This window comes from Corynebacterium sp. HMSC064E07 (assembly GCF_001815745.1).
In the GTDB taxonomy this organism is placed as follows: Bacteria; Actinomycetota; Actinomycetes; order Mycobacteriales; family Mycobacteriaceae; genus Corynebacterium; species Corynebacterium jeikeium_D.
Genome location: NZ_KV821813.1, coordinates 202,298 through 259,615, shown reverse-complemented (window position 1 = coordinate 259,615; position 57,318 = coordinate 202,298). Strand labels below are relative to the sequence as shown.

53 protein-coding genes and 1 pseudogene (1 of these 54 running past the window's edge) are annotated in these 57,318 nt (G+C 58.9%); 35 read left to right on the top strand and 19 right to left on the bottom strand.

The window, feature by feature from the left end; translation table 11 throughout:
- The 15 genes from HMPREF3053_RS05605 to holA form a co-directional block, all read left to right on the top strand.
- Window positions 1-3,786 carry the 3' portion of a translation initiation factor IF-2 N-terminal domain-containing protein gene (locus HMPREF3053_RS05605; protein WP_070767402.1) on the top strand. It extends 252 nt beyond the left edge of the window, so only the last 3,786 of its 4,038 coding nucleotides appear in the window; its start codon lies beyond the left edge, outside the window; its stop codon occupies window positions 3,784-3,786.
- A gap of 383 nt (window positions 3,787-4,169) precedes the next feature.
- Window positions 4,170-4,478 carry a 50S ribosomal protein L21 gene (rplU, locus tag HMPREF3053_RS05600; RefSeq protein WP_005511541.1) on the top strand — a complete coding sequence of 103 codons (309 nt, stop codon included), beginning with the start codon at window positions 4,170-4,172 and terminating at the stop codon, window positions 4,476-4,478.
- 40 nt (window positions 4,479-4,518) lie between these two features.
- A complete protein-coding gene (gene rpmA, locus HMPREF3053_RS05595) occupies window positions 4,519-4,776 on the top strand; it encodes a 50S ribosomal protein L27 (RefSeq protein ID WP_016422312.1) in 258 nt (85 codons plus the stop codon).
- Between the two features lie 257 nt (window positions 4,777-5,033).
- Window positions 5,034-6,548 carry a GTPase ObgE gene (gene obgE, locus HMPREF3053_RS05590; protein WP_049190856.1) on the top strand — a complete coding sequence of 505 codons (1,515 nt, stop codon included), beginning with the start codon at window positions 5,034-5,036 and terminating at the stop codon, window positions 6,546-6,548.
- A 98-nt stretch (window positions 6,549-6,646) separates the two neighbouring features.
- The gene (proB, locus tag HMPREF3053_RS05585; protein WP_049190854.1) at window positions 6,647-7,996 is read left to right on the top strand and encodes a glutamate 5-kinase; all 1,350 of its coding nucleotides are present in this window, start codon (window positions 6,647-6,649) and stop codon (window positions 7,994-7,996) included.
- 174 nt (window positions 7,997-8,170) lie between these two features.
- Window positions 8,171-8,884: a class E sortase gene (locus HMPREF3053_RS05580; protein WP_016422315.1), complete on the top strand. Its 714-nt coding sequence runs from the start codon at window positions 8,171-8,173 to the stop codon at window positions 8,882-8,884.
- Complete coding sequence (locus tag HMPREF3053_RS11070; protein ID WP_049190848.1) at window positions 8,885-9,037, top strand: hypothetical protein; 153 nt, start codon at window positions 8,885-8,887, stop codon at window positions 9,035-9,037.
- A gap of 14 nt (window positions 9,038-9,051) precedes the next feature.
- Complete coding sequence (locus HMPREF3053_RS05575; protein WP_224783791.1) at window positions 9,052-10,395, top strand: glutamate-5-semialdehyde dehydrogenase; 1,344 nt, start codon at window positions 9,052-9,054, stop codon at window positions 10,393-10,395.
- Between the two features lie 21 nt (window positions 10,396-10,416).
- On the top strand, window positions 10,417-11,172 hold the full coding sequence (gene nadD / locus HMPREF3053_RS05570) for a nicotinate-nucleotide adenylyltransferase (RefSeq protein ID WP_049171017.1): 756 nt from the start codon (window positions 10,417-10,419) through the stop codon (window positions 11,170-11,172).
- Between the two features lie 87 nt (window positions 11,173-11,259).
- Complete coding sequence (rsfS, locus tag HMPREF3053_RS05565; RefSeq protein ID WP_005511538.1) at window positions 11,260-11,718, top strand: ribosome silencing factor; 459 nt, start codon at window positions 11,260-11,262, stop codon at window positions 11,716-11,718.
- A gap of 2 nt (window positions 11,719-11,720) precedes the next feature.
- Complete coding sequence (locus tag HMPREF3053_RS05560; RefSeq protein ID WP_069359622.1) at window positions 11,721-12,428, top strand: histidine phosphatase family protein; 708 nt, start codon at window positions 11,721-11,723, stop codon at window positions 12,426-12,428.
- Window positions 12,418-13,758: a DegV family protein gene (locus tag HMPREF3053_RS05555; protein ID WP_070546419.1), complete on the top strand. Its 1,341-nt coding sequence runs from the start codon at window positions 12,418-12,420 to the stop codon at window positions 13,756-13,758. The genes HMPREF3053_RS05560 and HMPREF3053_RS05555 overlap by 11 nt, the downstream gene beginning before the upstream one ends.
- 126 nt (window positions 13,759-13,884) lie before the next feature.
- A complete protein-coding gene (locus HMPREF3053_RS05550; RefSeq protein ID WP_242451371.1) occupies window positions 13,885-14,655 on the top strand; it encodes a ComEA family DNA-binding protein in 771 nt (256 codons plus the stop codon).
- Window positions 14,639-16,615, top strand: coding sequence for a ComEC/Rec2 family competence protein (locus tag HMPREF3053_RS05545; RefSeq protein WP_070546423.1), 1,977 nt, complete (start codon window positions 14,639-14,641; stop codon window positions 16,613-16,615). The genes HMPREF3053_RS05550 and HMPREF3053_RS05545 overlap by 17 nt, the downstream gene beginning before the upstream one ends.
- The gene (gene holA / locus HMPREF3053_RS05540) at window positions 16,612-17,670 is read left to right on the top strand and encodes a DNA polymerase III subunit delta (RefSeq protein ID WP_005511539.1); all 1,059 of its coding nucleotides are present in this window, start codon (window positions 16,612-16,614) and stop codon (window positions 17,668-17,670) included. The genes HMPREF3053_RS05545 and holA overlap by 4 nt, the downstream gene beginning before the upstream one ends.
- Window positions 17,671-17,927: 257 nt before the next feature.
- Here the strand turns inward: holA and rpsT are convergent, their stop codons facing one another.
- Both rpsT and HMPREF3053_RS05530 read right to left on the bottom strand, forming a co-directional pair.
- On the bottom strand, window positions 17,928-18,194 hold the full coding sequence (gene rpsT / locus HMPREF3053_RS05535; RefSeq protein WP_016422323.1) for a 30S ribosomal protein S20: 267 nt from the start codon (window positions 18,192-18,194) through the stop codon (window positions 17,928-17,930).
- A 273-nt stretch (window positions 18,195-18,467) separates the two neighbouring features.
- Window positions 18,468-19,082, bottom strand: a complete 615-nt coding sequence (locus HMPREF3053_RS05530; protein WP_070767401.1) for a type II toxin-antitoxin system PemK/MazF family toxin — start codon at window positions 19,080-19,082, stop codon at window positions 18,468-18,470.
- A gap of 162 nt (window positions 19,083-19,244) precedes the next feature.
- Here HMPREF3053_RS05530 and lepA point away from each other — a divergent pair, with 162 nt between their 5' ends.
- The 6 genes from lepA to HMPREF3053_RS05500 all read left to right on the top strand — a co-directional run bounded on the left by lepA (window position 19,245) and on the right by HMPREF3053_RS05500 (window position 26,529).
- The gene (gene lepA / locus HMPREF3053_RS05525; RefSeq protein ID WP_070429490.1) at window positions 19,245-21,092 is read left to right on the top strand and encodes a translation elongation factor 4; all 1,848 of its coding nucleotides are present in this window, start codon (window positions 19,245-19,247) and stop codon (window positions 21,090-21,092) included.
- A gap of 12 nt (window positions 21,093-21,104) precedes the next feature.
- On the top strand, window positions 21,105-22,121 hold the full coding sequence (locus HMPREF3053_RS05520) for an ankyrin repeat domain-containing protein (protein ID WP_070767400.1): 1,017 nt from the start codon (window positions 21,105-21,107) through the stop codon (window positions 22,119-22,121).
- 91 nt (window positions 22,122-22,212) lie between these two features.
- Entirely contained in the window at window positions 22,213-23,796 is a 1,584-nt protein-coding gene (locus HMPREF3053_RS05515) for a cation:proton antiporter family protein (protein WP_070429489.1), read from the top strand.
- 128 nt (window positions 23,797-23,924) lie between these two features.
- Complete coding sequence (locus tag HMPREF3053_RS05510) at window positions 23,925-24,860, top strand: hypothetical protein (protein WP_246819380.1); 936 nt, start codon at window positions 23,925-23,927, stop codon at window positions 24,858-24,860.
- A 49-nt stretch (window positions 24,861-24,909) separates the two neighbouring features.
- Window positions 24,910-25,482, top strand: coding sequence for a histidine phosphatase family protein (locus HMPREF3053_RS05505; RefSeq protein ID WP_005511515.1), 573 nt, complete (start codon window positions 24,910-24,912; stop codon window positions 25,480-25,482).
- 81 nt (window positions 25,483-25,563) lie between these two features.
- The gene (locus HMPREF3053_RS05500) at window positions 25,564-26,529 is read left to right on the top strand and encodes an ADP-ribosylglycohydrolase family protein (protein WP_083317220.1); all 966 of its coding nucleotides are present in this window, start codon (window positions 25,564-25,566) and stop codon (window positions 26,527-26,529) included.
- 161 nt (window positions 26,530-26,690) lie between these two features.
- Here HMPREF3053_RS05500 and HMPREF3053_RS05495 read toward each other — a convergent pair whose 3' ends face one another.
- Window positions 26,691-27,776 (bottom strand): lipoate--protein ligase family protein, encoded by a 1,086-nt coding sequence (locus HMPREF3053_RS05495; protein WP_070429487.1) that lies wholly within the window; start codon window positions 27,774-27,776, stop codon window positions 26,691-26,693.
- Between the two features lie 8 nt (window positions 27,777-27,784).
- On the opposite strand from HMPREF3053_RS05495, the gene HMPREF3053_RS05490 reads away from it, so the two are divergent.
- On the top strand, window positions 27,785-28,429 hold the full coding sequence (locus HMPREF3053_RS05490; protein WP_070429486.1) for a cation efflux transmembrane domain-containing protein: 645 nt from the start codon (window positions 27,785-27,787) through the stop codon (window positions 28,427-28,429).
- A 55-nt stretch (window positions 28,430-28,484) separates the two neighbouring features.
- Here the strand turns inward: HMPREF3053_RS05490 and nagB are convergent, their stop codons facing one another.
- The 4 genes from nagB to HMPREF3053_RS05470 all read right to left on the bottom strand — a co-directional run bounded on the left by nagB (window position 28,485) and on the right by HMPREF3053_RS05470 (window position 32,489).
- Complete coding sequence (gene nagB, locus HMPREF3053_RS05485; protein WP_070429485.1) at window positions 28,485-29,270, bottom strand: glucosamine-6-phosphate deaminase; 786 nt, start codon at window positions 29,268-29,270, stop codon at window positions 28,485-28,487.
- Between the two features lie 161 nt (window positions 29,271-29,431).
- Window positions 29,432-29,743, bottom strand: a complete 312-nt coding sequence (locus HMPREF3053_RS05480; protein ID WP_070767398.1) for a hypothetical protein — start codon at window positions 29,741-29,743, stop codon at window positions 29,432-29,434.
- A gap of 89 nt (window positions 29,744-29,832) precedes the next feature.
- Window positions 29,833-30,621 carry a MerR family transcriptional regulator gene (locus HMPREF3053_RS05475; protein ID WP_070603325.1) on the bottom strand — a complete coding sequence of 263 codons (789 nt, stop codon included), beginning with the start codon at window positions 30,619-30,621 and terminating at the stop codon, window positions 29,833-29,835.
- Window positions 30,622-30,728: 107 nt separating this feature from the next.
- Window positions 30,729-32,489: an ABC-ATPase domain-containing protein gene (locus HMPREF3053_RS05470; RefSeq protein WP_070767397.1), complete on the bottom strand. Its 1,761-nt coding sequence runs from the start codon at window positions 32,487-32,489 to the stop codon at window positions 30,729-30,731.
- A 142-nt stretch (window positions 32,490-32,631) separates the two neighbouring features.
- Between HMPREF3053_RS05470 and HMPREF3053_RS05465 the strand changes: the two genes are divergently transcribed.
- The gene (locus tag HMPREF3053_RS05465; RefSeq protein WP_246819379.1) at window positions 32,632-33,951 is read left to right on the top strand and encodes an MFS transporter; all 1,320 of its coding nucleotides are present in this window, start codon (window positions 32,632-32,634) and stop codon (window positions 33,949-33,951) included.
- A 4-nt stretch (window positions 33,952-33,955) separates the two neighbouring features.
- On the opposite strand, the gene HMPREF3053_RS05460 is transcribed toward HMPREF3053_RS05465, so the two are convergent.
- Both HMPREF3053_RS05460 and HMPREF3053_RS05455 read right to left on the bottom strand, forming a co-directional pair.
- Window positions 33,956-34,990, bottom strand: coding sequence for an NADP-dependent oxidoreductase (locus HMPREF3053_RS05460; protein WP_210400041.1), 1,035 nt, complete (start codon window positions 34,988-34,990; stop codon window positions 33,956-33,958).
- Window positions 34,991-35,049: 59 nt separating this feature from the next.
- A complete protein-coding gene (locus HMPREF3053_RS05455; protein WP_049172644.1) occupies window positions 35,050-35,646 on the bottom strand; it encodes an HD domain-containing protein in 597 nt (198 codons plus the stop codon).
- A gap of 57 nt (window positions 35,647-35,703) precedes the next feature.
- Here HMPREF3053_RS05455 and HMPREF3053_RS05450 point away from each other — a divergent pair, with 57 nt between their 5' ends.
- The 3 genes from HMPREF3053_RS05450 to HMPREF3053_RS05440 all read left to right on the top strand — a co-directional run bounded on the left by HMPREF3053_RS05450 (window position 35,704) and on the right by HMPREF3053_RS05440 (window position 38,858).
- A complete protein-coding gene (locus HMPREF3053_RS05450) occupies window positions 35,704-36,798 on the top strand; it encodes a trimeric intracellular cation channel family protein (protein WP_070767396.1) in 1,095 nt (364 codons plus the stop codon).
- 15 nt (window positions 36,799-36,813) lie between these two features.
- Window positions 36,814-38,109, top strand: coding sequence for an alpha/beta fold hydrolase (locus tag HMPREF3053_RS05445; RefSeq protein ID WP_070767395.1), 1,296 nt, complete (start codon window positions 36,814-36,816; stop codon window positions 38,107-38,109).
- Window positions 38,110-38,213: 104 nt separating this feature from the next.
- Window positions 38,214-38,858, top strand: coding sequence for a class I SAM-dependent methyltransferase (locus tag HMPREF3053_RS05440; RefSeq protein ID WP_083317219.1), 645 nt, complete (start codon window positions 38,214-38,216; stop codon window positions 38,856-38,858).
- Between the two features lie 7 nt (window positions 38,859-38,865).
- Here HMPREF3053_RS05440 and HMPREF3053_RS05435 read toward each other — a convergent pair whose 3' ends face one another.
- The 8 genes and pseudogenes from HMPREF3053_RS05435 to arsC form a co-directional block, all read right to left on the bottom strand.
- Window positions 38,866-40,683 carry an amino acid ABC transporter ATP-binding/permease protein gene (locus tag HMPREF3053_RS05435; RefSeq protein WP_070767394.1) on the bottom strand — a complete coding sequence of 606 codons (1,818 nt, stop codon included), beginning with the start codon at window positions 40,681-40,683 and terminating at the stop codon, window positions 38,866-38,868.
- 1 nt (window position 40,684) lies between these two features.
- Window positions 40,685-42,403 carry an ATP-binding cassette domain-containing protein gene (locus tag HMPREF3053_RS05430; protein WP_246818337.1) on the bottom strand — a complete coding sequence of 573 codons (1,719 nt, stop codon included), beginning with the start codon at window positions 42,401-42,403 and terminating at the stop codon, window positions 40,685-40,687.
- A gap of 117 nt (window positions 42,404-42,520) precedes the next feature.
- Entirely contained in the window at window positions 42,521-43,546 is a 1,026-nt protein-coding gene (locus tag HMPREF3053_RS05425; RefSeq protein ID WP_070439421.1) for an ABC transporter substrate-binding protein, read from the bottom strand.
- A 111-nt stretch (window positions 43,547-43,657) separates the two neighbouring features.
- Window positions 43,658-44,518 carry an ABC transporter ATP-binding protein gene (locus HMPREF3053_RS05420; protein WP_016422346.1) on the bottom strand — a complete coding sequence of 287 codons (861 nt, stop codon included), beginning with the start codon at window positions 44,516-44,518 and terminating at the stop codon, window positions 43,658-43,660.
- On the bottom strand, window positions 44,515-45,504 hold the full coding sequence (locus tag HMPREF3053_RS05415) for a FecCD family ABC transporter permease (RefSeq protein ID WP_231367182.1): 990 nt from the start codon (window positions 45,502-45,504) through the stop codon (window positions 44,515-44,517). The genes HMPREF3053_RS05420 and HMPREF3053_RS05415 overlap by 4 nt, the downstream gene beginning before the upstream one ends.
- A gap of 250 nt (window positions 45,505-45,754) precedes the next feature.
- Window positions 45,755-45,922, bottom strand: a complete 168-nt coding sequence (locus tag HMPREF3053_RS05410; protein ID WP_016422348.1) for an antitoxin — start codon at window positions 45,920-45,922, stop codon at window positions 45,755-45,757.
- A 153-nt stretch (window positions 45,923-46,075) separates the two neighbouring features.
- Window positions 46,076-47,474 (bottom strand): annotated as a pseudogene (locus HMPREF3053_RS05405) (MFS transporter).
- A gap of 197 nt (window positions 47,475-47,671) precedes the next feature.
- Complete coding sequence (arsC, locus tag HMPREF3053_RS05400) at window positions 47,672-48,016, bottom strand: arsenate reductase (glutaredoxin) (RefSeq protein ID WP_016422350.1); 345 nt, start codon at window positions 48,014-48,016, stop codon at window positions 47,672-47,674.
- A 274-nt stretch (window positions 48,017-48,290) separates the two neighbouring features.
- On the opposite strand from arsC, the gene HMPREF3053_RS05395 reads away from it, so the two are divergent.
- From HMPREF3053_RS05395 to HMPREF3053_RS05365, 7 genes are all read left to right on the top strand, one after another.
- Window positions 48,291-49,421 carry a metal ABC transporter substrate-binding protein gene (locus HMPREF3053_RS05395; RefSeq protein ID WP_016422351.1) on the top strand — a complete coding sequence of 377 codons (1,131 nt, stop codon included), beginning with the start codon at window positions 48,291-48,293 and terminating at the stop codon, window positions 49,419-49,421.
- Between the two features lie 23 nt (window positions 49,422-49,444).
- A complete protein-coding gene (locus tag HMPREF3053_RS05390; RefSeq protein WP_042388536.1) occupies window positions 49,445-50,113 on the top strand; it encodes a metal ABC transporter ATP-binding protein in 669 nt (222 codons plus the stop codon).
- Window positions 50,103-50,933, top strand: a complete 831-nt coding sequence (locus HMPREF3053_RS05385; protein WP_016422353.1) for a metal ABC transporter permease — start codon at window positions 50,103-50,105, stop codon at window positions 50,931-50,933. Before HMPREF3053_RS05390 ends, HMPREF3053_RS05385 begins: the two co-directional genes overlap by 11 nt.
- On the top strand, window positions 50,926-51,744 hold the full coding sequence (locus HMPREF3053_RS05380) for a metal ABC transporter permease (RefSeq protein ID WP_016422354.1): 819 nt from the start codon (window positions 50,926-50,928) through the stop codon (window positions 51,742-51,744). The genes HMPREF3053_RS05385 and HMPREF3053_RS05380 overlap by 8 nt, the downstream gene beginning before the upstream one ends.
- A 3-nt stretch (window positions 51,745-51,747) precedes the next feature.
- Window positions 51,748-52,440, top strand: a complete 693-nt coding sequence (locus HMPREF3053_RS05375; protein ID WP_049172669.1) for a metal-dependent transcriptional regulator — start codon at window positions 51,748-51,750, stop codon at window positions 52,438-52,440.
- A 77-nt stretch (window positions 52,441-52,517) separates the two neighbouring features.
- Window positions 52,518-52,850 carry a hypothetical protein gene (locus HMPREF3053_RS05370; RefSeq protein ID WP_049193624.1) on the top strand — a complete coding sequence of 111 codons (333 nt, stop codon included), beginning with the start codon at window positions 52,518-52,520 and terminating at the stop codon, window positions 52,848-52,850.
- Window positions 52,847-53,368: a hypothetical protein gene (locus HMPREF3053_RS05365; protein WP_049193626.1), complete on the top strand. Its 522-nt coding sequence runs from the start codon at window positions 52,847-52,849 to the stop codon at window positions 53,366-53,368. The genes HMPREF3053_RS05370 and HMPREF3053_RS05365 overlap by 4 nt, the downstream gene beginning before the upstream one ends.
- A gap of 13 nt (window positions 53,369-53,381) precedes the next feature.
- On the opposite strand, the gene HMPREF3053_RS05360 is transcribed toward HMPREF3053_RS05365, so the two are convergent.
- Both HMPREF3053_RS05360 and HMPREF3053_RS05355 read right to left on the bottom strand, forming a co-directional pair.
- A complete protein-coding gene (locus tag HMPREF3053_RS05360) occupies window positions 53,382-54,347 on the bottom strand; it encodes an NADP-dependent oxidoreductase (RefSeq protein WP_224784254.1) in 966 nt (321 codons plus the stop codon).
- Between the two features lie 27 nt (window positions 54,348-54,374).
- Window positions 54,375-55,064, bottom strand: a complete 690-nt coding sequence (locus HMPREF3053_RS05355) for a GntR family transcriptional regulator (RefSeq protein WP_069359632.1) — start codon at window positions 55,062-55,064, stop codon at window positions 54,375-54,377.
- 148 nt (window positions 55,065-55,212) lie between these two features.
- Here HMPREF3053_RS05355 and HMPREF3053_RS05350 point away from each other — a divergent pair, with 148 nt between their 5' ends.
- Together HMPREF3053_RS05350 and HMPREF3053_RS05345 are read left to right on the top strand one after the other, a co-directional pair.
- Window positions 55,213-56,424 carry an NRAMP family divalent metal transporter gene (locus tag HMPREF3053_RS05350; protein WP_049193630.1) on the top strand — a complete coding sequence of 404 codons (1,212 nt, stop codon included), beginning with the start codon at window positions 55,213-55,215 and terminating at the stop codon, window positions 56,422-56,424.
- Between the two features lie 94 nt (window positions 56,425-56,518).
- Window positions 56,519-57,292, top strand: coding sequence for a LamB/YcsF family protein (locus HMPREF3053_RS05345; RefSeq protein WP_070767393.1), 774 nt, complete (start codon window positions 56,519-56,521; stop codon window positions 57,290-57,292).
- The last annotated feature ends 26 nt before the right edge of the window (window positions 57,293-57,318 follow it).

Sequence of the window (57,318 nt, the reverse complement as noted above, 5' to 3'; positions counted from 1 at the left end):
GCGACCAAGCCAACCGGCGAAAAGCCAGCCGCGAAGGAAAAACAGTCGGCAGGTAAGCCGAACGCGGCAGATGAGAAGTCGGACGAGCAAACTGCAGCTAAGTCCGAGAAGAAGCCAGCTGCGAAGAAGAGCGGCAAGAAGTCGGCTGCGAAGAAGGCCACAAAGAAGGCTGCGCCGAAGGCAGCCAAGAGCGAAGCGGAGTCGGACGCAGCGCCTGCCGAGGAAGTGACCGAGAAGAAGGACACCAAGAAGGCCTCGGCTAGAAAATCCTCGGCAAAGCAGAGCGCAGAGAAGCAGAGCGCAGAGAAGCAGAGCACGACTAAGAAGCGAGCAACGCGTAAGCGGGCTGTGAAGAAGACCGCTGGCGCTCCGGAAGAAACCGCTGCGAAGGACGAGCAGAAGGACTCGAACTCGGTCGTCGAGGAAGCTGTTGAGGCTGTCGTTCAGTCGTCGTCGAAGAAGGCTGCAGACAAGAATGCTTCCGATAAGAAGGCTGCCGACACCGTAGCCGAGACCGCTGAGAAAACCTCCGCTGAGGAAGCTTCCGCCGAAGCACCTGCTGCAAAGAGCGCTGCAGTGACCACACGTCGTGGCCGCCGAGTTCGCCGTGCGGTCCGCACGACCAGCGCTCCAGTGGCAGAGGAAGCTCAGGAAGCGCAAGAGCCGCAGAAAACGCAAGAGCCGCAGGATACGCAGGCAACTCAGAGCGAAGCCCTGCAAGACATCGAGCCGCCGGTAGTCCCGGAGCCGCCGGTTGCGGAAGAGCAGACCGCGTTTGCGCCTATCTTCCTGGCGCCGCAGGCTGTCCCGGCTACGGCCAAGAATTCGGCCACCGAGGATGCAGCTTCAGCTGACAGCGGGGCCTCCAACCAGGGCACCGATGACAACGCGGGGGAGGGGCAGGACGGCTCGTCGTCAAGCGAAACGGAGCGTCAGCCGCGCCCGCGTCGTCGCCGTCGTGGACGTGGGCGTCGTAATGATGATGCTCAGCAGGCGGAGAAGACCACCGAAAAGGCAGAGCGCGAGGAGGCGGAAACCCGCGAGGCGGTCGAAGAGCCGCAGGCGATTAAGGGCTCGACTCGCCTGGAGGCGCAGCGCCGTCGCCGTATCGAACGTCGTGAGGAATCGCGCAAGCGCCACGTGATCTCGGAGGCTGAGTTCCTGGCTCGCCGTGAGTCGGTGGAGCGCACGATGGTAGTGCGTGAGCGCAAGCGCCATGACCACTCGGGCATTGTCACTGAGGTGGGTGTGCTGGAAGATGACCTGTTGGTCGAGCACTTCGTTACCTCTGACACGCAGACCACGCAGATCGGCAATATCTACCTCGGTCGCGTGCAGAACGTCCTACCCAGCATGGAAGCGGCGTTCATTGATATCGGAACCGACCGCAACGGTGTCATTTACGTAGGTGACCTGAACTGGAAGCTGCTGGGCACGAAATCGCGTTCGCGCAAGATTGAACACGCGCTGAAGGCCGGCGACCAGATTCTGGTCCAGGTGTCCAAGGATCCGATTGGTCACAAGGGCGCGCGTCTGACCACTCACATTTCGATGGCTGGTCGATTCCTGGTGTACGTGCCGGGCGGCCGGAGCGCGGGTATTTCCCGCAAGCTGCCGGAGCCGGAGCGCAAGCGCCTGAAGTCGATTCTGAGTGAGGTTACGCCGGAGGGCTCGGGCACGATTATTCGCACCGCGGCCGAGGGTGTGTCCAAGGAGGCCATCGAGGCCGACATCAAGCGCTTGGAGTCGCAGTGGCAGGAGATCTGGGAAGCCTCCGAGGCAGCGAAGGCGAAGCGTGGAGCAAAGCCGATTGCGCTGTACGAAGAGCCAGACATGCTGGTCAAGGTCGTCCGCGACGTCTTCAACGAGGACTTCTCGCGTCTCGTGGTGGAGGGCGATCGCCCGTGGAACACAGTGACGGACTACATCGGCGACCTGGCACCAGAGCTGGAGCCGCGACTGCAGCGCTACTTCGCCAAGGAGCACGGCGGCGCTGATGTCTTCGAGCACTTCCGCATCGATGAGCAGCTGGCCAAGGCACTCGACCGCAAGGTCTGGCTGCCTTCGGGCGGCACGCTGGTCATCGACCGCACCGAGGCCATGACGGTCATCGACGTCAACACCGGTAAGTTCACCGGCGCTGGCGGAAACCTGGAAGAGACGGTCACTCGCAACAACCTGGAGGCCGCTGAGGAAATCGTCCGCCAGATGCGTCTGCGCGATCTGGGCGGCATGATTGTCGTCGATTTTATCGACATGGTGCTGCCGGAAAACCAGGACTTGGTGCTGCGCCGTCTGAAGGAGGCCCTGGGCCGCGACCGCTCGCGTCACGAGGTCTCCGAGGTCACCTCGCTCGGCCTCGTCCAGATGACTCGCAAGCGTCTGGGCACAGGCCTGCTGGAGACCTTCTCCACGCCGTGTAGCTGCTGCAATGGCCGCGGTCTGATTATCCACATCGATCCGGTTGAGCAGGACAATCAGGGCCGTGGCCACAAGAATGGCCGTCGCAACGACGAGCAGGACAAGTCCAAGCGCCGCAACAAGTCGCGCTCGGAGCACAATCCGGCCAACCACCCGGCCGCGCTGGCCATGCACCGCGATCAGAGCGACCAGGCAGGCTCTTCCAAGGCAACGCGTGACGACGACACGGAGACCAACCAGCGCGATAAGGACGCAGCCGACAAGCGTGTCGCAGCTGCTGTCGAAGCTGTCATCGTCTCTTCTGAGAACGATGAGCCGAAGCCGCCGCGTCGTCGCCGGGTTCGTAAGAGCCAGGGCCGAAACGATGAGCAGCGACAGAACGGCCGTGGCCGTCAGGAGCGCCGCGAGCGTACTGAGCAATCGGAGAACTCCAATGACCTGGCTGCTCTGGCTGCCGCAGCTGTTGCGGAAGCCCGTGAGAAGGACCCAGAGGAGCCGTCGGATGACCGTTACATGCCGCAGGAGGGGCAGCGCCGCCGCCGTCGGGCTACGCGTCGCCGTGTAGCGGAGCATGTTGCCGTTGATTCGGCTGCACGCGACGCTGATGACCGCGACGAAGAATATGGTGATCGTCGCAAGCGTTCGGAGCGCCCGACCCGTGCTGAGCGTGCCGAGCGCACCGATAACGGTGGAGGCCGTGGCGACGCTGAACGCTCCAGCAGCGCTAGCGCTCGACATCGCCGTCGTCGCGCTGTGCGTCGTACTGCTGTGGATGAAACCACTGCGCCTCAGGCTGGGTCTCAGGCAGCTTCCACCACAGATGTGAGGGAGCCAGCCAGGAATGGCAAGGGCGGCAACGCTAACAAGACCGGTAAGGCTGTGGCCGAGGAGTCCCAGACCTATGAGGAGGCGAAGGAGGCGTTCGAGCGTTCTCCACGCCGTCGTCGTCCGACGCGCGGTAACTCTCGCTCGGATCGCGCACCGCGCCGCGAGGACTTCGAGTCCACTAAGCCAAAGGCGGACGCAGAAGGCAGCAAGGGCGGAGATCGTGCAAAAGACAACCACGATGACAGCAACCGCAGCGCCAACCGCAGTGGCGGTGGCCGTCGCTCGGGCAAGTCGCGGGTTGAAGTGGTAGCGGTCCAGGGCACGGGAGCTCGCCGTAATCGCCGTCGGGCGGTGCGCAGGGTCTCGTCGCAAAGCGATGCTGGAGCGACTGCGCCGAAGCAGCGACAGGGCACTTCAAACCGCGCTACTAAGCCAGAGCAGAAGCAGGCTAATCGCGGTGCTGCGGTGCCGCAGAAGAAACCGGCCAATCGTCGCCGCCGAGTGCGTCGTGCGGTGCGCCGAAGCGGCCGGAACTAGGTATTAAAAATCTGGAATAAGGCCAGATAGGAGGCTGTTTTTCGTCCCCTAAAGCAGGGGGTGGAAAGTGGCTTCGGAAACTGCCCGAGAAGACCGTGAAAACCAATGGGGGACAGGGTCTTACTCGGGCAGTTTGTAATTTAGGGGGATTTTTCGCTACTCTTGACCAGTCGCTGATTAGTAGGCGTATCTGGTCATGCCCGCTGGCGCTTGAGGTGCTGGCGGTAAGGAAACGGCCAGAGCGGGGAAATCTACTCGGATTTGGCTTTCGGGTATGTCCCTGAAGTGTTCTGCACACGCAACTAATCGCAATTCCATTGTCCAGTCAAGGAATTACAAGGATTCCTTGAGTCGAGTTTCTCAGATAAAGGGGTAGCCCTCCTATGTACGCGATCGTCAAGACCGGCGGCAAGCAGTACAAGGTTGCCGAAGGTGACCTCGTCAAGGTCGAGAAGATCGAGGGTGAGCCGGGTTCGTCCGTGGCTCTCACCCCGGTTCTGCTCGTCGATGGCGCAGATGTCATTGCGGATGCCGACAAGCTTGCCAACGTTACCGTTAACGCAGAGATCGTCGAGGCCGCTAAGGGCCCGAAGATCCGCGGCATGCACTACAAGAACAAGACTGGCTACAAGCGCCGCTACGGCCACCGTCAGCCGCTCACTGTTCTGAAGATCACCGGCGTCTCCAAGTAAACCGCCGAAATTCCAATTAGCTTTTCCCTAGGAGAAAATCATGGCTACTAAGAAGGGTGCATCCAGCACCAGCAACGGCCGCGACTCCGAAGCTAAGCGCCTCGGCGTGAAGCGCTTCGGCGGCCAGCAGGTTAAGGCAGGCGAGATTCTCGTTCGTCAGCGCGGTACCTCGTTCCACCCGGGTGAGAACGTTGGCCGTGGCGGCGACGACACTCTCTTCGCTCTGAAGGCAGGCGCAGTCGAGTTCGGTACCCGCCGCAACCGCCGCATTGTCAGCATCGTTGAGAATAACTCCTAAGAACAACCCCCGGTTGTCCACATAGGATTACTGCAACGTTGAATATGAGGCAGGTTTAACTGCCTTGCAGAAGAGCCGATTCCTTTCCCACTGCGAAAGGTAATCGGCTCTTTTGTTGTTTATGTACTGTTTCGCGCTTTTAGGTTGCGAGGCAGCGTTTTGTTACCGCCTAGACTTCTGCCCGTCGGCTCGCTTAAATTAGGGCATTACTCCAGGCACTAGATGATGGCTCTCCGCTCGGAAGTGTGTGTGATTTTATGTCTCGTTTTGTAGATCGTGTCGTACTGCATTTGCAGGCCGGCGACGGTGGTCACGGCTGTAACTCGGTGCTGCGTGAAAAGTTCAAGCCACTCGGCGGTCCCGATGGCGGTAACGGCGGCCACGGTGGCGACATTGTGCTGGCCGTCGACCCGCAGATTCACACTCTGATGGACTTCCACTTCCATCCCCATATCAAGGCTGCCAACGGTAAGCCCGGCGCGGGTGATCACCGCAATGGTGCTCGCGGCGAGGACCTGGTTCTCGGAGTGCCGGAGGGCACGGTTGTGATGACCGAGGATGGGGAAGTGCTGGCGGACATGACCGGTAAGGGGGCCCGCTTCATCGCCGCTGAAGGCGGTTACGGTGGTCTGGGCAACGCAGCGCTGGCGAACAAGAACCGCCGTGCGCCGGGCTTCGCTCTCCTCGGTGAGCCTGGCGAGGCCAAGGATCTTGTCTTGGAGCTCAAATCCATGGCAGACGTTGGACTGGTGGGCTTCCCGTCAGCTGGAAAGTCCTCGCTGGTCAGCACCTTGAGCGCTGCTAAGCCGAAGATTGGTGACTACCCATTTACCACGCTGCAGCCGAACCTGGGTGTGGTCAACGTTGGCTACGAGTCCTTCACCATCGCAGATGTGCCGGGTCTTATCCCGGGGGCGTCTGAAGGCCGTGGTCTTGGGTTGGATTTCCTGCGTCACATTGAGCGCTGTGCTGTGCTGGTGCATGTGGTGGACGCTGCTGCGCTGGAGGGCGACCGCGATCCGGTCTCTGACATCAAGGCGTTGGAGACGGAACTCGCCAACTACCAGTCGGTGCTGAAGGCCGACGTGGGGCTTGGGGATCTCGCAGAGCGTCCGCGCGTCATCGTGCTGAACAAGATTGACCTGCCCGATGCTCGCGAAATGATTGACATGCAGCGCGAGGAGCTGGAGAAGTTCGGCTGGCCGATTTATGAGATCTCTACGGTGACGCACGAGGGACTCAAGGAGCTGACCTACGGCCTGAAGGATCAGATTGCCGCCTACCGCAAGGCGCATCCGTTGCCAACAGAGCAGGAGCCCCGTGCGGTCATCCGTCCGGAAGGTGTGCGTGGCAAGAAGCGCGAAGGCGCGGACTTCACCATCGAGCGCGATCCGAATACCCCAGATGGGTTCATTGTGCGTGGCCGTAAGCCGGAGCGCTGGATTAACCAGACGGACTTCGAAAACGACGAGGCAGTCGGCTACTTGGCTGACCGCCTGGCCAAGCTTGGTGTAGAAGATGCCCTGGCAAAGGCTGGGGCAACGGTTGGCTGCCCGGTGACGATTTCCTATCTCACCTTCGAGTGGTACCCGCAGCAGGTCGCGGGCACCGATGACTTCGTGCCGAGTGGCCGTGGTACCGACGATCGTCTCTACGTCAACGAGCGCACTAGCGCCGAGCAGCGTAAGCGTGCATCGCAGGCCCGCCGTGGTCTGATTGACGAGTACGATTTCGGAGATGGCGAAGAGGCTATTCGCGACCGGTACTCATAGTCGCGGGCGACAGCGTCGTCGGCAAGCGAAGACTTCAAACTTGCATTTTGCCATTGATTGTTTAAACAATTATATAGTCAGAATTACATTAGACCGTCATGTTTTCCATTAGTGAAATGAGTGAGTCAGTTATCCCTTCCGACACCGTTGCCAACGATGTTGACGTCACTGGAGCAGATGCATTAGATGCCCCGGTAGCTACCGCGCCGAAGTCTGGATCGGACGCGCCGATTTCCCGTGAGGAGGTCGACGAGCTACTTCACGACAATCCTGAGTCCACCGTCGCTGAGATTGAAAAGGCGACTGAGAATTTATCTCCGGGAACCAAAGGCGGTTTCGATTCCGAGACTCGTGAGGCAATTCGGACCGCGAAGCGCGTCGTGGTGAAGATTGGTTCTTCCTCGTTGACCGGATCTGACGGTCGTACCGATCCCGAACGCATCGACTTCATTGCCGATGCCCTGGAAAAGCGTATGGGCTTTAGCGATGTCATTGTCGTGTCCTCCGGCGCGGTGGCATCCGGAATGGGGCCGCTGGGGCTGACTTCGCGTCCCACTGATTTGGCGACCAAGCAGGCGGCTGCAGCTGTGGGGCAGGTGCGCCTGGCACAGGAGTGGGGACGCTCCTTCCTGCGCTATGGCCGCACTTCTGCACAGGTGCTTTTGACCTCGGACGATGCAGGTGTGCGTTCGCGTGCCCGCAACGCCCAGCGCACTATCGACCGCCTGCGCCAGCTGGGTGCAGTGCCAATTGTCAACGAAAATGACACGGTCGCGACCTCGGAGTTCCGCTTCGGCGACAACGACCGCCTCGCCGCCCTGGTCAGTCACCTGGCGTACTGCGATGCACTGATTCTGCTTTCCGACGTCGACGGCCTCTACGACCGCAACCCGGCCGATCCAGGTGCGACCTTTGTGCCAGAGGTGCGCAGCGGTAACGACCTACGTGGTGTTATCGCCGGTGACGGTGGGGCACTGGGCACCGGTGGAATGGCCTCGAAGGTGTCTGCCGCACGCCTGGCTTCGCGTGCTGGGGTGCCGGTGCTGCTGACTTCTGCGTCCAACATTGAGCGAGCACTTGACCAGGCAGACGTGGGAACCGCTTTCGCCGCGAAGGACAACCGCCTGAGCGCCTGGAAGTTCTGGATGCTCTACGCAGCGGATAGCTCGGGCCTGCTTCGCCTGGATGCCGGCGCGGTCGACGCTGTGACCCGCATGCGCAAGTCGCTGCTCCCGGTCGGTATCACCTCGGTTGACGGTGAGTTCTCCGCTGGTGACATCGTCGACCTGATTGGCCCGAGCGGTGAGGTCATCGGACGCGGCGAGGTCAACTATGACTCTGAAGAACTGCTGGGCATGATCGGCTACCACACCGAGGAATTGCCGAATGACATGCAGAAGCCTGTCGTCCATGCCGACTACCTGTCGGATTTCGCCTCCCGCGCTTAGGAGAGCGTTGCGCTGAGAGCTGCAGCGCTTAAAGACGCGCACCTGGGCGCGCCCGGACAGAGGTGCCTCGGCAAAGACCGGCTGAGTGGGGACTAGCTGAGTGCGGACTGGCTGGGGGAGGAGTGCCTGAGCGCGGACTGCCTGGATGAGGAACTTTCGGGCATAATCCTAAGTGTGTTATCGAAAATTATTGGCGTCATCGGCGAGTTGCTCTTGACCGCTGGAGTGATGGTGGCGCTCTTCGCCTTTTATCTGCTGTACTGGTCTGGTCTTGAAACCGGGAAAGCTCAGCAGCAGGCTCGTGATGAGCTGCAGCAGGCATGGTCCGCACCGGCATCGGCCTCAGCTCAGGCGCCAGAAGGCACGGAGCCAGCTGTTGAGGGCTCTTGGGTGCCTGGCTCTGCGGTGGCGATGATTTCCGCTCCAAAGGCCGGTTTTAGCGATTTGGTCGTATTCGAAGGTGTCTCTCAGGAAGTTTTGCGCGGTGGCCCCGGCCATTATCCGAGCACAGCCCTTCCGGGGCAGGTGGGCAACAGTTCTTATGCCGCCCATCGTGACGGCCACGGAGCTCCCTTTGACAACATTGACCGCCTGCAGACGTGCGATGACATCACTGTAGAGACGCGTGATGCTATTTACCGCTACAAGGTATTACCGGTCGACGGTATGGCTGGCGCAGGGGAAAGCTTCGACTGCGTGCCAGAAGGAACTAACGTCCCCGAGATTCCCGGCCAGCACATTGTCACTCCAGACCGCGCCGATGTCCTCAATCCGGTCGGTAACGCGACTCTACTTACGCTGACTACCTGCCATCCGCAGTGGGACAACACTCATCGGCTCATTATTCACGCGGTTCTCGCCGGTGTTGAGACCAAGGAGGTCAACTAGATGTACGCAGCTTTTTGGCGATCCCTGCCGGGTCCGTGGTGGGTGAAAGCGACCATCACCATCGTGATTGCCGTCATCGTGTTCCTGCTGTTGATGAATTACATCTTTCCTTGGGTTGCTGAGCTAATTCCCTCAAATGATGTCTCACTCTAGTTATGCTGGTAGGCATGACTGCTCAAACGAACGAAACTGCTAACACCAATCAACAGGGCATTGCCGAGGATTCGGCTCTTAGTCCGGAGCGTGCTGCTGAGCGCGCCGAGGTTTTAGATAAGGCACAGCGTGCCAAGGCTGTCGCGGGAGAGCTGGCTCGCTTTACGTCGGCACGCAAGAACGAGCTCCTGCTGGCCGCAGCAGATGCGCTGGTCGCCCGTACTGAAGAGATTCTGGTAGCCAACGCCAAGGACATCGAGGCCGGTAAGGCCCGTGGTTTTAGTGACTCCCTGCTGGATCGCCTGCGTCTTGACGCCGATCGTGTTGAGGGTATTGCCGGTGGGCTGCGCCAGGTTGCGGCCCTGCCGGATCCGGTAGGCGAGGTGCTGCGGGGCAGCACTCTTCCCAACGGCATTAAGCTTTCCCAGGTCAGCGTTCCGCTGGGCGTGATGGGCATGGTCTACGAGGCTCGCCCGAACGTTACTGTCGATGCCTTTGGTCTGGCGCTGAAGTCGGGCAACGTGGCCTTGCTGCGTGGCTCCAAGTCCGCCGTCCACTCCAACACGCAGCTGGTCGCGGTTTTGCGTGAGGTGCTGGCCAACCACGATGCACCGGAGGACCTTGTTCAGCTGCTGCCGTGTGAGACCCACGATTCCGTGCAAGATCTCATAACTGCCCGCGGCCTGGTTGACGTAGTGATTCCGCGTGGCGGTGCCGGTTTGATTGAGGCCGTTGTGACGAAGGCAACGGTGCCGACCATTGAGACCGGTACCGGTAACTGCCACATCTACATCGATGCTTCCGCCGATATCGACGAAGCGATTGCGCTGATGATTAACGGCAAGACCCGCCGTCCGAGCGTCTGTAACGCCACTGAAACGGTTCTCATTGACTCGGCGCTGTCCGCGCAGGATCAGGTCCGCATTTTGGACGCGCTTGCCGACGCTGGCGTTGCGGTCCACGGCGATGTCGATAATCTGGCGGCCTCTGGGTGGACCGGTGAGGTCATTCCTGCGACGGCGGAAGACTGGTCGGATGAGTACCTCTCGCTAGACATTGCAGCGCGCATCGTCGACGGTGTGGTGGCCGCGACGGATCACATCACTGAGTACTCCTCGGGCCACACGGAAGCTATCTCTGCACGTGACTGGGGCGTGTGCCAGGAGTTCGTCGACCGTGTTGATGCTGCTGCCGTCAGCGTCAATGCCTCCACTGCATTCACCGATGGTGAGCAGTACGGTTTCGGCGCAGAGATTGGTATTTCCACTCAGAAACTGCACGCCCGTGGGCCCATGGGGCTGCCGGAGCTGACCAGCAGCAAGTGGGTTCTGGCTGGTCGTGGACAGACTCGTCCGTAGTGCCCAGGTAAAGTGCCAGTCATGATTAAGCGCAAGAAAAGTGTGCGGTCGCGAGTACACGCCGCGTTGACAGCGAAGTCGGCGGAAGCGCCCCGGCAGCGCATTGGCGTAATGGGTGGCACTTTTGACCCCATTCACAATGGTCACCTGGTTGCCGCCAGCGAGGTGGCAGACCGTTTTGACCTCGACTTTGTGCTTTTCGTGCCCACGGGTGAACCGTGGCAAAAGCGCGGCCGGAAGGTCTCTCACAGCGAAGACCGCTACCTGATGACGGTCATTGCCACTGCGTCGAACCCGCAGTTTTCGGTCTCGCGGGTTGATATTGATCGGCCGGGTGCGACCTATACCGTCGATACGCTGCGGGATTTGAAGGTCATCTATCCCAACGCGGATCTGTTCTTCATTACCGGTGCCGATGCGCTGCAGAAGATTATGACGTGGCGGGACTGGGAGGAGATGTTCGACGCAGCAACGTTCGTCGGTGTCACTCGTCCAGGGGTTCACCTGCGGGCAGAGGACCTGGAAGGAATCGACGCTTCACGGTTGCACCTCATCGAGATTCCCGCCATGGCTATTTCTTCTACCGATTGTCGAAAGCGTGCGGAGGCAGGACGCCCTGTTTGGTACTTGGTGCCGGATGGCGTGGTGCAGTACATCGCTAAGCGGGGTCTGTACCAGTCTGCTGAGGGCACGGTTGGTTCTGTGGGCCCCGCATCGGTGAACTCGACCTCCGAGGATGCGGCATCGGTGGATGCGAAGTCCGATACCGCGGACTGAAAGTTAGCAAAATCCCGCTGAGACGGTAAGTTACAAGTACAAACGCTGTTTTTCACGACTTTTAATCACAAGGAGCTGAAGTCTTTCGTGACTGCACAACCACGCGCCATTGAGCTGGCGACCGCCGCGGCGAAGGCCGCCGATAGCAAAAAGGGTGAGGACGTCGTTGTTCTCGATGTCTCTGGCCCGGTGGTGATTACGGACGCATTCGTCCTGGTCAGTGCTGACAATGAGCGTCTGGTTGCCGCAATCGTCGACGAAATTGAGGACGATCTGCGTGACCTCGGCGCAAAGCCGGTTCGCCGCGAAGGTGTCCGTGAGGGACGTTGGGCGCTGCTGGATTACGGCGACATTGTCGTGCATGTCTTCCGCAGTGAAGAACGCGACTTCTACGGCCTGGATCGACTGTGGCGCGATTGCCCGCGCATCGAGGTCGAGGGCATCGAGCAGCCGAGCAACGAGGACGGCGAAGATTCCGCCCGCAATGCTCGTTCTATCGACGAGATTCCGCTGGCTGCCGAAAACCCGGACACGGACGAGTTTTAATTGTGGCGGGCTCACGCGAGGCACATGTTGCCGCTCGACGTCGCCTGATTATGCTGCGGCACGGGCAGACCTCGTATAACGCTACCGGCCGCATTCAGGGACAGCTGGACACGCAGCTTTCCGACGTTGGTCGCGAGCAAGCCCGTACTGCGGCGCAGTACCTGGCGGAGGCTGAACCGCGAATCACAAAAATCGTGTCCTCTGACCTGACCCGGGCAGCCGACACCGCCCGCGCGCTAGCCGAGGCCACCGGTGCAGAGTTGAGTTTTGATAAGCGCCTGCGTGAGACCAACCTCGGTGAATGGCAAGAGCGTACCTACGACGAGATTGACTCCGCGTTTCCCGGTATGCGTGACCACTGGCGCCATAATCTCAACTGGGCACCCAAGGGTGGCGAGACCCGCTTTGAGGTCTCCAACCGAATGCTGGCGGTCATTGCTGAGCTAGCGGCCAACCCCGATTGGGAGTCGGATACCTTTGTGCTCGTGTCCCACGGTGGTGCCATTGCTGCCGCTACCGCAGCCCTGCTGCAGATGCCGCGCGACTACTTCAGCACGTTCAACGGCCTGGGCAACACTGCGTGGGTCGAAATGGAGCAGCGCACGCGCGTCAATGGTGAGACCTCCTGGTACCTGAATGCTTTTAACGCGAAGGTCCGCGAGCGGGAGTCGCAGGTTTCTGATTCTTCAGGAGGCCGCCATGCCCGGTGACGGTCGCGTTCGCATTGTTGTTGATGACACCGCGTGCTTGATGCCCGAGGTTGCCCGCAAGCTCGACATCACCGTGGTTCCCATCGGCCATGACATCAATGAAGACGCCGTCACCACGTCGGCAGTCAGTCCACTGAAGCTGTGCGCCGCATATGCGCGTGCGCTGGAACGCTCCAACAAGGATGGTTCTGACGCTGGCGTTGTCGCCCTGCATCTTGGCAAGGGAATGTCCGCTACCTGGTCTAACGCTGTCACCGCTGCTGGTGCGCTGGACCGTGTGACCGTCATCGATACCGACACCGTCGGAGCTGGAGTCGGTGCCGCTGCCATCGCGGCGGCCAAGGCTGCGAGGGCCGGGGCCAGTCGTGATGAGGTTGCCGATGTAGCGCGTGATGTGCTGCAGCGCTATCGACTCTGGTTGTTTGTACCAAAGCTTGATTCGCTACGTCGTGGCGGTCGCATCTCCGCGGGCCAAGCGATGCTTTCTACGGCTCTCGCTATCAAGCCCATCGTCGGCATCAAAGATGGCTCACTAGCGCTGGTCGCCAAGTGTCGGACAGAGGCGAAGGTCAAGCAGCGCATGGTGGATTTTGCCACGAAGATGGTGCGGTCCGCGTCATCGGCGAACCGTCCGCCTGCGGTATTGCTGCATCATTCCGATGCGCTTGACGACGTTCACGAGCTCCAGGCCATGCTTGCCGAAGAGCTACCCGACGATACCCGGTTTAGAATCCTGGATTTGCCGGAGTCTCTTACCGCTCATGTCGGGCAGGGAGCCTATGCAGTTGGCATGGTCTCCGGTGGCTCGATTGATTCGAATGCCATGGATTTTGAAACAGAGATGGGCGTGACAGCGCTGCTCCACAGTGTGGAGGAGAGTGACGCGCCTGCTGTTGATGCTGTGGCTGCAGACGCGGTAGACGACGATTCCGGGAACATAGACAATTCCGGTGACTCTGCTGACACGGACGGTTCGGCTGAAAACGCTGGCACCACAGACCCAGGTGAGCCGATCACCGATCAGGCTGCGGTGAAGGTAGTTGAGAATCCGGCTGCCAGTCGCAACCGCAATAAACGAATCCATCGCACAGTAGTGACTAATGAACAGGGAATTCCGCTTTTCACCACGGCGGTTTCTAAATTGCCAACGTGGAGTGAGAATCGCCAAGCAGCTCTGGATAAAGCTGAGCGTCTGGCGAAGGCTATCTCTGATTTGGCGCTGCGCGATAAGTCCGATCCCGAGGGAGCTGTATTTGGCACCGATGGGGAGAAATCGCGGGAGTCGTCGTCAAGCGACAAGCGTGATGATGACGGCGACGAGAAGAAGTAGCGGCTGAACTGCGAAGATGATCTGGCCTGTGGATAACCTCCACAGGTCATTTTTTATCCACAGATGACGCCTTGATGAGTGCTTTCGTCAAGGTGGGGTGTGGTGCGGGGCGCTAGGGTGCGCATCGTGACGAATTTGCGGAATCGGCTGGCGGACTATCTGGAACCGATTGATCAAGACAAGCGCATGGCGGTGGACTTTTCCACGCGCCGGGCGGTGGTGACGCCGCGGGTGGCGATGGCTGCGTGCCTTGTGATTGCGGTGTTGGCTGTTGGAGCAATCGCTGCGGTGGTGTGGCCGTCGACGCCGCAGGTGGAGATGCCTGCGGTGCAGGACGCGGCTGTCGCGGGGACGACACCGGAGACGACCGAAACCCCAGCGGAGGCGCCTGGCGGTCCGGGGCAGGAGACTAACGCTCAGGCACAGGTGGGGCCGTTGATTGTGTCGGTGGTGGGGTTGGTTGTGAATCCTGGCGTGGTGGAGGTGCCAGTGGGTGCGCGGGTGGTGGAGGCAATTGAGCGTGCGGGTGGGCTTTTGCCGGAGGCTAATCCTGCCAGCGTGAACCTGGCGGCACCGTTGGTAGATGGTCAACAGATTGTGGTCGGGACAGAGGCGCTGCCAGCAGGGACGGCGGAGGGCGGTTCCGATGTTTCTGGCGGTTCTGGCGCCGGTGCTGCAGGCGGGGCTGACCCGGGTGGCTCTGACGGAAAGATCAACATCAACACCGCCACTGCTACGCAGCTGGAGGAATTGCCCGGAATTGGACCCGCAACAGCGACCAAAATCATTGACTTTCGTGAAAAGAACGGGCCTTTTGCGAGTATCGACGCACTTGAGGAGGTACCGGGAATCGGCCCGGCGAAGGTAGAGGCTCTGCGCGATGCCACCACCGTCTGACCTGCGCGCTCGTGCTGGGCTCGATGTGCGGCTAGTGCCAGCAGCGGTGTTGGCGTGGGCGACTGCGGTGGCGGTGATCATGCGCCCAGAATGGGCGATAGTTGTGGTACCGAGCTCAATCGCGACTGCGGTGGCGTTGCCGTGGGCGTGGCAGCGTTGGTCGTGGCGATGGGGCAGAGGTGCGGTGACCTCCGGCTGGCGAGCAATCGCCACTATCGTGGTGCCAGCTGTGGCGGTGGCCAGCGTTGCGGTGGCCACGCGAATCCGCATAGCGCAAGCCCGAGCCCATGAGCTCTATGAGGACATTGGTGGGATGGCGAAAGTGCAATTGCGCCTCGTCACCGAGCCGAAAGCAACCGAGTTTGGGGCCAGTGCGAAGGCCCGCATCGAAGGTCTTCCGGGGCAGGTGACGGCTTTCGGCGACGAGTCACTGTTGGCTATCACGAGAGACACCGTAATTGAATCCACAGCCGGTATACGTGTGGCCAGCAAGCCCTGCATTAGTGGTATCCAGCTGAATCTGCGCGGTGATGTTGAGGTCATCGCGCCACCACAGGGGCTGGCAGCTGACGTGAGGCAGCAGCTCTTTGACTCGGCGCAGAATCTCCCCGTTGGTCCCGACCGCCTGATTCCCGCCATGGCCATCGGCGATGAGCGCGGCTTTAGCCTCACCGATGGCGATGTGATGACTGCTTCTGGGCTTTCACATCTATCAGCGGTCTCTGGAGCGAACGTTGCGCTTGTTGTCGGGGCTGTTGTAGCCGTGTTTTCGTGGGCTGGACCGCGGGTGCGCGTCGCAGTCGCCGCGCTTGCCCTGTATGGCTTTGTGGCAATTGTGGGTACAGAACCGTCAGTGCTACGCGCGGTGGTCACCGGCTGCATTGGGCTGTTGGCGATTCTTGTAGGACGAGCTGGCCAGGCCATCGCGGCGCTGTCGGCTGGCATTATTGGGTTGATTCTCCTGGCTCCAGACCTATCGGTATCAGTGGGCTTCGCCCTCTCGGTCGCAGCCACCGCCGGGTTAGTCCTTCTTGCCGAGCCCCTTGCCAGACGCCTGTCCGCCACCACCGTTATGGGTACCTGGCCCGCCCCAGTAGTCCGCGCCGTCGCCGTATCGATTGCCGCACACGTGGTCACCATGCCCGTGTTGGCGCTCCTTATCGGCGAAATTAGTCACGTCTCACTGCTCGCCAATCTCCTCGCCGCGCCCGCCGTCGCACCGGTTACTATCGCTGGTTCGCTCGCTGCCGTTGCCGCCGCACTGCATCTCAATTGGCTGGTCAGTGCGCTGCTCTGGTGCGCCGCGCCGTGCGCATGGTGGATTCATCAGGTCGCACGCCTCGCTGCGGGAATCGTCGCGCCCGCCACTGGGACGGTCACGTTGGTCATCTCCTGCACGCTCACGTTCGCATGCTTGACGGCGCTCTGGGCGTGGCCCCGTCTTGCGCTCCGCGCTGGTTGCTTCGCAGTGGTACTTGCCGTCTGTAGTTACGCGGTTATTTGGGTGTTCGGGCTGGACATTGCGCGTGCCCCACAGGGGTGGAAGGTTGCGGCCTGTGCGGAGAAGAACCAGGTTGTTCTCATTCACGCGGAGGCTGTCGGAGAACCCGCCAACCATGTGGCATCGGTTGGTTACCCTGCACCGACCTCGCTCAGCCGGCAGTGCCGAATTGCACTCGGACTCACCGAGGAAGAGGCGGGGTACGTCCAGGTGCTCGATGACACCACCAATAACCCCACGACAGAAACCGTGGCGGTGGAGTCCCCGTCGTACATCGCTGAATCCGTGAGCGGCCAACCGTCCCAATCAGGCCGCTCACCCCAGTGGTTTATCGCTCGCGAGTGTGGTCCGCGCGTGCGAGAAACCGTAATGACACCCGAGCAGATTCCTGTGGTGTGCCCGCAGCGAGATGGGCCGCAAGCCCTGTATTCCAATGGTGAAGTCTGGCGAGGAAGGTGAAATCCGGGCTGTCCCGTAGGCTAGAAACAACAGTCGCAGGAATTAACGCGGAAAAGAGGTCGGGATTGAGCGCCGTCGCACCCGTGAATTTGATTGTGGGCAAAGAGGAGCTGCTGAAAGACCGCGCCCGCCTCGCCATTGTCGCTGCCGTCCGCGCGCAGGCAGCAACGGAGTCCGATCCGGGTGGACGCTCGGTGCCTGTGACCACCATCCGCGCAGGGGACATGACCACTGTCGATGCCGTGGAGCTCTTCAGCCCTTCGTTGTTTGGAGATGACCGGATCGTGGTTGTCACCGACTGCCAAGACGCCGGCAAAGAGCCTGCCAAGCTGTTGATGGATTCGGTTAAGGATCCCGCGCCGGGCATCACGTTGATTCTCCTTCACAGCGGTGAGGGGCGTCAGAAAAAGATGGTCGCTGACCTGCGCAAGTTGGGGGTCCGCTTTTTCGAAGCTCAACCGCTCAAGCGAAACGACTTGCCCGGTTTTGTTGGCGAAGAGTTCGCCTCACACGGGGTTAAGGTGCGTCGCGACGTCATCGATACCGTCCTGGATGCGGTCGGTTCAGACCTCCGCGAACTGGCGACCGCCATTTCCCAGCTGTGTGCGGATACAGCGGGCAAGGTCACCTCGGAAGCAGTGCGCACCTACTACGGTGCTTCGGCGGAGGTCTCGGGCTTTGAGATTGCCGAGCTCGCACTGCGCGGTCGGGGCGGGGAAGCGTTGGCCAAGATGCGCCGTGCCTTGCAGCTGGGAATGGCACCGGCACTGCTGTCGGCTGCAATCACGGGAATGGTTGGTGATGTAGCTCGGCTCCACGGTGCACGTGGTGTCAATGCGCGTAGAGATGCCCACCGCTATGGCATGCCGCCGTGGAAGTTGGAGAAAACTCAGCGGTTGGCATCTGCCTGGTCAACCCCGGCGGTTGCTCGCGCTGTGGTTGTCGCGGCACAGCTGGATGCAGACACCAAGGGAGCCTCATCGACGCCGGAACTATCGCTGGAACAGTCGGTGCTTCGTATCGCGGAGCTGGCCCATTCGTCCCATCGGCGTTAAAATTTCCGGGCTGCAAATGTGAAACTGTGTGAGTTTATGACACTTTCAAGCCATTTTTCGGGCCATTTTTGTCATAAACGTAGTCAGTAACTCGCATCGCCCCACCGCCGCCAGCCATAAACGCAGCCACTAACTCGCGTTGGGGTTAAATAATAAAAACCGCCTCCCGCCACATCCGAAATGAAATCGGAAAATAGCAGGAAGCGGTTAATTTCACGGCACAAGCGCCACAAGAACGGCACAGCGCCAAAAGGGAATTAGCCCTCCAGCTTGTTGAAAGCCTTAGCCATACCGGACTTCTTGTTAGCCGCAGTGTTGCGGTGGAAGACGCCCTTGGTGACAGCCTTGTCCAGCTTGCGGGAAGCAACGCGCAGCTGAGCCTCAGCAGCAGCCTTGTCGCCAGCCTCAACAGCAGCCTGGAACTTGCGGATCTCGGTGCGGACTGCAGAGCGGATAGCCTGGTTACGCAGGCGAGCCTTCTCGTTGGTCTTGTTGCGCTTGATCTGGGACTTGATGTTTGCCATCGTGAATACCTCTTGTATCCGTAGTAGTTGGAATTGCTACCGCCCGCCACCAAGAAAACTCCTGATCACAGTGCAAATTTCGGGGTCGAACCTCTGCTGGTTAAAACTCTTTAACCAGCGAGTTAAAACCACCCACTGCGCTTATGCGACGATGAAAACGCGAACCCAAGGTCCTGTCCGCGCTCGCCGCAAAGGAACGCAACGGTAAACAACTTGCAGAATCTTAGCAAACAGCGCTGCCTAATACCAGCCGCTGCCTAGTTCCAGCTGCGGCTAATTCCAGCCATAGTCACCGCGCAACCGGGCGGCGATGAGCTCGAAGCGCCTGCGGGGCATCATTGCGCCTGCGCGGCGAATACCCGATTCTGGAATGAGCAAGATACGGTCCATGCGAACCCACGATGGCTTGGGGTCTTCATTCCAGAACCCACTACCGATAAACAGCCACTCCGGGTGCTCACTGTGCTCGGTGCGTGTGGAAATCAGCATGCCCAGAAGATACTGGTCGTGGCGACCAACCACGACCACAGCGCGCTCACGCAAAGCGGCATTTTCACCTTCGAGCTGCAGCGGAATCCACACCACTTCGCCGGGGTCGGCCTGGCCATCCATGTCAGGGCTGTAGACAATTGTGCGGGCCAGTTCTGCGGTTGGGCGCGCGATGGTCACCGAATCTCGCAGTCGAAGTAGAGCCTCCTTGGACTCGTCGGAAAGCGAGGTGTCCTGAGCGAGCCCAAGTTGCGTGTTGAGCTTAAACAGTGCCTCATCGAGGGTGTCGGGGCCGCGGAACCACTCGGTACCGGCGAAAAGACGCGCGCTGATGCGATTGCGCAGGCGGCGCGGCCAGCTTTCGCGGTCATTTTGATCGGTGGACGAAGTGGAGCTCATGGAATCTAAGTCTAGAGGTTTAGTGCGGAGGGAATCGATAGGTAAGATTGTGCGTGATTGTATTTAAGCCCGGCTGGTCGGTTTTCGAGGCCGGCGCATATGGGTCGGCCAACGCCGCGCCCCAATGCCCATAACGTCTTTATTTTTCGGAGTAGACCCAACGTGACCAAGAATTTTGCGGAGCAGACTTTTACGGACCCCTCACGGATTCGAAATTTCTGCATTATTGCGCACATTGACCACGGTAAGTCCACCCTGGCGGACCGAATTCTGCAGCTCTCGGGCGTTGTTGAAGCACGCGATATGCGCGATCAGTACCTCGACAACATGGATATTGAGCGCGAGCGCGGCATCACCATTAAGGCTCAGAACGTGCGCCTGCCGTGGGTTCCGCGCACCGGCGAGCACGCGGGCGAAGAGATTGTCCTGCATCTGATTGATACGCCTGGTCACGTCGACTTCACCTACGAAGTCTCGCGTGCGCTAGAGGCGTGTGAAGGCGCGATTCTGCTTGTCGACGCTGCTCAGGGCATCGAAGCGCAGACGCTGGCCAACCTGTACCTGGCCATGGAAAACGACCTGGAGATCATTCCGGTTCTGAACAAGATTGACCTGCCGGCCGCGGATCCGGATAAGTACGCGGAGGAAATCGCGCACATCATCGGCTGTGAGCCGGAGGATGTCATGCGTGTGTCGGGCAAGACCGGTGAGGGCGTTGCGGAAATGCTCGACCGAGTCTGTGAGCTCGTCCCGGCACCGGTCGGCGATCCGGAGGCACCTGCTCGTGCGCTGATTTTTGACTCGGTCTACGACACCTACCGTGGTGTGGTCACGTACATCCGTGTTGTTGATGGGCAGCTCAAGCCGCGTGAAGTCATTCAGATGATGTCCACCGGAACTAAGCACGAGCTGTTGGAAATCGGCATCGTCTCGCCGCAGCCGAAGAAGTGTAAGGGCCTCGGCGTCGGCGAGGTCGGTTACCTCATCACCGGTGTGAAGGACGTCCGTCAGTCCAAGGTCGGTGACACCGTCACGCTGAACGCCACACCGGCGGAGGAGCCGCTGGAAGGCTACGCAGAGCCAAAGCCGATGGTCTACTCCGGTCTGTTCCCAATCTCTCAGCAGGACTATCCTGACCTGCGTGATGCGTTGGAAAAGCTCCAGCTTAACGACGCTTCGTTGACATTCGAACCTGAGACTTCGGTGGCCCTCGGATTCGGTTTCCGCGGGGGCTTCCTGGGCCTGTTGCACATGGAGATCACCCGCGCCCGACTGGAGCGCGAGTTCGACCTGGATCTCATTTCGACGGCCCCGAACGTTGTCTACCGCGTGGTCACTGAGGATGGCACCGAGGTCACTGTTCACAATCCGAGTGACTGGCCGGAGGGGAAGCTCCGCGAGATTTACGAGCCGATGGTTAAGTGCACCATCGTCGTGCCAAGCGAGTTCGTTGGCCCCACCATGGAGCTGTGCCAGCAGAAGCGCGGTGAGATGGGTGGTATGGACTACCTGTCTGAGGACCGCGTGGAACTGCGCTACAAGATGCCGCTGGGCGAGATTATCTTCGACTTCTTCGACATGCTGAAGTCCCGCACCAGGGGTTATGCTTCGCTGAACTACGAAGACGCCGGCGAGCAGATTGCGGATCTGGTCAAGGTGGACATCCTCTTGCAGGGCGAGGCCGTCGATGCGTTCTCCGCTATCGTCCACCGCGACAACGCGCAGTGGTACGGCAACAAGATGACCAAGAAGCTGCGTGAGCTAATCCCTCGCCAGCAGTTCGAGGTCCCAGTTCAGGCCGCAATCGGTTCGAAGATTATCGCCCGCGAGAACATCCGTGCACTGCGCAAGGACGTCCTTGCTAAGTGCTACGGCGGTGACATCTCCCGTAAGCGCAAGCTGCTGGAGAAGCAGAAGGCCGGTAAGAAGCGCATGAAGAACATCGGTTCGGTCTCGGTGCCGCAGGAGGCATTCGTGGCTGCGCTGTCCACCGATGAGGGCGGTAAGTAAAGGGGAAACTGCATGCCACGGAAGCGGAAGAAACTGGTCGAGGACTTCGAAGAGCTGCTCGAAGCCGGTGACATGGATGCGCTGAAGGCCGTCTATGACGCTTGCGCACTCAACGCAGTTTTCGGATACAGCAAGGACACTGCACTAGCGCTCCGTGGCACCCCGCCGGAGCTCATGCGCTGGCTAATCGACCAGGGAATCGACGTCAACACCGAGAACCGCTTCGGTAAAACCGCCCTGGCAGAGCACGCAAGCCGGGGCGATACCGACAAGATGAAAGTCCTGCTCGAATGCGGTGCTGACATCGAAGCTGGCAAACACTGGCCTCTATTCCAGGCAGCGAAGAGCCATCAGCCCAAGGCCATTGCGTTGCTGTTGGAAAATGGCGCTGACCTTCACCGCGAGAACCGCCTCGGTCACGGCCGGACAGCGTTCAAAGAGGCCGTCGCTACCGCCGATATCGATTCCCTCAGTCGAGTCCTAGCGAGTATCGAGGTGCTCCTGGACGCGGGTTCGGAAATCGACGACGAAGCTCGCGAAGAGTTCACTAAGTTCGGTCGCCGCTACAACCGCCTGTCAGACAAGCAGCGCGACAAGTACCAGCCAGTCATGGATCGACTATATGAGCGCATCGGTGCTGACCGCCCGCAGGAAATCACGCCTCACGACGGCCACAGCGACATTATTGTCCCCGCAGACAAGTCGATCAACGGCCAGTTCCGATACCTCTGGAACTACCTGGTGCCGGGTGGTGGCCCAGCCGCGACTGTGCAGGGCGAAGTTATCCGCATCGTGGGCCGGCTCGGGTACGAAGCGCTGGAGATAGGCTACGTCAACTGGGACGAAGACTATGCCAAGATGATCGACTTCTGGCTGGAGACGGTTGGGGCCGCCGAGGATGCCATGGCCGTCGTAAAGCAGCGCAAAGCTGGTGAGGCGGACATTGATGCGCTGACGGAGGCGACAATCGAGTGGGTTACAGAGCACCCGCAGCCGATTGCGTTGGGCGAGGTCCCGTACCGGCGCTAACTCCCAAGAAGCTAACCCCGGTTTGGTGTTAAAAATCTGTTAATGGTTAGCCACTGCATCAATCGGTAGTGTCAGCTGATATCTTTGATGGGTGGAATCCGTATACCTAACAGCAATACTGTTTTCGATTATCGGCGGACTCGGTGCGTCGTTGCTTCGGCTGCCGCCGCTGATTGGTTTCCTTGGGGCCGGTTTTGCCGTTCATGCAATGGGGCTTGAGGAAATCCCGTTCATTGATTCGCTGGCCGAGCTTGGTGTTACCACCTTGCTGTTCACAATCGGTCTGAAGCTAAATCCGAAGGATATCGTGGCGCCACGAGTGGTCTTTTCGGGGCTTGGCCACGCGTTTTTAAACACGGTAGTTTTTGCCGTGCTGTTCGGTGTCGCCAGTTTCTTGCCGCTGCGTGAGCTCACGGGACTGTCGGTGACCGCGCTAATTTACATCGGCATCGCGACTTCATTTTCGTCGACGGTGTTTGTGATGAGCCACTTGGAGGAGCAGAACCGCGGTGCTTCGGCCATCGGACGTATCGCGATTGGTGTACTCATTCTGCAGGACATCATTGCGGTCGGCGTGCTGGTGGCATCGTCGGGTAAGACCCCGGAGCTGTGGGCGCTGGCGCTGCCACTATTGTTCTTCATTCGCCCGCTGGCGGCGCGGCTTCCCAACCGCATGTTCCGCACTGAGCTGCTGGTTCTCACCGGTATTGGTATTGCAGTGGCTTCTTACTCGGCTTTCGAACTGGCAGGGCTCTCTGGCTCGCTGGGGTCCCTGGTCGCCGGTATTCTGCTGTCTTCGCACCCAATTTCTGACCGTCTGTCGGAAGCACTGATTAGTATTCGTGAGCTACTGCTGGTCGCGTTCTTTATCGAGATTGGTCTCGGTGGTCTGCCAAGCGCGGGCGGCTACGTCATCGCTGCGATTATGGTGCTGTTCCTGGTGCTCAAGGCCACTATCTTCATCTGGATTCTCAAGCGCATGGGACTGTCGCTGCGCACGAGTGCGCTGGCGGGGCTGACGTTGAGTAACTACTCGGAGTTCGGCCTAATTGTGATGGCGGCGGCGACGCAACAGGACATTCTGCCGGAAGAATGGACCTCGATTATGGCAGTCGCCGTGGCGGGTAGCTTCATTGCCAGCTCGCTGATGGCCCCGCACGAAGACAAGATTGTCAGCTTCCTGCAGAAGTTCGTCCCAGAAACCCCAGAGGACCGCCTGGTGCCAGAAGAGGCAAAGGTCATTATTGATAGCGCCGATGCTCTCATCATGGGTATGGGGCGAGTCGGCGTTGGTGTCTACGGCAGGTTGGTCAACGAGTACGGCATGAACGTCTTCGGTGTTGATTTCGACGAGGATCGCATCGAAGAGCTGCGCGAGCAGGGCTACCAGGTCATCCCAGGCGATGTGACAGACCCAGAGCTCTGGCACCACATCGAGCTGGAGAAGAAACCAGCGCTGTACGTGTTGGCGCTGTCTGAGCACGCTGAGACCTACGCGATGATTCAGAACATCCGTAAGCAGGACACCGAAGCCGTGGTTGCTACCACCACTAAGGTGCAGAGGTTTAAGGATCAGCTTCTCAACGTTGGTGCCGACATGGCCGTCTACCTCTACGACGGTGCTGGCGAGGAGCTCGCCGACCGTGCAGTGGAGACGCTTAAGCAGCGGTCTTAGTCGCATCCGTTAAATACGGCAAACAACAAGCCAGCCGATTCGTTCGGCGATAAGCTGATTTCATGTCAGTCACCCAAAACCAGATGCCCGCGAGTCCTATTCGATCCAGTCGCAGTGCGATGTTTCGGATGACCGCGGGCCTTGCTGTTGTCATGCTCGGAACTCTCGTCGGCTGCTCATCTTCAGATTCCGAAGATGCCGCCGCATCACAAAGCAACAATGATCAGAGTGAGGTACAGTCGCAATCGACGTCGGCAAGCGAGGGCGATAATCCGAAGATGCCGTCGCCGACGAAGGGGACAAGCGTCGACAGCATCGGATTTGATGAAAGCGCCTACCAGAAAATTGACGTTCAGCGGTTTAGCCAGAACGGAATCAAGGCGTTCTACGTCACGCTAGACGGGAAAAAGAGCGAGTGTTTCTACTCAGACGGCGCGGTGACGTGCATCGGTAAGGCTGATTCGTCGATTCCCGACGTGGAGGTTCCGCCGTTCCCACCACAGTCGCCGGGCGCAATCATGCTGAATACTTCAGGTGCCGCGTACACGCTCGTCGAAGGGGTACCGCCGGCTCAGGAAGAGCTTGACGACGGCCAATGGACGAGCTTCGGCACCGCTGCGTGTGCGAAGACGGATGCGAACAAGCTGGTGTGCCAGTCGGATAACGCGGCCTTTACCATCGAAGGCAAGGACAAGAATATTCGCACCTCCGGCAAGGTTTTCGATTCCGCCGAGGAACTCATGGCCCAGGGGAGTGAGCCGGCGAGGGGCTACAGTCAGGGCACGGATGCACTTGTTCAGGGGCCGATGATGTGCGGTGCCATGGAGGGCCATCGTCTGACGGAAGTGGTCAAGGGTGAGATGACCTGCGCTGAGGCCATGGATGTGTTGGATCGGTACGACGCAATCAAGGACACTGAGGGCGGTGGCAACACCCTGACCGCTCAAGTAGGGGACTGGACCTGTAGCTCTCCGACGGCGGCGAGGTCTGAGGAGTTGGGAGCGGTAACGGTGTGTGAGGACCCGGAGCATGGCTTGGAAGTCCGTGACCCCGTGATGGGCTAGCAGGGTTACCGCGGCTAACAGCATTTTCAAATAAGCCTAAGCTGGAACTATGACTGATTTATATCTCGTGCGGCACGGTGAAACTGAGTGGTCGCGCACTGGGCAGCACACATCGGTAACTGATCTTCCGCTGACTGACAACGGTCGGGAAGAAGCCAAGGCCCTCAACGGCTGGCTGGATCCGAAGGACTTTGGGCTAGTGCTGGCATCACCCCGTCAGCGCGCCCAGGAGACCGCTCGATTGGCGGGGTTCCACGACTTCGAGGTCGAAGAGGATCTCGCGGAATGGTTCTATGGCGACTACGAGGGGATTACCTCGAAGGAAGTGCAAAAGACCGTTCCCGATTGGCAGATTTGGACTCACGGTGTGCCCAATGGCGAAACCGCGGAGGAAGTCCGTGAGCGAGTTGAGCGAGTGGTGAAAAGGGTGCGTGAATCGGGCGAAGACAAGGCGATTCTGTTCGCCCACGGTCACTCGCTGCGTGCGCTCACCACAGCCTGGTTGGAACTGCCCATTGCACTTGGCCAGTCCTTCCCATTGAATACCGCATCCCTGTCCGTGCTCGGTCGCTACCATGATCGGCCTGCGGTTCTGCGTTGGAATCTCTCGCGGGGGCTGTAGCAGCGTTGTAGCCGGTCCTCGGTGAATTCGCCGATGCCATTCAAGCCGCCGACACCATTCAAGCTCTGTAGGAGACACTCCGTGATTCACAATTCCGATGCCTTCGCCCGCGTCCTCGATCGTGCCCGCGGCGTGCTCTATGGCCAGGTCATCGGCGATAATCTCGGGGCGCTAGGGGAGTTTTGCAGTGCCGAGGTTATTGCACAGCGCTACCCACACGGTGTTCGGGAGCTCGCCGATGGCGGAACCCACAATATCGCCGCCGGTCAGCCCACCGATGATTCCGAAATGGCGCTGGCGCTGGGACGCTCACTGGTGCGCTGCGAAGGCTACGATGCCGCTGATGTCCATGAGTCCTATGTGCGCTGGGCGAATTCCGACGCCTTCGATATGGGAGAGGCCACTACGGCGGCGCTGTTACGACACGCACCGAACCCGAACTCCCAGGCCAACGGCGCGCTCATGCGCATCTCACCGCTGGCTATCGCGTACTGGCGCAACCCCGCACGCGCTGGCGAACTCGCACGCAAGGACGCCGCCATCACACACCCGCACCCAGTGTGCATCGACGCCAACTCACGTTACGCATCCGCGCTTGCCGACGTCATCAGCGGCGGCCTCCACCAGCCGCGTCGCGGCATTGGCCTAAGCGGGCTAATGGAATGGCTGGCCTCCCAGAGCACGCAGTGGGAAGCCGAGTGGCAGGCCAGCGGTGCAGTGTTGGACAGCGGCGAGCCGGATTTCTCTGTGCATCAGGGCTGGCTGCGCTTTGCGCTCTGGGCACTGCAGGAAGAACTGCGCCGGGTAGAAGACAACACCACAACCTTTGAGGACTCGCTAGTCCGAGTCATTGGCCGTGGTGGCGACACCGATACCAACGCAGCCATCGTTGGTGCTTTTCTCGGTGGTGTCTTTGGTGCTTCTGCTATTCCGCAGCGGTGGCGTGACGTGATTGATTCCTGCTCGCCGAAGCGAAACCGGCCTGCGGAGTATCACCCGAATGATGTTGCGGAGTTGGCGGAGAAACTGGTGGGCATGGAGAGCTAATATTCGGCGACGCACTCACTAATGAGTGGACGTATCGTCAGATTTCTTTCCACTTGACGCCGTTTCTTCTCGTCGTCCACGCCGAGTCTCCTTGGTTTACTTTTTATCCAGTTAACTCTCTTTCCCGAAGATTTTCTTCATTTAGATAGTTGGCGTGGGCATTAGGGGACTCGGTGAGTCCAGCCCTCCGTGCCGTATTTGGTGTCAATAAGATGCTGCGCCGCAGCGAAGTCCTCATCGGAAAGCGATGCCTCGGCGGCACCGTAGCGGTTGATGAATGTCTGCTTCATCGTGTCAATGACTTCCGCGCGGCTGGCACCGGTCTGGCGACGGAGCGGATCGACGCGCTTCTTCGCGCTGCGCAGGCCCTTATCGGCAATCTTGGCCTTGCCAATGCGCAGGACTTCCATCATTTTGTCAGCGTCGATGTCATAACTCATGGTGACGTGGTGAAGCACTGTTGAGCCACGGCGCTTCTGTGCGGCACCACCAATCTTGCCGCCATCGGAGGTGATGTCATTGATGGGGACATACCACGCATTGACCCCGAGCTGCGCAAGTGCAGCGATGACCCAGCGGTCGAGGAATTCATAGGATTCGACGTAGCTAAGACCAGCGACCAGCTTCTCTGGTACATAGATCGAGTAGGTGACGCAGTTGCCGCCCTCCATGAACATCGCGCCACCGCCGGAGAGACGACGCACCACTTGCACATCGTGCTTCTCTACACCCTCGGGCTCGAGTTCGTTGACATAAGACTGATATGAACCGATCACAGTGGCACGATCATCCCAATCCCAGAAACGCAGAGTCGGTCCGCGCTGCCCGGAATTGACTTGATCAAGAAGGACCTCGTCGAGCGCAACATTCATCACCGTCGGCAGGACACCCGGCTGCAAAACCTCCCACTCCAAATCAGTGAAGTCGACGGCCTGTGTCAGTGCACGTCGAACGACTTGCGCAATGATGTGGGTATCAAAACCGTGCAGTCGCACCTCGCGGCCAGACTGATCCTCAAAATCCTTCAGCGCCGCATCGAGGCGAGCCTGCAGGCGCTCTGTATTGTCCTCGGCAGGTGCACCGAGGAGCGCGTCATTAATGATGTCGTAGGCTTCATCGGGTTCGAGGAAAAAGTCGCCCGAAATGCTTATCGACGAAATAGTGTCGCCTGTGGTCTCGCAGTCGGCGACAACCAATTTGCCGCCGGGAACCTTCATCTCTGAGTGGAATTTCTGTGCGGAGGTCATAGGTTTCGATGGTACTCGCGGCGGGCGTTACGATATCCCCCGTGTTTACCTCATCGACTTTGGATCACCGCGCCCGCAAAATTGTCGCGTGGGTAGCGGGCTTGAATCTTCTCGGATTCTTCGTTGAATTAATTGTCGCCTCGATTATTGGCTCCGCAGCCCTGTTTGCTGACGCTGCGGACTTTCTTGAAGATTTCCTCATCAACCTGCTGGTTCTCACCGCATTGGGTTGGTCGCTGGCGAGCCGTCGTAAAGCGAGCTTCGGCCTCGCCGGATTGATCCTGATTCCGGCAATCGCGGCGTTCGGCACTGCCATCTGGAAGATGATCAGCGGTGAGCCGCCAGAGCCGCTAACACTGTCGGTGACGGCGATTATCGCGATGGTTATCAACCTGGTTTGCGCGATTTTGCTGATGAACCTGCGCAAGGCCGACAGTGCGCTTATGCGGGGCGCATGGTTGGCGGCGCGTAACGACGTCCTGGCGAACCTGCTCATTCTCGCCGCCGGAGTGGTCACCATTTTCTGGTTCAGCGCATGGCCGGACATCGTCGTGGGACTTGTCATCGGCGTCATCAACCTGACGGCCGCGAAGGAAGTTTACGAGCAGGCGCGTGCCGAAGACCCCGAGCTAGAGATGGATGATGACGACTAGCGCTGGCTAGTCCGGGGGGAGCGAAGGTTGGGAAGGGGCCGGGGAGGGCCGGGGCCTACTTCCACATATCCTTCTGCCACTGCGGCTTATGAGCGTAGGTGAACTCGTAGTATTCCTTGTTCTTCAGCTCACTGGCTGCAGCTTGGTCAATCACAACCGTGGCTCGCGGGTGCAGCTGCAACACGGAAGCCGGCATGGAAGCGCTCAGTGGGCCCTCGATGGAGGCGGCAATAGCGTGCGCCTTTGCGGTGCCGGTGGCCAGCAGCAGGAGGTGCCCCGCACGTGAAATGGTGCCAAGCCCTTGGGTGACCACGTGGTACGGCACGTCTTCTGCAGAGTCGAAGAACCGGGCGTTATCCAGCACGGTCTGCGGGTGCAGCGTCTTAATGCGAGTCAGAGAGCCAAAAGAGCTGGCGGGCTCGTTAAAACCAACATGCCCATTGGTGCCGATGCCCAGCAACTGAATGTCAATGCCGCCGGCCTCGATAATCTTTCGCTCGTAATCCTCGCAGGCCGCGCCGATATCGTCCGCGAGGCCATCGGGAATATGGACCCTCGCCGGGTCAACATCCACGTGATCGGAAAACTCATTGTGAATCACGTGGTAGTAGCTCTGCTCATGCTCGATCGGCAGGCCCACGTACTCGTCGAGTGCGAAGAAACTGCAGTCTTTGAAGGTGACTTCACCAGCCCGATGGCGACGAATCAGTTCCCGATACGTCGCAAGCGGGGTCGATCCTGTTGCTACACCGAGGTTTCCACCTTTGTTGGCGTAGTGAGCGAGGTAGTCCGAAGCGATGCTCGCGATTTCGGCCTCAGAATCGACGATGATGATTTCCATGGTGGAACACTCCTGAAAACGAGGGCTCTTGGCAGAAATTGCAAAAGGTGCGAGACAGAGTACCAGTGACTCCACAACGCTAAGTGCTATAGCCCTATTCAGATGAGGTTAATCTGCCATGGGGTTAGACCCGTAATTGAGCCCTGTTTTTCCTGCGTAGGCTACTTCACCCAGAAGTTGCCGTCTCCGTCCTTGTAGATGATGTCGCCAGCGTGAGCGACCTGGGTGTCATTAACCTGAAGCTCAACCAAATCCAGCGTTTCGACGATTGGTTCAATGTAGACACCACCGTTAAACCAAACCTTGAAAGCATCTGCCGAAGTTGAAGAACCGGAGAAACGGTGTTCTTCATACTTGTGCACTGGTGCAAAGGGGCAGCCAATAGCCTGTGCGACAGCCGGAGAGGCAGCAACAGCGCCCAGCACAGTAGCGGCACCGATGGCGACAGCGGCGAAAGAGCGAGAGAATTTCATGAGTCAATTCTAAGCGGATTCAGGCCCGGGTGGAAAGGCCTGGATGAACGGCTGCCGCCCGCCGCCTAGCGTCACCCGCCACCTGCCACTTACCGCCACTCGGCAGTAGCCGGGTCAATGCCTTCCTTACGAGCCTGAGCTTCAATCAGCTCCAGCAGGTAGCCAGCATTGCCGCGGTAGTACCGATCAAACCGGGAATCAGCGACGTACATGCGAGCCAGCAGAATCTGCTTTTCTCGGCCAGCCTCGTAGAAGCGGGTAATAGTGGCTAAGTGACGGTCAACTAGCTCGGCCGCCTCGGTGGAGCCTGGCTCGACGTGGCGCTCGGCGGCGTCGGCAAGCGCATCGGCAAAATCCTTAGCCTCTGCTTCAAGCTCGGCCCAGTCGCTGTCCTTCATCTTTTCCTGAGCCTGCTGAGACTGCTCCCACTCAGTAGTGTCGCCCCAGCGCTCCTCAGCTTCGGCTTCGAGTTTCTGCCAGTCACGGCCCAAAAGCTCTGCCTTCGTCTTTGCTTCCATCGTGTGTCCTTCCTCAATCAGTTTGTCCAAAGACTGCACCATGTGGTGCAGGTCAGCGATCTTTTCGGTGAGAACAGTTCGCTGTGCGAGCAAACGATCTTTTCGACTTCTCGGGGAGGAATCGCCGTGGATGAACTCCTCGATAGTCTTCAACGGCACACCAGCGGCGCGGTAGACCAGAATCTCCAGCGCGGTGTCGATGTCCTCGTCGGTGTAGAGGCGGTAGTCGGACCACGTGCGATACTGCGGGCTGAGTAGTCCGATGGCGTCCCAATGTCGCAGCGTGCGCGTGGTAACGCCCAGGAGTTCGGCCGTTTCACCGATGGTGTACTCGTTGTCGTTGTTGCTCACGGGAATCATCTTTCTGTTTGACGTCGCGTCAAGGTCAAGCCCTGACGCCGAAATCAATTGAGGAAGTTAGCCGCGGCAGCCGCAGGGGCGGGGCTGGTCCACGAACCTTCGAGCCGCTACCGCAAGAGCCGAAGCCTGTTGATTGCCGCCGCAACCTCCTGGAAACGCGGTTCCGCGAGATGACCAGAGTTGGTGGACGCAGCTGTCGCATCGAAGAGCGAATGACAAAAGTTGTCGTATTCGCGCTGGATCAGCTCGGTGAGGTCAGTACGCCCATCGAGCTGCTTGACGACGGCCCCCAGAATTCGGGCAATGGCTTCTGTTTGGGAGGAATCCATCAATTGGCCGACAGCACGCAAGTCAAGATTGTCCTTGCCCACCTGAATCAGCTCGAGACCACGCGCACGCGGTGGCTTAGGTGGTTTCGAGCCTCGGCCACGACCACCGCGACCACCGCGACCACCGTGTCCACCACGGCCACCGTGACCGCCACGTCCGCGGCTCTCGCCGGCGGGGAAGTCAGCCTGCAGAAAACGCTCACCGATCTGCGCAAAAGCAGGCGAAGGCTCGGCCGGAGTAGCCGATTCGCGGAGCTCACGGGCGCGCTTGGTGACGTCGTAAGGCGTGTACGCATCCATAGCAATCACGGTGTCCGCGACATCGATGAATGCACCAGAACCACCAGCGACGATGACCGTGGAGATTCCGTGGTTTTCCCAGAGCTCGCGGACCCGTGCGACCAGTGGAGTAATCGGCTCCCGGTCATCGGGGATGAGGCGGCGCATGCGCTCATCGCGAATCATGAAGTTGGTCGCGGAAGTGTCCTCATCGATGAGCAGCACTCGCGCACCGGAACCCAGCGCCTCCATCAGACCAGCAGCTTGGGACGTCGACCCCGATGCGTTCGCCGTGGAAAACCGGGTCGTGTCATCACCGGAGGGAAGGCCGTTGATAAACGGCGAGATATCCACACCAGTGATGGCTCGGCCGTCCTCGGCACGCAGCGCAACCGCAGTCTCGTCGGCGACTACAAACTCGCGGCCATCGCCAGCGACATGGTTATAAACACCCGTGACCAGGGAAGACAACAACGTGGACTTGCCGTGATAACCGCCACCAACAATCAACGTCACGCCCCGCGGAATACCCATGCCGTGCACGGTTTTGCCCGACGGCAGCTGAAAACTGTGCTGCAGCGATTCCGGCGAGGTAAACGCAGTCGCGCCGGGCTTCGGAAGCTGGCTATTGCCCGCCTGACGAGGCAACACCGCACTGTCTGCCACAAACCCAATCAGGTCCGCGTCCGCCACTGCACGGCGCAAAAAGAGCTGGTCATACTCCAATTCCGCGGCTGCCTCGAGCGCATCGATGGGTGCGTTCACGATGGCGTCGTCAAGCGCGTCAAACAGATCCTCACAGATCAAGCGCGCCGCCTCACGCCCGAGAATGCGTCGGCCGCGGGCGGGCAGTTGGATTTCTAGGCTGATCTGTAGGGCATCGCCATGCTTATCGACGTCGTGCGCATCCGCACGGAGCTCAGCGACAGCTGCTCGGCGCAAGACCTGCTGACCTGGAGAATCAATGAATAGCCCGCGACCATACTTCTTCAAAGCGCGCACGAGACGGCGGTTCAGCAAATCGAGCTCCGCCGTGCTGAACCTGCCGGGCTGTGACCGGGAGGCGCCGCGATAGTCCAGTACGGACAGCGGAATATGGACGCGTGCCCGTGATGCCGGGGCATAGGGGTCGGATTGGACCTTGTCGATAAACAGCGTCGCGTCCAGATCCGGCAGGTCGTGGGAGCCACGCAAAGATTTGTATGCACCGTAGCTCTTGCCATCGAGGTTGGAGAGACGCCGATAAAGGTCAGCGGGCATATTTCTACTTTCGTTGAAGCTGTTAGATGTTCTTCCCGCGAGTGTAGTGGCTGAGGGGACAAGCGCGATTCGGTCTTTGACTGGCCTGGGCAGACAGCCACGTGCGGTAGCGCCGTTGCTACAGGCAGGTAGCGTAAAAGGTATGACTGATAGCTCGGAAGCTGCCAAACCCGCAGGGGAGAACCCAGAGTCGGTGCAAAAACACGCCAGCGCCAACGCCAAGCGCTACGTTTGGGCGCACGGTTTGCAGAATATCGGCGATCAAATCGTTGCGGCAAAGACGCTGTTGCCATGGTTACTTCATTCGGCTGGAGCGCCGGGCTTCTTCATCGCCATGCTTGTGCCGGTGCGTGAGTCTGGTTCGATGCTGCCGCAGGCAGCGCTGACACCGTGGGTAAAGTCTCGCCCGCGCCGCACAACCGTCTGGATCGCTGGTGCTTTGGGGCAAGCCATCGCGGCGGTGCTGATTGGTCTGGCGGCATTGTTCCTGGAAGGCACCGCGCTCGGCGTCGCTGTCATCATTGCACTTGCAGGCTTTGCGACGGCACGAGCCCTGTGCTCGATGGCCTCGAAGGATGTTCAGGGACGCACGATTCCGAAGGGGCAGCGCGGGCAGATCAGCGGCCGAGCTGCGATGTTGGGCGGTGTCGCCGCAATTATCGTTGGTGCGGTGTTGTGGATCATCCGCGACAACGTCACCAAACCAATCGTGGCGGGGCTCATCTTTGTTGCGGCGCTGTCGTGGGTGGCAGCGGTTTTGATCTTCCGCGGAATTGTCGAGCCCACCAATGAAGATGACAAGGACGAGCCGAATAAAACCTGGTGGCAGGACACCTGGCGGCTCTTTGCAGAGGATAAAAACTTCCGTGACTTCGTGATTGTCCGTAGCTTGTTGCTGGTCACAGCACTATCCACGTCGTTCATCGTCACGCTAAGTGCACAGGTGGGTGCTGACCTGGAAGCCTCTGACGGTAGTGGCGGGGGAGTGAGCGCAAACGTCGGCATCTTCATGCTCGCCGCCGGGTTCGCGTCGCTCATTGGCGGAAAAGTCGCCGGAATCTGGTCTGATAAATCCTCGAAGAAGGTCCTGACCTACTCTTCGCTGGTCGGTTCGATTGTGCTTTTCCTGCTGGTCGCCAGTTCACACTGGCTTTCCACCAGCACCAATGCCTGGATATTCCCACTCGGCTTCTTCGCAATGTCGGTCGTCCACGCCGGTGTTCGCGTGGCTCGGTCGACCTATGTCGTTGACATGGCAGAAGGAGACAAGCGCACCGAGTACGTCGGAGCGGCCAACACCATCATGGGCGTTGTCCTGCTCATCGTCGGTGCGTTGTCAGGTGTTATCGCTAGCTTCGGTCCCGCGGCAGCTTTGATCTTCCTGGCGCTGATGGGATTGGTTGGTGTCGCGATGTCCAGCAGGCTGAAGGAAGTCTCGGCTCCGCGCAGGGCAGTTCTTTAGTTCGTTAGAACTCTACGACCATCTTGCCGGTGTTGCCTCCGCTAAACAGCTCGAGGAATGCAGCTGGCATGTTCTCGATACCGTGGCGAGTGGTGACATCGTAAGCGACCTTACCGCTGACGACCAGCGGAGCCATTCGCTCCTGGAATTCACCTGCCAGGTGCAGGTACTTGCCCAATACGAAGCCGCGCAACGTAATGCACTTGCCAATGGCCAGAGCTAGGTTGCGTGGTCCGGTCGGAGCTCCGGTGTTGTTGTACTGGGAGATTGCGCCACACATAGCGACACGGCCAAAGGTGCGCATCGCGCCGATGGCTGCCTCCAGGTGGTCTCCACCAACGTTGTCGAAGTAGAAGTCAATGCCCTCTGGTGCCGCCTTTGCTAGCTGCTCTGCAACCGGGCCGTCGTTGTAGTTAAAAGCGGCATCAAAGCCGAGTTCGAGCAGGCGCTTAACCTTCTCGTCCGAGCCGGCGGAGCCAATGACGCGGGAAGCGCCCATCTGCTTGGCGAACTGACCAGCAGCCGAGCCAACTGCGCCAGCAGCGCCAGAGATAAAGACGACGTCGCCTTCCTTCATCTCTCCGACGGCACTCAGACCAACGTAAGCAGTAAGGCCAGTAAGACCAAGGATGCCCAGGTAGGCAGCAGCTGGAGCAACGTTGAGGTCAACCGGAGTTGCTTCGGAATCGGCAATAACAGCGTTGGTCTGCCAGCCGTAAGAGTGGCGGACAGCGTCGCCAACCTGGAACTTATCCGACTTGGACGCAAGGACGGTGCCTACAGCACCGCCAGTCATTGGCTGGTCGAGCTGGAATGGTGGGATGTACGACTTGGTGTCGTTCATGCGGCCGCGCATATAGGGATCAACGGTAGCGACCGAGTTGGCTACCAAAATGTCGCCGTCGTTAAGCTCAGGCAAATCGACGGTCTCGAGGCGGAAATTCTCGTCAGTTGGCAGGCCGGTCGGGCGAGACGCTAAAACCCATTGCTGAGTGGTGGTGGGCAGATTAGTCGTGGACGATGCATCGGTGGAAGTCACTATTATTCTCCTGTTGCGCGTTCCCGGATTTATTGTCGGTTTAATTGTTGACTCGCAGGTTACGCCTCTTGTACCCAGGAATCGAGGCGCTCAATAAGAACGCCCAGGTCCGCTAGCAAAGGCAAGTCGGGCAGTCGTTCGGCAATCACGTTGCGGACGCTTGTGTACCACCACAGTTGCTGGCTCGGAGTTGAACGAAAGCGTTCCCACAGAGCGTGGCCATCGCGGTCTAAATCCTCCAGAGTCTGGCTGAGATTGTGGAACTTATCCGCAGCGGCCACGATGACAGATTCCTCGCTGCCATGAGAAAGCTGCTCCAGGTAGGCATCGGCACGCTCCTGCCACGAGGGCAGGGAAGAGTCTTTGGTGACGCCCTCGACGATCTCAACCACCCGAGGCCCGAACTCATCTTCCATCTCGGCACGTGAGTAGTTCTCCGGCACGTCTTCCAAAATGTCGTGGAAGAGGGCTGCCAACAGCACGTCTTCGTCGTTAGTCACGCTCGCCGCAATCAACATCACCGACATCGGATGGCTGATATAGGGAACGCCAGAGCCCTTTCGGTAGTGCCCATCGTGCGCGCGAGAGGCGATAGCGATGCCGCGCATGAGCCTGTCGCTAGGGCGTGCCGAAGCAAAGGTGTCAGCGTTTTCCATGGGTATCCCGACCTTTCGTTGATGCTTGAAAAATAGCAGCGTCTAAGCTTGAACATCATGAACGTCGCAGAAGTAGATCCGCTCATCGAGTCGATGTACCGGTGGTCCGATGTCAGTGGTGTCCTGCTCATGGGCATCATCGGTGGCACCATCGCCCGGCAACGAGGCTACGACATCATCGGGTTCTTCTTTATTGCGCTGTTCTCCGCACTGGGCGGCGGCATGATTCGCGATGTTCTGATTAACCAGGGCACCGTCGCTGCAATGAGTCAGCCGGAGTATCTAATCCTGGCGTTTACCGGTGCGCTCATCGCGCGATTTTTCTATTTCAAAGGAAAGACCTGGGAATACGTTCAGGTCCACGGTGACGCTGTGGTCTCGGGACTCTGGGCAGCTACGGGAACGGTCAAAGGCGTCACTTATGGTCTGCCCATTCTGCCGTGCATCATGATGGGCGTTTTCACCGCCACTGGTGGTTCCATGATCCGCGACATTGTGACCGGGCGGGTACCCGCTGTTTTCGGCGGCAACCAGCCCACGGTCATCCCGGCCGTGGCTTGCGCGGTCATTGTCATCGGAGGCCACCATTTGGGGTTTATGGCCGTGTCCATGGTCATTGGTCCTATCGTCAGCATCCTGCTTTCGCTGCTGGGGTACTGGGGTAATTGGCGAGTGTCGGCACACTCGGAGTGGGCGCCACTGAACGATACCGCGGCGCAGATTGCGGTCCTCGCACGTCGAGCAGAGGGCAAGAGTCGCGAGGTTGGTCGACGTTTCGAGCCCGCACGCCTCCGCAGCTGGCGTCACCGTCAGATGGAAAAGGCGCTGCAGCGTCGCATTCAGGCTGAGGTTGATAGGGGAGTGTCTCGTTCCGACGCCGAGGCCAGCGCGGAGGAATTCCTGGAGGAGTTCAATGCGGACTTTCCAGCGGATCTGCACATGCCGACGGCACAGCAGGAGACAGTGCAGGATGACAGCGACGAATCCGATTTCGGTGTGGACCTATCCGGTGATTCCTATGATGACTACGGAGAAGATACGGCACTGCGGCAGCGGGAATACCGGGAGATGTTGGATCAAATTCTTGCTGACGATGAGGCGACCGATTTACTCGTCGCAAAGCTGATGAAGAAATACGAGCAGCGGGATTAGAGGAGCGGCAGAGACATGGCATCGACGAGTACTGCAAGCAGGCATTTTGGGTACATTATTAAGGAACACACCGTTGAGGTGCCCTGGGATCCTTTTACCGAAGCTGCGAATGCCGCGACATTTGAGCTTTTCGCCAGGGAAATCTATGCGCCAGGAAATGAGGATGCGCCGGCAATTGTTTATTTGCAGGGCGGCCCGGGATTTCCGGCACCGCGTCCGGTAGGTGCCAGCGGAGTAATCGGTGAGGCGCTGAAGGAATTCCGCGTCATCCTGCTGGATCAGCGCGGCACTGGGCGCTCGCATCGAATTGATGCGGCCAATATTGCAGATGTTCCGGCCGAGCGGCTTGCCCAATTGCGTCAGGAATACATCGTCGAAGACGCGGAGGCATTGCGAAAGCATTTGGGCATTGCCAAATGGTCGCTGTATGGCCAGTCCTTTGGCGGGTTTTGTATTACTTCGTATCTCAGTTGCTATCCGGAATCCGTGGAGCACGCCTACCTCACAGGTGGTTTACCTGTTCTGGACTGTGGTGCTGACGACCTTTATCGCACGACGTATGCGAAGCTGCGCACCCGTCACGAGCGTTTTTATCGCGAGTATCCGTGGGTCGAAAACCGAATTCGAGAAATCTGCGCGCACCTCGAGCAATCTGCAGAAACTCTCCCCACCGGTGAGCGACTGAGTTCTCGCCGATTCCGCACCATCGGAATTGAATTAGGCCGCGGAGATGGATTCCACAATCTGGCGTATTTGTTGGAAGAGCCATTCCACATTCGCAATGGCGAAAAGCAATTGCGCACCGATTTTCTGGCCGATGTAGGATCCCGCGTGAGTTTCGCCGACGGTCCGCTATACGCCGCGATTCACGAATCCATTTATGGTGGCGTCGGAAACCAGCCCACAACTAATTGGGCAGCTCACCGTATTCGCGAGGAAATCCCAGGTTTTGAAGAAAAAGCCAATCCTGCAGGAGACGAGCCGTTCTACCTCACCGGTGAGCACGTTTTCCCCTGGCAATTCGACGAGGACCCCGCGCTCGTTCCTTTCAAGGAAAAGGCGGAAGCATTTGCGCAGCACACCTGGGAAAGCTCGCCGTATGATTCCGCACGCTTGCTTGCCGACGCCCCAACCTCGGCAGCTGCGGTTTACCTCGACGATATTTTCGTGCCGTTCGAGTACTCCATGGAGACAGCCAACTGCTACCGGGACCTGCGGCCACATGTGACCAATGCATTCCAGCATGACGGTATTCGCCACGACGGCGCGGCCATCTTCGAGCGGCTCCGCGAGCTCGTCGAGGATCACTAGGATGCCAGTTTGCCGGTGGAGATTCTCTCCCCGTAGAACTTCAAACCTCCGCAGAACCTCATGTAGTCCAGCATTGCCTCTCGGTGCCGTCTATCCTGGTGAGCATGTCGACAGCAGAGTTCTGGGATGGGAAATTCACCGCAGATCGCGAGGCCGCAAATGACGGTTCGCCCTCTTTCTTTGGCGGCGAACCGAATCCGACAATCGCGCAGCATGTTGAGGTAATCCGGAAAGGTTTCTCCGACCCCTCACGTGCGCTCGACCTAGGCTGTGGCCGTGGCCGTCACACGGTGTGGTTAGCCAGCCAGGGCTGGGATGTCACCGGCATGGATTTCTCCAGCGTCGGGCTCGAACACACTGGAGCCGCGTTGGCAGCTGAAGGGCTCTCTGCGAACCTGGTCCAGCAAGACTTAACAGACTGGCAGCCGGAAGCAGGAAGCTTTGAGCTGGTAGTCGCCGCATTTATTCACCTGCCGCGCAGGGACAGGGAGAACCTCTGGCGAGCCGTCGCTGAGGCTCTCACTCCGGGTGGCTACTTTGTCTCAGTCTCACACCATCCGGACAACGAAGTCCACGGCCCGGGAGACCCCGAGCTGCTCTACAGCGCGGATGAGGTCACTGATTTCTTTGCGCACGAGCCGCAGAGTCTCGAAGCGGTGGTGGCGCAGCGTGACGTCGTCAAGCAAATCGATGGCAAGAACGTTGTCGACACCGTGGTGGTGCTGCGGAAGACCTGCGCGGAGAGCTAGAAGGAGCCTAGACCTCGGCGCGCGCAAGTCGAGCAAATGCGCCGTCTGCGTTGAGGAGGTTGTCATACGTGCCGCGTTCGATGAGCTGGCCGTTTTCGATGACCAGGATGTCATCGGCCTCGGCCAGTGTCTGAAGTCGGTGCGCAATAAAGATGCAGGTCGCTCCACATGCGCGGGCATTGTCTACGATACGAGCCTGCGTCAGTGGATCCTGGTGGCTGGTGGCTTCGTCGAAAATAACAATCTTTCCGGCGAGGTGTGCAGCGAGGTCATTGGGCTTAGTGCCGTCGGCTAGTACCGCGCGTAAGTAGGTGCGGGCCAGCGCCAGACGTTGACGCTGACCACCGCTGAGCCGCTGCGCGCGGCGGCCAATGGGCCTGTCCAGCGCCATCTCAGCAGGGTTGATGGCAGCGAGTTCGAGTGCCCAGTGCATCAGCGATTCGGGAACCTCGCAGCCATCAGGTGCGCCGAGACACAAGTTCTCGGCGACAGTGGCCTCCATGAGAAAAGGATTCTGATCTGCGACAACAACTGCTCGGCAGACATTGGTTGAGCCGAGGTCACGGGCATTGTGGCCATTGATGATGACCTCGCCGACATCCGGATCGACATGCCGCTGGATTAGCCGGGAGAGCGTGGACTTGCCCGAACCAGTTGGGCCGACCACACCGATGAACTGGCCTGAGTCAATGCGCAGATTAATCTTGGTCAGCGCAGGGTTATCGGCGCCAGGGTAGTGGTAGCTGACAGATTGTAGTTCGAGGGCAGGGGCTGGGTCGGCGGAGTTGGCACGGGCAGCCTGCGCGTGGAGCGGTGCCTGCTGCTCCGGTTCTTCTACAGTCGGCGGCTGTGCAGCCAACTCCCTGATTCGCGTGACTGCATTGAGTCCCGCTGGCAGAGAAGACGCCAGGAGCTCAATCGAATCCATCGATGAAGCAGTTCCCGCCACCAGGGATGTCGTCACCAAAACGGCAGGGAGCATTCGGTAATCGGCGGAAAGAGCCGGGATACCAGCACAAAAGACAGCGATGCTACCGCCCCAAATCCGAAGCCCCGTCGCACCAGAGCGCAGTCCCGCCCGCTTGCCACCTGCACGCATCTTCTGTGCGAGCTGCTCGTCGAGCTCGCGCAGTCCCTGTAGCCGCTGCTCAGCTGCGCCGTAGACGAGGATTTCCTCCCGAAGTCGCAGCGTATCGGCAATGTACTGTGCAACTTCCGTGCGTGTGGAGTTTGTTGCCGAAGCCTCCGTCGTCGCCTTCTTCGAGCCTGCGAGCGCAATCACAAAGCCAGCCGCGAAGGTCAGCGTCAGAGCAATCGCAGGCAGTGCTCCGGCAGTCGATGCCGCTGTCACGACCGCCATCAGCGGAATCAGTACGGCCGTCACCGCGGGCGCAATTGTGTGCGCGAAGAAGACTTCCACTCGGTCAACATCACGAATCGCAATTGTGTGAATCCTGGCAGTACCCAGCCCATCGGTTACCGCGGGCGCCTGCGGGATAAGACGCTCGACGATCCACAGCCGCAGCTCGCCGAGCAGCCGAAACGCAGCCAGATGCCCGAGGTACTGCTCGACATACCGCAGAATCGCTTTCAACAGCGCCAGCCCTGCAACCACGCCAATGACCGCCCACGTCCACTGCATGCTCAAGCTTTGCGACGAGTCGGTTGCGTCCCACTTCGACAGCGCAATTGTGGCAATTGCCCAGGCGGGCACAGCCAGCATCAATGCACCCAGAATGTGCCCAGCCACGCGTGCGAGGATAGATGCACTGAGCGCTCCGCGAGCCTGTGCGGAAAAGCGCAGCAACCAGATGATGTTGTTCATGTCAGCTCTCCTCGGTCAGCGCTCGTGCGTAATACTCATTGCTTGTGCTCAGTTGGTCGGGTTTGCCCGCAGCCACGATCCGGCCTTCGGCGACGACAATGACCAGATCAACGTCCGATAGCGCTTCCATGCGGTGAGCGACCATGATGCTCGTTCGTCCTTCAGCAAGGCGGGTCAAGGACTCCTTGATGAGACCTTCCGTCCGACGATCGATGTCCGCTGTCGGCTCGTCGAGAAGCACAATCGGAGCGGCGCCGAGCAGACCACGCGCAATGGCCAGGCGGCGTCGTTGCCCGCCTGAGAGCCAATTGCCCTGATCACCGACCTCCGAATCGAGACCACCAGGGCGCTGCTCGATTTCAGCGAGTAAGTGCACGTCGCGAAGTGCTTTTCGCATATCGACGGCCGTTGCGTCCGGGCATGCGATGCGAAGATTGTCCGCGACGGTGGTGCCGAAAATGGCTGGCTGCTGGGAGATGAGCAGCGAGTTGGCGAGCAACTCCGGGGTCGAAAGCGCGTCGCCGTCAAGGCAGACTTCCCCGGAATGCGGCTGTAGGCCTGCGAGTACACGCAGGAGTGTGCTCTTTCCGGAACCGCTGGGGCCAACGATGCCGACTCTGCTGCCGGCTGGAATTGTCAGGTTGATATCGGAGAGAATGCGCTTTTCGCCGATGTCAACGCTCACATCGCGGAGGGAAATCTCCGGTGCGTGCGGTGCGGAGGCTTTGGCGGAATGCGCTGTTCCGGTTGTGAACGCTTTAGCGGCAGGCTCACCGAATACCTCCACTATTCCGTTTCGATGCGTGCGCCCGCCGAGTCCGATGTAGAAAGTGCGGCCGACGCGATTGACGGGCTCGTAGAGCAGAACGGATAGGAAAACACCTGCGAGGGCCGTGCCCACGCTGATTGCATCTGCCTGCAAACGCAGCAAGACAAGACCGATTGCGGTCGTCGACATTGCAATACCAAAAACCGCGTCGTTGACAATAATCATCAGCTGATTGCGGGCGAGTAGGGCGGTGAGCTCAGACATCGCAGTGCGAGTTTGGCTGGCAAAACGTGCCATGACTCGATCAATTGCTCCAAGAACTTTGAATGTTCCCAGCCCTTCGAGCATCTCCAAGTAGGCATGCGTGGCCTTCGCTTGCTTTCGGCGATACGTCGCATTGGATTTCCGCAGAATCTTTCCCGCACCAATAATGATCAGCGGCGTGGAAATGAAAAATAGTGCCAGCCACAAGGCGGTTTTCGTATCCACCCACAAAGCCCAGACCGCCAAAATGATCAGTGGAGCACTAAACGAGGCCAACGTGGGAGCGAGAAATGTCGCTCGGTAGTTCGCGGTCTGTTCGACGCTTGTGGTCGCGGCATCGAAGAGTAGGCCTTCGCCAGTGTTGGACGCGCTTCGGTGTGAGTGACCGGATTTCCCGCCACCGTGCCCTCTTCCATGCGCGTGCTTCGGGGCTTGTTCAGGAGCGGAAAACTCCGGCTTCAGCACACTGCCAACCACATGTGAGCGCCACAGCTTTTCCTGCTCGCCAGCAAGCCGTGGTGGCAATGCCTCGGTGACATAAGCACAGAGGCTTCCCAAAATGACCGCCACAATTGCAGCGGACAGGGATTCATGAAGTCCCCACTGCCCAAACCAGTTGCCGCCACTGGTGTCTGCGACACCGCCGTACAAACTGCTGAGAGCATCGAGCGTGTATCCAAGAGACACGGCGCTGAGAGCGAAGAAAAAGCTGCGCCCCCAGCTGGATAACAAAACCCAGTGCATTCCGCGGGGTGGGGAAGTCAGTGCTTCATGAATCCACATAGCGACGTGAAAACCTATTTTCTATTTAGCCAGTGCGTCAGCGATCTCACGCAGTCCATCGGGCATGTGCATTCCGGCGGTGCCAGAGGTCGTCTTCGCATCAATTAGTTGCACTCGATCATTCTTGACCGCAGCGACGTCGGCAAGCGCCGGGTTATCCAGCAACTCCTGGAATGGAGCCTTGCCCTGGCCGTGGAAATCCTGAATCAGAATGACATCCGGATTCAGCTGCACAATTGTCTCCGGATCAGCGGGAACGGCACCCGGACGCTTGCCCTTTGGCGAGATCGGCTCGCCACCGGCCAGCTCAACGAGATTCGTCGTCGCCGACTGCATGCCCATAATCATCTTCTGACCACCGCGGGCAAACAGGACCAGCGTCTTTGGCTTAGTTGTGGAATCAATTTCCGAGAGAATCTCTTCGGTTTCCGATTCAATCTTGGCAACCATTTCAGCCGCCTTATCTTCGGCTCCGAGCAACTTGCCGAGTTTGGTCACCGACTCTGCCAGCGCCTTCGGCGAGGCGAAATCACTGCTGGCAAACGCCGCGGTCGGAACATCGCTGGCACCCAGCAGCTCACTTGCCGACTGCTCCTGATCATGGCGGCTGGTCATCAACACCATGTCCGGCTCATAGGACAGAATCTGCTCCGGATCCGGCTTCGTGGAGTTGGCAATCGCGTTAGGCACCTGACGCGCCAGCTCAACCTGATTACCCGAGCTCTCATCGAGCGCATTCTTCGTCACGGCTACGACACGCTCTGGCCCAACCAGTTCCAACGCCAGATCCGCAACCTCGGTCGACAGTGCAACGATGCGCTTCGGCTGACTCTGCACCGTAACGTCGTGGTCACCGACGGTCACAGTACGCGGCCACTGCGCCTGCTGGTTTGTCGAAGTTTCGCTTGACGACGACTGCTGCGCCGTCTCCTCCGAGGAAGAACAAGCGACCACCGCAGCGAGGGGGAGTGCTGCAATCAACGGCAGAGTGACGGCCTTTTTAGAGTTTCGCTTCAAGGCAGAGATAGGAGAAGTTGGTGAAAACACGAAAGTACTTCCTTGAGTGTTGAGTTTTGATTGTTGGGGAGTTTTCGGTTGCGTTGGTGCTAGCTGGAATCAGACAGTGTGAGTCAGACAGTCTGAAACAGCCAACTGCAATCAGTCAGCCGGGCGAGCCCGAGCCAACGCCGTCACTCGCACCGAACCGGTATGTGGATCGGTATCGACAGCGCTGGAGATGCGATAAATCGCATCTATTCGGGGAGGCGTCAGCACTTCTTCGGCGGAACCAGTGACTTCCAATCCGCCGTTGTGAATCACACTGAGCCGGTGGCAGCTGCGGGCCGCGAGGTTGAGGTCATGAAGGACGACTCCGATACCGTGGCCCTCGTCGGCAAGCTCGCCGAGGAGCTCGAGGATTTCCAGCTGAAACCCGATGTCCAAGGCCGCAGTGGGTTCGTCGAAAAGCATGACCTTGGCCTGTTGTGCCAATAGCTTTGCGATGAACACCAATTGCCGCTGCCCGCCGGACAGAGCCGTGATGGGACGGTCGGCGAGTGCGGTGACACCAACGCGGTCGAGGGCATAGGCGACGATGTCGTGGTCCGTGGAGTTCAGTGAACTGCGGAAACGGTCACGCCGACGGTGGTGCGCGTACCTGCCGAGTGCCACGACAGTTCGAACGTCAATAGCGGCATCGGCCGGTGTGTGCTGCGGCAGGTACGCCAACCGGGTGGCGCGTTCGTGGGCACGAAGCTTCGTCAGCGGCGCACCGAGGAGCTCAACCTGCCCCGAACTCGGTGTCACAATGCCCGCCATAGCACGGAGCAAGGAGGATTTTCCGGTGCCATTGGAACCGATGATGCCGTGGACCTCGCCAGGTCGAATAGCGAGGTTCACGCCACTTACGACGGTCCGATTGCGGTAACCGACACTGAGGTCGGTAGCCCGCAGCAGCGCGGTGCTATCGGCGTCTGGCTTAGTGACGTGGTCGCTGAGGTTTTGTGTCTGCTGACTCATGACTGGCGGCCACCTTGCCGAAGAATCAACGCGAGTAGCGCCGGTGCGCCAAGGAACGCGGTGACTGTGCCAGTTTGCAGAGCAACTGGGGAAAAGAGACTGCGGGCGACGAGGTCGGCGAGAATGAGAAACACTGCGCCGAGGCACATAGAAATGGGCAGCAGGCTGCGGTGATCGGGGCCGATGGCAAGGCGAATCAGGTGCGGGACGACCAATCCGACAAAGGAAATAACGCCAGTGACAGCGACGCCCGCTGCCGTGACTAACGCAGCCAGGGCGAGCAGCAGTTGCCGGATCCACACTGTGCGCATACCAGTGGCAGCGGCCTGTTCTTCGCCGAGGAGGAACAGGTTGAGTTCGGGAATGAGCATCATCAAGATAACCGTGCCGACGGTAATGGGGCCGACTGCCAGTGCAATGTCCTGCCAATTCGAAGCAGTTAAATCGCCGTTGAGCCAGAACATGGCCTGTTGAGCGTCATCGCTGTGTGGCGCGTTCGCGATGGTGGCGGAGATGACTGCGCCGAGGAACGCGTTGAGTGCAATACCGACGAGCAACAGGGTTGCTCCACTGCCGCCATTGAGACCGGCGACGATTTGGACAAATATGACAGCCAGCAACGCGCCTATGAATGCGCCAGCCGAAAGAACCCACGGTGCTTTCGCGGCCACGCCAGTGACGATGAGAATGACGGCTACCACTGCTGCACCGGAGGAGACACCGGTAACACCGGGTTCGGCCAGCGGATTGCGAAAAACTGCCTGCATGGTTGCACCTGCGACAGCGAGCGAGGCACCGACCAGTCCAGCAAGGAGGACACGGGGCAGCCGGATGCTCCAGACAAGTGATTGCGTGGCAGGGGATATCTCTGGCAGAAGGTGGTTGAGAGCCGGGAGGTCGTCGGAAAGCGTCTTGATGAGCGGGGTGAGCAGCGCGACGATGCCGTTGCTGAAACCTGTTCCCGCGGGGCCTATGGAGATCGCCAAGAGGATTGTGGCGGGGACGGCCAGGAAAAGTAGAAAGCCGAAGAGCCGGGCTCGAAGTTTTTGTTTTCGAGTGCGCGGAAGAGAAGCTCTATCGACAATAGTTTTCACTTGGTTAATGATGGACAATTTGAAAATAATTGTCAATAAAGGCGTGTCGGTGGGGCTGTGGGGTCCCCTAAGAACAGCAAAACCCCGCACCAGCTCCCTTGTGAAAACAGGGTGCTAATGCGGGGTGAAGAAGCTCTGTAGCTTACTTCTTGTCGCCCAGGCGCTCGTCTGCCATGTCGCGAACCTTCTTGATCTGGTCGGCCTTGTCCTCGCCGAGCTTGTCCTTGCCCAGCTGCTCAGCCTTGTCCAGAACCTTGTCGGTGTTCTCTTCGTTGCTCAGTGCTTCCTTGGCCTTGTCCATAAGTCCCATGGTGAAGACTCCTTCCATTTTTAATGTCTATTCGCGTTTTTTCGTTTGCGGCATAGAGTGTACCGATGAATTGGCGACGTTGCGACCGTTTTGGACTCACGGAGCGAATCCGGGATTCGACTGGCAACACCGTGACTGACGGCTATTGAGTGGCTATTGAGCTGTCTTGGTGCGGGCTTCATCTGCCTTGTGCATGACTTCGCGCTCGTACTTGCCGACGAAGATCATGAGGACAAACGCAATAGCGACAACTCCAATGAGGGTTGCGAATGTGACATTCCAGCCTGCGAAGTCGATCAAGAGACCGACACCAGTGGAGGCGAGTGTTGCGCCGAGAAGGTATCCGAACAATCCAGTGAAACCAGCTGCGGTTCCCGCAACATACTTAGGCGAGAGGTCGATGGCCTGCAGTCCGATGAGCATGATTGGGCCGTAAATGAGTGCGCCGATCAGGGAGATGAGCACATAGAACATCCACAATGGTGCCGTAGCGGGTAGCTGCCAGTATGCGAAAATGGTGATGCCGGTGCCGATCAGGAAGAGCATGCCGGCGCCTGAGCGCCAACCCTTGAAGACCTTGTCGGAGACCCATCCGCACAGCAGGGTGCCCACAATTGCTGCGCCCTCGTAGAGCATGAATCCGATGATTCCGCCCGTGACGTTGGTCTTGTGCAATTCGTTTGTCAGGTAAATCGGAATCCAGTTGAGAACGCCGTAACGAAGTGCGTAGACGAACACATTGGCCAGCGCCAACATGACGATAACCGGATTGGTAAGAACATGGTTCTTGACGATTGCGAACCAGGGTTCTTGTGCCTCGTCATTAGTTCCTTCGACCTTGTCTGGGTCGTTACGGTATTCCTCTACCGGAGGCAGTCCCATGGATTGCGGGTTGTCTCGAATCAGCAGGAATGCGATGGCAGCAATCACGAGCGCGACAATCGCCGGTAGCCAGAATGCGGGGAGTCCAGTCGGCATCGGAAGTGGCGAACGAATGCAAGCCCCAGGCTGCCAGAGCACCGCCGACGGCGGCGCCAACATTGTGGGCAGTGTTCCAGATCGACATCAAAGTGCCACGCTCGGATGTCGAGAACCAGTGGACGACAACTCGTCCAGAGGGAGGCCAGCCCATGCCTTGGAACCAACCGTTGATGAACATGACTGTCGCGAATACTGCAACAGAAGCGCTGATGGCCGGGACGAACGCAACAAAGAGGTTTACGACCGCGGACAGTGCTAGGCCAAGTGGGAGGAAGTACCTGGCATTGGCTCTGTCGGAGAGCATGGCCATGAAAAACTTGGATAGGCCGTAGGAGAACAGCACGGCATTGGCTACGATGCCGATTCCGGCTGCGCCAAGTAGGTCGTGCTTTTCCAGTACGGCGGACACCAGGGGGATGTTATTTCTGATGAGGTAGAAGCCCGCGTAGCCGATGAAGATGCCCATGAAGACGTTGAATCGCCAGGTCCGGTAGGTCGGGGCAATCTTTTCCTCGGGGAGGGGAGCTGCTGGGCCGGGTGCGCTGAGCCAGCCGAGCCTCTGACTGCTCATAATGACAGTCCTTTCGCTGAAGGCCGCCGTTTCCTCTAATGCAACCCGGGTGGGGAGCTAGGGCAGCGGGCGGAGAGCTTTATCGTTTCAGCGATGAGTTTACAGTGGCGTCAATCCTTGTTAACGGGTTGTTAACCTCTCGGTCTTGGAGGCCTTTGAGAGGGGTTGGCGTAAAAGCAATTAATGCTTGTCGCCACCTAAAGAATGTCGTTAATAGCCTCGGTGGGACGCGCTATCCTTACCCCCTTGTCAGTGACAACAAACGGGCGCTCAATCAGGCGTGGGTGCGCGACCATTGCGTCCAGGAGTTCATCGTCACTGGAATCCCTGGAAAGCCCTAGTTCCTTGAACTCCGCTTCCTTCGTACGCACAGCATCGATGACATTCAGGCTGGCCGCCTTAATTAGTGAGCGCAGCTCGGCCTTAGTTGGGGGAGTGTCCAGGTATTTGATGATTTCCGGTTCGATTCCGGCTTCGCGCAGTACGGCGAGAGCCTGGCGGGACTTTGAGCAGCGGGGGTTGTGATAAATCTTCGCTTCCATGCCTCCATCATGGCTGATGTTGTGGTGTGAAGGTTAGCGCTGTGGTGAAACCGCCTGCGGTTAGATCCTGTTCACTGTTTATCTTTAAAAATGTAACGCCAAAAACACTTAAGTTCAATAGGTTGAAAATAGTTGTCGTTAGGTTTACTCTCACACGTGATAGATGAACGGCGAAGTGCGCCCCAACCGCCCCTAAGGTGACCAGATTTACTGAAGCGGCCGGTCAGCGTAGCCGTCGCAAAGCAATAACAAATAATCAAGAGCGGACACCAACATGACAATTTCCGGAAAACTTTCGCGATCAGCTAAGTCCATGTGTGCGGGCCTTTCGATCTTGCTAGCGGGCGCCGGCCTTGCAGCGTGTGGCGATGGCAGTGAGGGAGCCAGCGGCGAGAACCCAATCAACGTCGTGGCTTCCACGACGCAGATTTGTGATTACGTGAAGCAACTGGACATCGATGCAGTTGATTTGACCTGCCTGTTGGCGCCGAATGCAACAGCACATGAGCTGGAAATGACCCACGAGCAGCTGACCAAGACTGGTAACGCCGATCTCTTGTTCGTCAACGGCGTTGACCTGGAGCACTTCCTGGATCAGGCGATTGAGTCCTCGGGCTTTTCCGGAACGATGGCAGTAACCAGTGGCGTTCTCACTGCAGGTGACGTAGATGCCATGAAGGCAGCCAAGGACACGGACAAAACAAAGCCACTGCCACCAGAGAAGGCGAAGAATGGTAACTACACCATCGACCGAGGGGTGGAAAAGATTGATGTCGCCCCATGGCCATTCCCGCCGGAAGAACCCGGTGAGGAGGCGGAATTCCGCTTCGATCCGCATGTATGGACCTCACCGAAGAACGCCAAGATCCAGGTTGCCAATATCGGCTATGCCCTGGAACAGGTCGCTGAGGAACGTGGCGACAATGAGCTGAAGTCCACCATCGCCGACCACGTTGCGGCCTACCAGGAGAAGCTGAATCAGCTGGATGAGTGGGCAAATAAGTCCATCGCCACCGTGTCGGACCCTGTGCTGTTTACCAGCCACGATGCCTTTGGATACTTCTCCCACGAGTTCAATATCAACTTCATCGGCGCAGCGCTGTCTGATTTCAACGAGCAGCAGGATGCCACGGCCGCGCATATCGCCGAGGCGGCAAAGACCGTGAAGGACTCGGGTGCAACCGCGCTGTTTGCGGAGAACTCGAACAACTCGAAATCAATTGAGGCGATCGCCAAGGCCGCAGGTGTCAAGGCCATCGTTGGTGAGGACGCACTCTACGGCGACTCCCTTGGTCCGGCTGGCAGTGCCGGCGAGACCTACATCGGTTCCATCATCCACAACGTCACTCAGGTTGTGACGGCATGGGACGGAACTGTCGCGCCGCTGCCAGAGGGCATCAAGTGAGTCGTAACCGCTTAGCTAACCCCATGTCTGCTGACCCCATAGTCACGCTCCGCGATGCCTCATTCGGCTACACGGCGGTACCCATCGTCAATCACATCACCGCCAATGTCGCGCCGGGTACCGGGCTTGCACTCATCGGCGCCAATGGCTCTGGAAAAACGACTGTGCTGCGCGGAATCCTAGGTGGGACTCGTCTTCTCGCTGGTGAGATGCACAACAACGCGAAGATTGTGTCCTACGTCCCGCAGTCGGCAGACCTCGATCGCACTTTTCCGGTCACGGCGTTCGATGTCGTCGCCATGGGGGTGCTGCACGAACTGCGCCCCTTCCAACCGCTTGGACACCGCAAAGAACGCATCCACGCAGCGCTAGCCAAAGTCGGGCTTGCCGACCGCACCAGTGAACGTTTCGGCAACCTCTCCGGTGGTCAGCAGCAACGCGTTCTGTTGGCGCGTGCCATCGTCGCACGTCCGCAACTCGTGCTTCTCGACGAGCCGTTCAACGGCCTCGACACTGAAAATCGGGCGATGCTGCTGAATCTCCTCAACGAACTGAAGGAAAATGGCACGGCAATTATCGCGGCCACCCATGATCTTGTTCTTGCTGAGGAGACCTGCGAAAACACATTAATTGTGGCGGAGCAGCCGGCTTTTGGTGCGACCTCGAAGTTGGTGCCAGCCTATGTGGACTGAGCTTGCGAATGAGCTTGGGGTAGCGCCTTTCATGTTCAGGCCACTAGTGCTGCTGATTGCCCTCGGGGCGGTCTCTGGCCTGGTCGGTGTCATCGTGAACCTGCGTGGCCTCGAGTTCAATGCCGAGGCCATGGTGCATTCGATTTTTCCCGGAATTGTGGCCGGTGCCGTATTCGGCGGCATCGACATGATTATCCCGGTGGCTGCAGCATTTGCGGTGGTAGTGGCAGTAGCACTGACCTTGGTATCGCGCTCGCACATGTCGGAAGCCGGAGTGGCAGTTGTACTGACCAGCTTCTTTTCCATCGGTGTGATTCTCTCGCTGAAGAAAGGTGACCAGTCAGGACAGCTGGAAGCGCTCATGTTCGGGCGACTGCTGGAAGTCACTGACTCCCGTCTCACCAGCGCCCTGATTGTCTGTGCCATCGCCTTGGTTCTTATCGCAGTGACCTGGCGCCGGCAGGTGTTTGTTGCCTTTGATCGCTTCGGTGCCAAAGCCGCAGGCGTCAATGTGTGGGGCATCGACCTCACCATTAACGCGGCGATTGCTGCGGTCGTGGTGTCGTCGGCAAGCGCTGTGGGCGTGCTTCTGGTAGTCGGATATCTGGTCGTGCCGGGAGCGGCGGCGAGACTGCTGACTCGCCGAGTTCATGTGATGGTGCCGATTGCGATTGCAGTGGGCTGCCTCAGCGGAATCGTTGGTTTGGCACTGGTGCCTTTGGGGCCGGTGTCGCCTCAGGCAGTCGTCGCGCTGACCTCGGTGGGACTGTATTTCATGGCACTGGGGCTGCGCGTCGTGCTGGGAGGAGACCGTGTCTAGCATCCTGATTTTGCCCATTATCGAACTGATACTGGTAGGAGCCCTGGCTGGAGTAGTTGGGGTGCTCGCGGTGCTGGGAAAACAAGTGTTCTTCGCAGAAGCGATTACACATGCGACTTTTCCCGGCGCGGTTGTGGGCGTTGTTATTGCGGCAGCGCTCGGCCTGAGCCACTCGTGGATTTCGGTGTTCCTCTTTATCGGAGCATTTCTGATGTGTATTCCGATTGGGGCACTGTTCGGTCTGTCAAAGGTGGGAACGACGTCCTCGGCGGCAGGAATTGTGCTGACATTTGGGTTCGCACTGGGCTACTTCCTGAACAAGTGGTTCGCCCCGTTGCCGGTGAAGGTAGAAAGCTTCCTGGTCGGCAGCGTACTTAACGTGAACAAGATTGATATTGTGCTGTCCGGTGGCCTCTTGCTGCTGGTGGCGTTGGTGCTGGTGGCTCGGTGGCGCCAGCTGATTTACTTCACATTCGATCCGGAGTCTTTCGGGGTCGCGCATTCGAGGAGAAGAGCACAGTTGGTCATCAGCGGGCTGATTGTGTTGACTCTGGTGGCGCTGATTCCGGCTGTCGGCACGATTTTATCCATCGCGCTGTTGGCTGCCCCGGCAGCTGCGCTGGTTGGGGTAGTGAACGATACCCGTTTGCTATTCGTGTTAGCACCATTGATGGGTATCGCGATTGGCCTGGTGGGGCTATTCATTGCGGTGGCGGCGAACTTGTCAGTTGGTGGCTGTATTGGCGTGTGCGCCGGTTGTTTCTATGTCCCCCTCAAGATTGCGGCAACACGCAATAACGCTAGAGTTTAAAGAATGCACGTGGAGGATTTACCAGCAAAGACCCAGGACTACCTCAAGGTCATTTGGGATTTGCACGAGCGCACCGGTGAAAAAGTGGCACTAGGCGACGTCGCTGAGCGGATGGGTGAAAAGAAGCCCACCGCCAGCGAAGCTGTGAAGAAGCTAGCTGCACGTGGACTTGTCAACCACGAGCCGTACCGGGGCATTAGCCTGTCGGACCGTGGGCGGGATATTGCGCTGATCATGGTGCGTCGCCACCGGCTTATTGAAAGCTTCTTGGTCTCGACTCTGGGATACACCTGGGATGAGGTTCACGAGGAAGCTGAAAAGCTTGAGCATGCGGTCTCGGATGATTTCATTAGTCGCATTGATGCAATGCTGGGATTCCCTGAGCGCGATCCGCATGGCGATCCAATTCCCAGCGCCAGCGGTACCATCGCCAGCGCAGTGCGCACTGACCTGACGGATATCGAAGCTGGCGCGATGGTGGTAGTCGATCGTATTAACGACTCCGATCCTGAATTGCTGCGCTATTTGGCTACATCAGGGGTAGGCCCGGGGACCGTGCTCCGAGCCGAAGCCGCACCATATGCAGGTATGCATGTCTTCGCCATCATCGATGAGGTGGGCGATAACGAGCCAAAGAAAATTCATGTGGCAGACTCGGCACTATGGGCAATCAAGGCGACTCCAACAACCAACTGACGAGAGCCGCAGCGCGCTCTTACTATAAGGTGTCGCGGAATCTCACTGGGCCGACGAAAGTGCCACCCGCACCGTCAGTGTCGTTCGACAGCGTGAAGAGTGCTCGTCGGCAGGCATATGCCAGTGTCGAGAGTGTTGATGTGCCGTTGAATGCCATCGCTATCTCACGCGCCGAGCAGCAGGAACACATGGTTGACCTCGAACGTCGATTGAATGCCTCGACCAAAGACATGCGTGCCCTGGTTGACTACGAAGAGCAGCGCATTGCGGTTACTAGCACTGTCAAAGAGGCAATCGTCTATACGCTGCTGGCAATACTCCTTCTGGCAGCAGCCATTGGACTTGGCTACGCCAGCCACCTGGGGGCCGATGCGATTTTGAATGCTGCGGCGGAGGTGACGCCGCGATGAGTAAACGCTCAGGCTCCGACAACGGGTGCGCGACGGTCATTGTCGTATTTTTCTTCTTCGGCCTGATTGTTCAGCTCTTCGGTGTCACGCTGTGGATTCTGCAATATGCATTGCCAGTTGCGGGCTTGGTGCTTGCGATTCTCATTGCATACCAGGCGTGGGTCGGTGTGCGCCGCAGCGCTGAGGCGCACGAGCTCGCCGAGCGTAATCACGCTGAGCTGCAACAGATTGCCATGGACACCGAGTACCAGCTCACCGCAATCCTCTCTGCCTGGGACAACGTGAACACCACAATGGGTGTCGGCACCATCTACAAAGATGTATTTGCCTCCGGTGAGGCTACGCCGGAGCTCATCGAGCTACGCGGTGAGCTCTCTCGTGCTCGGAAGCTAAACAACCGACTGCGCGAGCAGCGTGAAACTATGACCAACCGGGAGCTGGTGGAAGCCATCTCTGATGCCGACGCGCTGTGGTGCTCGCTGACGAAGACGTATCAGAACGCTCGTCGCGAGCTGTAGTAACGCACCTGGTTTACTCGACGGTCATCACAATCTTGCCGTCAGCGTGCCCGTCTTCCAATACTCGGTGGACCTCCGCGACCTCGGTGAGATTCTTAGTCAGTCCGATAGGAAGTGAAATCTCACCGGCAACCACGCGGTCGGCCAGGTCGGCGTAAATAGTCGTGTCATTCGAAATAGCCGGAATGTGCGCCTCAATGCCACGTTCCTTCGCCGGTGCCAGATCGGCCAGTGAAGGTAGCGCCACGATCCGACCATCCGATGGCAACACATCCAGCGAGGGCAGGAAGGTGTCGAAGTACACGCCATCGAGCACAACATCTACGCCCTCGGGGAACCGTCGACGCACAACCTCGAATACATCTTCCGCTGTGTAATCAAGATGCTGCGCGCCAAAGCCCACTAGTTTTTCATGATGGCGTGACGACGCACTGGCCAACACAGTTGCGCCACGGGCAACTGCCAGCTGCGTCATCAGCTGGCCAACGCCGCCGCCGGCACCATGAATGAGTACGGTGTCACCGCTTTTTACCTTCGCTAGCTGATCGACAGCCACGGTCGCCGTGATTCCCACTAGGGCAAGGCCCGCAGCGGTTACGTCGTCAAGCGAATCGGGTGTTCGAACCACACCGTCGGCGGGGAAGACGTTGTGCGTTGCGTAGGTGCCGCGGAAGTCATCGAAGCCGCGCATGCCGAAGACTCGGTCGCCGGGGTGGAAGTTGTCCACACCTTCGCCGACGGCAACGACTTCGCCAGCGGCTTCGCGTCCGAGGACGGCGGGAGGGGTGAACTTTGCGCACAGACCGGAAGAGCCATCGCGCATCTTGTAATCCAGCGGATTCGCGCCGATGGCTGTGGTTTTGACCAGGATTTCGCCGGGACCGGGCTGAGCATGATCGATAAGTGTCCTGGTGAAAATGTCAGCGGGGCCGAACTCCGGAATGGTCATTGCGTATGCGTTGCCTGAATTTGCTGCCATGTCCATCACTTTAGTCCTAGCAGCTAATTACGAACGATCGGCAAGCGGGAGGGCAGCGGTGACGGCACTGAACGACTCATTGAGGTAGGCGCTGAGGAGGTCGGCGGCGTGGTTTGGGGTGTCCTCGATGAGAACTTTGGCGATACTGATGTGGCGATCGGCGTATCGGGCATGGAGTTCGATGCTTTGGGGGTAGGAGAGGAAGCAAAGACGGAGTTGGGCCTGAATTGATTCGGCGGTGGCTAACAGGTCGGGGGACCCGGAAGCTCTGACGATGGCGAGGTGAAAGGCATTATTCCGTTCGGGAAGGTTCAATGATGACTGTGAACCACAAATAGAAAGAATCTCTTCGCCGAGGAGCTTTGCCTGGCTCTTGCTTAGCGATCGCAGTGTTCCGCATTCGACGACATGGCGAAAGGCATACAGTTCGCGGATGCGTTGTTTGTCGAAGGAAGCGATAAACACGCCGTGATGAGGGATGTGAGTAAGTAGCCCCTCAGATTCCAGCTTGCGGTAGACCTGTCGGATGGTGTTGCGGCTGACCTGCAGTCGCGCAGCAAGTTGGGTTTCACGGAGCTGCTCGCCACTGTAGTGCTTTCCGGCGAGAATCTCTCGGCGCAGGACAGTTGCGGTGACATCCGCTACTGAAACGTCTTGTTGTTTTTCCCCAGAGGACGTGTGGGGCTGATCGTCGAGGATGCTTCCGGGGGTAGTCATGTAATACAGACTACTAAAGCACTTTTGTGTGGCGGCCATCACCAATTAACATACGAGACATTGTTCAACAATCTCTGTGCAGGCGATCTTCAACGTGGGAATCCTTCAACGTGGGAATCGTCAGACTTGTAGGGAAAGGCCTTACGCTATGGACGCTTCAACATCTGCCCATAAGGCGCGGCGAACGGCACTCCTCGGCGCCGTATTCCTGATGGCGACCAGTGCTATCGGGCCGGGCTTCCTCACCCAGACCGCAACCTTTACGGCCAAGCTTGGCGCGGCTTTCGCCTTTGCCATTGTGATCTCGGTGCTTCTTGATATCGCGATTCAGCTCAACGTGTGGCGAGTGATTGCTGTCTCTGGACGCCGCGCGCAGGAGCTCGGCAACGCCGTGCTTCCGGGGCTGGGCTGGTTAATGTCAATTCTCATTGTCATCGGTGGTGTGGTCTTCAATATTGGCAACGTCGGCGGTGCTGGACTTGGTGCGAACGCGATGTTGGGCGTGGACGCAAAGATTGGCGGCATTGTTACTGCAATCCTCGCCATTGGCTTCTTCCTCTCCCGTCGGGCGGGTATGGCGCTGGACAAGGCACTCGTTGTGCTCGGTGTCGTGATGATTCTGGTCACTGGAATTGTGGCGTTCAGTTCTAACCCGCCAGTAGGGGAAGCACTGAAGAACACGGTCATGCCCGACACGATTGACTTGTTGGCAATCATCACGCTCGTCGGTGGCACTGTTGGCGGGTACATTACTTACGCTGGCGCTCACCGCATGCTTGATGCTGGCGCCGGCGGTGTAGAGAACCTCGCACAGACCACTCGCTCATCTGTTACGAGCATCATCGTCACAGCCATCATGCGTTTCCTCCTTTTCCTAGCTGTCTTGGGAGTGGTTGCGGGTGGCGTGGTCCTCAATACGGATGGAAACCCCGCTGCAGAGGCATTCCAAGCTGCGGCAGGAGATTGGGGTATGCGCTTCTTTGGCGTTGTCCTGTGGGCTGCGGGAATCTCGTCGATTGTGGGTGCCAGCTACACCTCAGCAACATTTCTGACTCGTTCCTCGGGTGCTGGAGCCAAGACTCAAAACACGATCACCATTGTCCTAATTGCAATCTCCACGCTGCTCTTCGGTGTCATCGGTACGGCTCCAGCGACGCTGTTGGTTTTCGCCGGAGCCTTCAATGGTTTGGTTCTTCCAATTGGCGTTACTGTGCTGATTTACATCGCGCTGTTCCGTGCGGATCTCATGAATGGTTACAAGTACCCGAAGTGGTTGGCGGCTATCGGAATCTTGGGTGTCGCAGTCGCCTGGTTCTTGGCGTGGCGCTCATTCGGCGGTGTGTTTGAAATGCTCGGCTAATCCCCCCCCCCGGTTTCTCGCACAGCTCAGATGAGAACCAACATAACAACGGTACAAAGACCAGCATTATTACTTGGAAGGAGCGGTGACGTTTATGGGCGCCACTATCGATCTCAACTCTGACCTTGGGGAAGCGTTCGGCTCGTGGAAGATGGGTGATGATATCGCTCTGCTGAACATTGTGACCAGTGCCAATATTGCCTGCGGGTATCACGCGGGTGACGCTAGCGTCATGATGGAGACCTGTGAGGCAGCTGCCGTGCGCGGAATTCGCATCGGCGCGCACGTCGCCTACCGCGATCTCGCCGGATTCGGACGACGACGCATGGATTACTCACATCGAGAATTGCGAGCCGAAACCGTCTACCAGATTGGTGCACTTTCGGCATGTGCACGGGCGGTGGGTACCGAAGTTTCCTACGTCAAGCCCCACGGTGCCCTCTACAACCGCATCGCAGTGGATGAAAATCAGGCCGCTGCAGTGGTGGAGGCGCTCCTGCTCGCTCGCTCCACCTGCGGAGATGAGCTTGCCATTATGGCGCAGCCGGGGTCGGTCATCGAACGGCTCAGCCTCGACGCGGACCTCCCTGTGATTAGGGAAGCTTTTGCAGATCGCGCTTACAACTCCGATGGAACTCTGGTGTCCCGAGTACTCGAGGGGTCGGTCATTGTAGAACCCGATGCCGTCGTCAAACGCGTCATTGCAATGGCTAGCGGGGAACCAATCGTCGCCTACGACGGTTCACCGTTGACCGTGCAGGCTGACTCTATTTGTTTGCACGGAGACACCCCTGGTGCGGTCGAACTCTCCCGTATGATTCGCCAAGGGCTCGTCGACGCCGGAGTCACCGTCTCTGCCCACGTATAGCGCGGACTCGCACACCGGTCTTATCA

Bases quoted from the DNA above. Each gene is read 5' to 3' on its own strand.
- obgE (WP_049190856.1), top strand. From the start codon at position 5,034: ATGTCTCGTTTTGTAGATCGTGTCGTACTGCATTTGCAGGCCGGCGAC.
- arsC (WP_016422350.1), bottom strand. From the start codon at position 48,016: ATGGAAGCGAAGATTTATCACAACCCCCGCTGCTCAAAGTCCCGCCAG.
- HMPREF3053_RS05530 (WP_070767401.1), bottom strand. From the start codon at position 19,082: ATGAGCTCCACTTCGTCCACCGATCAAAATGACCGCGAAAGCTGGCCG.
- HMPREF3053_RS05420 (WP_016422346.1), bottom strand. From the start codon at position 44,518: ATGAGTCAGCAGACACAAAACCTCAGCGACCACGTCACTAAGCCAGAC.
- proB (WP_049190854.1), top strand. From the start codon at position 6,647: ATGTTTTCCATTAGTGAAATGAGTGAGTCAGTTATCCCTTCCGACACC.
- HMPREF3053_RS05355 (WP_069359632.1), bottom strand. From the start codon at position 55,064: ATGACTACCCCCGGAAGCATCCTCGACGATCAGCCCCACACGTCCTCT.
- HMPREF3053_RS05555 (WP_070546419.1), top strand. From the start codon at position 12,418: ATGCCCGGTGACGGTCGCGTTCGCATTGTTGTTGATGACACCGCGTGC.
- HMPREF3053_RS05575 (WP_224783791.1), top strand. From the start codon at position 9,052: ATGACTGCTCAAACGAACGAAACTGCTAACACCAATCAACAGGGCATT.
- HMPREF3053_RS05365 (WP_049193626.1), top strand. From the start codon at position 52,847: ATGAGTAAACGCTCAGGCTCCGACAACGGGTGCGCGACGGTCATTGTC.
- HMPREF3053_RS05475 (WP_070603325.1), bottom strand. From the start codon at position 30,621: ATGATTCCCGTGAGCAACAACGACAACGAGTACACCATCGGTGAAACG.
- HMPREF3053_RS05450 (WP_070767396.1), top strand. From the start codon at position 35,704: ATGAACGTCGCAGAAGTAGATCCGCTCATCGAGTCGATGTACCGGTGG.
- HMPREF3053_RS05510 (WP_246819380.1), top strand. From the start codon at position 23,925: ATGACCGCGGGCCTTGCTGTTGTCATGCTCGGAACTCTCGTCGGCTGC.
- rpsT (WP_016422323.1), bottom strand. From the start codon at position 18,194: ATGGCAAACATCAAGTCCCAGATCAAGCGCAACAAGACCAACGAGAAG.
- rpmA (WP_016422312.1), top strand. From the start codon at position 4,519: ATGGCTACTAAGAAGGGTGCATCCAGCACCAGCAACGGCCGCGACTCC.
- HMPREF3053_RS05470 (WP_070767397.1), bottom strand. From the start codon at position 32,489: ATGCCCGCTGACCTTTATCGGCGTCTCTCCAACCTCGATGGCAAGAGC.
- HMPREF3053_RS11070 (WP_049190848.1), top strand. From the start codon at position 8,885: ATGTACGCAGCTTTTTGGCGATCCCTGCCGGGTCCGTGGTGGGTGAAA.
- HMPREF3053_RS05505 (WP_005511515.1), top strand. From the start codon at position 24,910: ATGACTGATTTATATCTCGTGCGGCACGGTGAAACTGAGTGGTCGCGC.
- HMPREF3053_RS05545 (WP_070546423.1), top strand. From the start codon at position 14,639: ATGCCACCACCGTCTGACCTGCGCGCTCGTGCTGGGCTCGATGTGCGG.
- HMPREF3053_RS05375 (WP_049172669.1), top strand. From the start codon at position 51,748: ATGCACGTGGAGGATTTACCAGCAAAGACCCAGGACTACCTCAAGGTC.
- nagB (WP_070429485.1), bottom strand. From the start codon at position 29,270: ATGGAAATCATCATCGTCGATTCTGAGGCCGAAATCGCGAGCATCGCT.
- nadD (WP_049171017.1), top strand. From the start codon at position 10,417: ATGATTAAGCGCAAGAAAAGTGTGCGGTCGCGAGTACACGCCGCGTTG.
- HMPREF3053_RS05410 (WP_016422348.1), bottom strand. From the start codon at position 45,922: ATGGGACTTATGGACAAGGCCAAGGAAGCACTGAGCAACGAAGAGAAC.
- HMPREF3053_RS05395 (WP_016422351.1), top strand. From the start codon at position 48,291: ATGACAATTTCCGGAAAACTTTCGCGATCAGCTAAGTCCATGTGTGCG.
- HMPREF3053_RS05345 (WP_070767393.1), top strand. From the start codon at position 56,519: ATGGGCGCCACTATCGATCTCAACTCTGACCTTGGGGAAGCGTTCGGC.
- HMPREF3053_RS05495 (WP_070429487.1), bottom strand. From the start codon at position 27,776: ATGACCTCCGCACAGAAATTCCACTCAGAGATGAAGGTTCCCGGCGGC.
- HMPREF3053_RS05435 (WP_070767394.1), bottom strand. From the start codon at position 40,683: ATGAACAACATCATCTGGTTGCTGCGCTTTTCCGCACAGGCTCGCGGA.
- HMPREF3053_RS05390 (WP_042388536.1), top strand. From the start codon at position 49,445: ATGTCTGCTGACCCCATAGTCACGCTCCGCGATGCCTCATTCGGCTAC.
- HMPREF3053_RS05385 (WP_016422353.1), top strand. From the start codon at position 50,103: ATGTGGACTGAGCTTGCGAATGAGCTTGGGGTAGCGCCTTTCATGTTC.
- HMPREF3053_RS05480 (WP_070767398.1), bottom strand. From the start codon at position 29,743: ATGAAATTCTCTCGCTCTTTCGCCGCTGTCGCCATCGGTGCCGCTACT.
- HMPREF3053_RS05520 (WP_070767400.1), top strand. From the start codon at position 21,105: ATGCCACGGAAGCGGAAGAAACTGGTCGAGGACTTCGAAGAGCTGCTC.
- HMPREF3053_RS05440 (WP_083317219.1), top strand. From the start codon at position 38,214: ATGTCGACAGCAGAGTTCTGGGATGGGAAATTCACCGCAGATCGCGAG.
- HMPREF3053_RS05445 (WP_070767395.1), top strand. From the start codon at position 36,814: ATGGCATCGACGAGTACTGCAAGCAGGCATTTTGGGTACATTATTAAG.
- HMPREF3053_RS05360 (WP_224784254.1), bottom strand. From the start codon at position 54,347: ATGGCAGCAAATTCAGGCAACGCATACGCAATGACCATTCCGGAGTTC.
- rplU (WP_005511541.1), top strand. From the start codon at position 4,170: ATGTACGCGATCGTCAAGACCGGCGGCAAGCAGTACAAGGTTGCCGAA.
- HMPREF3053_RS05465 (WP_246819379.1), top strand. From the start codon at position 32,632: ATGACTGATAGCTCGGAAGCTGCCAAACCCGCAGGGGAGAACCCAGAG.
- HMPREF3053_RS05455 (WP_049172644.1), bottom strand. From the start codon at position 35,646: ATGGAAAACGCTGACACCTTTGCTTCGGCACGCCCTAGCGACAGGCTC.
- HMPREF3053_RS05350 (WP_049193630.1), top strand. From the start codon at position 55,213: ATGGACGCTTCAACATCTGCCCATAAGGCGCGGCGAACGGCACTCCTC.
- HMPREF3053_RS05490 (WP_070429486.1), top strand. From the start codon at position 27,785: ATGGTACTCGCGGCGGGCGTTACGATATCCCCCGTGTTTACCTCATCG.